Below are 56,963 nucleotides of genomic sequence, written 5' to 3' on the forward strand. Positions count from 1 at the left end.
GGGAATCGCGAGGTCCTTGGAGAAACTGTGCAGGCTCACCAGGGTCCGCGCCCAGTCCGGGTCGGCGAACAAGTCGTGTGCCGGTCGCACGGTGTCGCGGAACGAGCGGTAGGTCTCGTCCACGATCAGCGCGATATCGTGCCGCTTCGCCACCGCGTAGAAGTCCGCGAGCACATCCGGCGGAATGGTGACACCGCTCGGGTTGCCCGGGGTGACCAGCACGATCGCCCTGGTACGCGGGGTGATGAGCGCTTCGGCCGCTTCCGGGTCGGGCACGAGATCGGGCCCGGGCTCCAGGTATCGCGGCACCACGCCGTTCATGCGCAGCCACATGTCGTAGTTGAAGTAGTACGGCAGGACTTCGATGACCTCGTCGCCCGGTTCGGTGAGCGCCTGCGCGACCAGGCAGAACGCCTGGTTGCATCCTGCGGTGACGACCATCTGGTCAGCCCCCACCGGGCTCTGGTAGCCGCGGCTGAGGTCGGCGGCGAAGGCATCCCGCAGCCGTGGCAGTCCGGGGCTCGGCACGTACGCGGCGCCGTTCGGCTCGTGCGCGACCTTGGCGACGTGCTCGACCATCTCGGGCGCGGGCGGGTAGCTCGGCGCGGCCTGGGCCAGATCGAGCAGCGCCCGCTCGCCGCTGCGGCCCGCCAGCAGGGCATACGTCGCGCCCATCGGCGAATCGATCTCCTGCACGGTGCGCGGGCTGAGTCGCACGTCGGCGCTCCTTCACGGGTGGCTGGCCGCTGTCGGTTCACCGCGATGCTACCGACCTCCCCCGCGCGTCGGCCGAGCCACGGCAGCGGGGAGGGACGCGCGCGAGGGAGTCGGAGGAAAGCACTCACCACCTGCACAAGCAGGCTTCCGGGGCCGGGCGGGTCAGCAGTTGTCGCCCACCGCGTCGATCTTCGAGCCGAACCGGCCGCTGTAGTTGCTGGCGTAGTCGCCCTTGCGGACCGAGTGGCACTCCTTGCCCGATGCCCAGTCGATGAAGGCACCGGTCCTGTTGGCCCGGAAGGAACCCACGTGGTCCGTGAACCGGCTGGGCAGGTCCACGTAGCCGCCCCGCCAGGTGTAGAGCTCGCCCGTACCGTCCTGGAACCGCCACAGGCAGATCGCGTTGCTCGCGCAGGCGGGCAGCGCCTGAGCCTGTACGGAGGGGCCCAGTGTGGTCACCACAACGGTCCCGGCAACGAGCGCGAAGCGTGTGAAACGTGGGTTCATCCCGTCCTCCTTGACGCGGAAGCCAACGCCACGATTGTTCAACTCGGAACGGAGGGCGGATAGACAGCTCCTGTGTTCGACGGTGAGCTGCATCGATGATCCAGAGAATAATCGATTATCTCCTAAATCATCTATGATGCCGGTATGACCCAGACGACCCACGCGTCGACCTCGTCGGGGAAGCAGATGCTCTCCGAGCAGGTCTACGCACACCTGCGGGACGCGATCATGCGCGGGGACTACGCCCCCGGTGACGCCCTCAAACCGCAGGACCTCGCCAAGGAACAGGGCGTGAGCCTGGCCGTGGTCCGCGAGGCGCTCGTACGGCTGGTCGGCGAGGGCCTCGCGGACCGGCTGCACAACCGCGGCTTCGCCGTCCCGGCCTACTCCGACCGCCGCTGGCAGGAGACCGCGGAGGCCCGCCGGACCATCGAACCGGTGGTGCTGCGCATGTCCATCGAGCGCGGCGACGTCGACTGGGAGTCCCGCGTACGCGCCGCCCACCACCGGCTGACCCGGACCCAGGCGTACGTACCGGGGGAGGGCGAGTACTACAGCGCCGCATGGGCCGAAGCCCACCGGGTCTTCCACCGCACCCTGTTGGAGGGCTGCGGCAACCCCGTCCTGCTGGAGACCTTCGACCGGATGTGGACCGCGAGCGAGCTGGCTCGCCGCTGGTCGGCACACCGCAACCCCGACCGGGACGGCGCCCGCGAGCACCGCCTGCTGGAGGAGGCGGCGCTGGCCCGCGACGCCGACACCGCGGCCGAGGTACTGGTCCAGCACCTCACCATGACCGCGGCCGTACTGACCGACCGCACCCACCACGATCCCGCGAAGGAAGCCTGATGCGCCTCGCCAACCTGACGACATTCGAGCCGAGTGCGGGCCGCCGCTGCCACAGCGTCGTCAATCCCGTGCACTCGTGCGTGTACTTCGCGCCCGAGCGGCAGGACGAACTCGCGGCGCTCGGGCTGGAGCGCGGGGCCATGGCCTACTTCGCGGACCGCGCGGCCCCGCTCGGGGCGGTCGGCGCGGGCACCGTCTCAGCGACGTTCTACAACTTCAACCACGAGCATGTGGAGCGGTTCATCCCCGCCGCGTGGTCCATCGCCACGCCGGAGGCGGTGCTCGCGGCGCGGCTGCGCGGCGCGGACAAGGTGCTGCGGCGACTGCTCGGGGAGGAGGCCCTGACGTCGAAGGAGATGGCCGAGGCCGCCGAGCTGGCGCTGCGCGCCACCGAGGGGTGCCACCGGGAGGCGCGGCCGCTGTACGCCGCGAACGCGGGCCTCCCGGTGCCCGAGGAACCACACCTGGCCCTGTGGCACGCCGCGACGCTGCTGCGCGAGCACCGGGGCGACGGTCACCTCTTCGCCCTGGCGATCGCGGGCCTGTCCGGGATCGAGGCGCTGGTCCTGCACAACGCCACCGGCACCGCGCCGACGTCGGCGACGTTCATGCGGACCCGCGGGTGGTCCGCCGAGCAGTGGGCCGCCGCCCGGGACCGGTTGCGCGAGCGCGGCCTGCTGGACGAGGCGGGGGATCTCACGGAGTCGGGCGCGGCCCTGCGCGGTGAGGCCGAGGCGCTCACCGACCGCCTCGACACCGCCCCTTACGACCACCTCGGCCCGGCCGCCACCGCGCGCCTCACCGAGCTGGCCGGTGGCTTCACCGAAACGCTCAGGGCGGCGGGCGCCTTCCCGGCGGTGCACTTCGGCAAGGGCTAGGGCGCGCGGTGCGGCGAGAGGGCGTGCCTGGCGTCGCGACGCCGCGGAGATCCGGCAGAAGGACCCCAGTCGCCACCTAGTCGCGCATGACGTCGGGTTCGTGCCGGCGCAGCAGGCGGGCCACGGCGAAGCCGCAGACCAGCCCGATCGCCACGAGCACGCCGAGGTCGATGCCCCACTGGGAGACGGTGTGCGCCCACAGCGGGTCGACTTCGTTCGGCTTGTCGAGATTCCAGGGCGGCATGGTGTGTGCGAGGTCGAGTGTGGTCCCGGCGCCCGCGACCGCCCAGCGGGCGGGCATCAGCCAGCCGACCTGTTCGATGCCCGGAGAGCTGAACAGCTTGAAGAGGACGCCGGTGAAGACCACCTGGACGATGGCGAACATCACCAGCAGCGGCATGGTCTTCTCGGCCGTCCTCACCAGCGCGGAGATGACCAGGCCGAACATCATGGAGGTGAAGCCCAGCGCACTGATCACCACGCAGACCTCGACGGCCGTGGGCATGAGCAGCCCCTGGGCGGGCAGTTGGCGGACCGAGAAGCCGATCGCGCAGAGGACGGCACCCTGCATCGCGGTGATCAGACCGAGGACGATCACCTTCGACATCAGATACGCGGACCGGGACAGACCCGTGGCTCTCTCCCGTTCGTAGATCACCCGTTCCTTGATCAATTCGCGTACGGAGTTGGCCGCGCCGGAGAAACTCATGCCGATGACGAGGACCAGCAGAATGGTTCCGGACTCCTGGTTGTAGCGGAAACCGCTGTCCGGCGGTGGCGGGACGAGTCCGTACTTCGCCGGAACCAGACAGCTCACCCCGCCCAGTACCGCCGGGAGGAGCAGCATCAGCGCCATGAAGCCCTTGTCGGAGGCGATGACCGACAGATAGCGGCGGATCAGGGTCCACAACTGGGCGACCCAGTGCCGCCGTTTGGGCTGCAGGGCTCGCGCGGGCGGCTGCGCCGGAAGGGTGCCCGGCTGCTGCGGCGGTGCGGCCGAGCCGACCTCCGCGACCCGCCGGGCGTACTGCGGGGAAGTCCGCCAGCGCCCGCCCCAGTCGTCGTCGCGATGGTTCTCGAAGGCGGAGAAGACATCGGCCCAGCTCTCGTGGCCGAAAAACTCCAGGGCCTCGCCCGGGACGCCGAAGTAGGCCACAGAGCCGCCGGGCGCCATGACCAACACCCGGTCGCACAGGGCCAGTTCGGCGACGGAGTGGGTGACCACCAGCACGGTGCGGCCGTCGTCGGCGAGCCCCCGCAGCAACTTCATGACATCGCGGTCCAGGCCCGGATCCAGACCGGACGTGGGCTCGTCGAGGAAGAGCAGGGAGGGCTTGGTCAGCAGCTCCAGGGCGACGGACACCCGCTTGCGCTGACCGCCGGAGAGCGAGGAGACCTTCTTGTCCCGGTGCACGTCGAGCTTCAGCTCCTGGAGCACCTCGTCGATACGGGCCTTGCGCTCGGCGGCCTTGGTGTCACCGGGGAAGCGCAGCCTTGCGGCGTACTTCAGCGCGGTGTCGACGGTCAGCTCCTTGTGCAGGATGTCGTCCTGCGGAACGAGGCCGATACGGTGGCGCAACTCGGCGAACTGGGTGTAGAGATCGCGGTGGTCGTAGAGGACATGGCCGCGGTCGGCGGGCCGGTATCCGGTGAGTGCGCGCAGGAGGGTGGACTTCCCGGAACCCGACGGCCCGACCACCGCCACCAGCGACTTCTCCGGGACGCCGAAGGAGACGTCGTCCAGGATGGTCTTGCCGCGCCCGACGGTCACCGTCAGGTTCCGGGCGGCGAAGAAGACTTCACCGGTGTCGGCGAACTCCTCCAGCCGGTCCCCGGCGAGGCGGAAGGTGGAGTGGCCGACACCGACAATGTCGTGTGGACCGATGAGCCGGCGGTCCACCGGCTGCCCGTTGACAAAGGTGCCGTTGTGGCTGCCGAGGTCGACGATCTCGAAGCGGCCACCGGGCAGGGGCCGGAACTCCGCGTGGTGGCGGGAGACATGCGGGCCCTCCACCACGAGTTCGTTGTCCTGCGCCCGGCCGATGCGCATCGGCCGCCCCTGGACGAGCCGGTGGACACCCGACGGGCTCCGGTCGATGAAGTGGGTCGCGGCGGCTTCATGGGGCCCGTCCGCGTCTGTGGCGGCGGGCCGGTGCGGGTCTGTGGCGGCGGGCCGGTGCGGGTCCCGGGCGATGCTCGGGCCTGCCGTACGGGTCGGGGCCGCCGCTTGCCCCACTGAGGCTGCCGCGCCCACTGAGGCTGCCGCGCCCGCCGGGGCTCCCGGAACCTCCGCCGCCCGGGGATGGGGCGCCACCGGGGGTGCACCGGCGGCTGCCGCCGTGCCCCAACCCGTATCGCCTCGCGCCCCGCGAGGCGTCTGGGGATGGGCCTCGGGACGGGGCTGGGGATGAGCTTCAGGACGGGGCTCGGGATGAGCCTGGGGACGGGGCTCGGGACGGGGCTCGGGATGAGCCTGAGGGCGGGCCTCGCCCTGGGGTGCCGCCGCGCGGTCCTGCGCGGCGGCGGGCGCCTGGTCGCCACTCACCGCCGCCGGCGCCGGCGCCGGCGCGGCCTCGGTGAAGTCCAGCCGCATGCCGCTGGAGAAGTTCCCCAGCCGGACGATCGAACCGTGGCCGATCTCGATCCGCTGGACACGGTGTCCGTCCGCGAACGTGCCATTCGCGCTGCCGAGGTCCTCGATGACCCACGTCCCGCCCACACAGCGGATCGTGATGTGCCGCCGGGAGACTCGGCGGTCGATGGTCGGGATGTCGGCCTGCTGATCGCGCCCCACGGTGTAGCTCCGGGACGCGTCCAGGGTCCAGGTGCGTCCATTGGCATGCAGTACAAGTTCCGGCACGTCTGCCCCAAGTCGGTCGTGTGCACCGAGGCCGTCTGCGTGAGGATAGTCGACGGCTCGGACGGGTCCTGCGGGTCCTGCGGTTCCGCCGTGTGCCCGGATGGCCCGGGAACCGGCGGGCGTCATACGGTCTGCGGCGCGAGGCGGCCGAAGTGTTCGTCGGGTGTCACGGCGGTGTGTCCTCGTGGGGTCGGTCAGTCGGTGTGCGGCCCGGACCGGGCACGCCGACGCGTACGGCCATAGCCGGTTTGGAAGAGGGCGCGGGGCATGCGGAGGTTGCGTGTCATGGCGCAGGGTCCAAACTTACCTTCCCGGCAGCGGTGGTTTCGATGGGCGCAAGGTCGCGTCCGCGCCGGTCCAGGCCGGTGCTGACGCGGACGGAGCCGGTGTCTCAGCTTGCGCCCCCGCGAAGGCCCCCGGCGCACAGTGCGTGGTCGATGAGGGCGCTGGCCGCGTTCTCCTGGTCCAGGATGTGCTCCGGGGTGTCGCCGCGTGCCTCGGACATGGAGACCGCGGCGCTTCGCCTGCCGTCGTCGGTGACGCCGTTGAGGGTGATGTAGCCGCCGTCCCCGCCCTCGTGGGCCCAGCCACCGGGTCTGGTCGAGGCCGAGCGGGCGCAGGACGCGGTCTTCGATCTCCTGGTGGGCAGGGTGACCGGTGGCCTTCTCGATGACCATGTCGAGCAGGACGTAGCCGGTGTTGGAGTACGCCCAGCCCTCGCCGGGCGGGAAGTCCGGTGCGTGGGCCATGGCGCGGCCGACCAACTGCTCGGGGCGGTGGACGTCGTGGCGCTGCTGGTAGTACTCCTCCGGCGTGGTGTACCCGGGCAGATCGTCGTGGATGCCGCTGGTGTGCTGGAGCAGTTGGCGGATGGTGATCCGGCTGCCGTCGTTGCCGCTGCCCCGCACCACTCCCGGCAGCCAGTGGTCGACCGTGTCGTCCAGGGAGAGTCTGCCCTCGACCTCCAGTTGGAGGACCACGGTGGCGACCAGCGTCTTGGACGTGCTGGCCATGCGGAAGTAGCCGTCGGAAGAGACCGGGCGGCCGGTGTTGAGGTCGGCGGTGCCGCTGGTGGCGACCGACTGCCGACCGTCCGGTGCGACCACGCGGGCCTGCACACCGCTGATACCGAGGGCGTGGATCGCCTCGGTGTCCTGGCGCAACCGCTCCGCAGGGGAGGGACCGGCGGGCTGGGCGACGGCGGTGGCCACCTCGGTGGCGAGCAGCGTAGCGACACCGAGTGCCAGGGCGAGGTGCTTTCGCAGAGTCGGAGGCATGGCTGAACGCTAGATTCGCCCCCAACGGCCCGCGATCCGGCGCACCCCAGGATCGGCATGGGGGATATCCCCCGCGGGCCGTCACCAGTCATACGGCCGTCCTCCACGGCGGTTTCTGTCCATAAATATGGTCCATACCAAGCCCTTGACAGGATTTTCCTTCACTTCTTAAATCACGTAGTGAACTAAGTACCTCTCGGATCGCTCATCGCACCCCGGTCGGCGCCGTAACCACTTGGTTCCACCTGTTGGTTTCACATGCGCCTCATGTCTCTCCGTACCTGTCATGCACATGTTTCTGGAAGGGAGAGTCATGGACTCCCCGCGCTTACCCCGGCGACTGCTGCTCTCCGTCGTCTCGTTCCTCGCCCTCGCGTCCCTGTCCACTGGACTGGCGCAGGGCGCGCCCGCCTCCGCGGCGCATTCCGCCGTGCCACCGGCCGTGGCCGCCGAGGCCGCCGCCGTCACCTTCTCCGACGAGTTCGACGGGCCCGCGGGCTCCGCCGTCGACGGTGGCAAGTGGCAGATCGAGACGGGCGACAACGTCAACAACCATGAGCGGCAGTACTACACAGCGGGCAACCGCAACGCCGCCCTCGACGGGCAGGGCCATCTGGCCATCACCGCCCGACGCGAGAATCCGGGCAACTACCAGTGCTGGTACGGAAGTTGCGAGTACACCTCCGCCCGGCTGAACACGTCGGGCAAGTTCACCACCACCTACGGCCGGGTGGAAGCCCGGATGAAGATTCCGCGCGGGCAGGGCATGTGGCCGGCGTTCTGGATGCTGGGCAATGACATCGGACAGGTCGGCTGGCCCAACTCGGGTGAGATCGACATCATGGAGAACGTGGGCTTCGAGCCGTCCACGGTCCACGGCACCCTCCACGGCCCCGGCTACTCGGGGTCCGGCGGCATCGGCGCCGGGTACTCCCTGCCCGGTGGCCAGGCGTTCGCCGACGCGTTCCACACCTTCGCCGTGGACTGGAGCCCCAACGCGATCACCTGGTCCGTCGACGGCACCGTGTATCAGCGGCGCACCCCCGCCGACCTCGGTGGCCGGCAGTGGGCGTTCAACAAGCCCTTCTTCGTGATCCTCAACCTCGCGGTCGGCGGCTACTGGCCCGGAGACCCCAACGGCAGCACGGTCTTCCCCCAGCAGCTCCTCGTCGACTACGTCCGGGTCAGCACCGACAGCGGACAGCCGGGCGGCGGTGCCATCACCGGCGTCGGCGGCAAGTGTGTGGACGTGGCGGGCGCCAGCAACGCCAACGGCACACCCATCCAGCTCTACGACTGCAATGGATCCGCCGCGCAGCAGTGGACCGTTGGTGGCGATGGCACCATCCGTGCGCTGGGGAAGTGCCTGGACGTGGCCTCGGGTGGCACGGCCGACGGCAGCCTGGTCCAGCTCTACGACTGCAATGGCAGCGCGGCTCAGCAATGGGCCGTTCCCGCGGCGCGCGACATCGTCAATCCGCAGGCCAATAAGTGCCTGGATGCCGCCGGTGGCAGTTCGGCCAACGGCACCCGGCTGCAGCTATGGACCTGCACCGGCGCCGCCAACCAGAAGTGGACGGTGACCAGATGAACATGAGACTCCTGCACAGACCCGCGGTGCGCGGCATCCTGGGCGCCGCTGCCGCCGCCGCCCTCCTCACCGGCCTGACCAGCGTTCCCGCGAGTGGTGCCGCGGCGGCCACCGGACAGATCACCGGTGTCGGCGGCAAGTGTGTGGACGTGGCGGGCGCCAGCAACGCCAACGGCACACCCATCCAGCTCTACGACTGCAACGGGTCCGCCGCGCAGCAGTGGACCGTTGGTGGCGATGGCACGATCCGTGCGCTGGGGAAGTGCCTGGACGTGGCCTCGGGTGGCACGGCCGACGGCAGTCTGGTCCAGCTCTACGAGTGCAATGGCAGCGCGGCCCAGCAGTGGTCCCTCCCAGCGGCGCGCGACATCGTCAATCCGCAGGCCAATAAGTGCCTGGATGCCGCCGGTGGCAGTTCGGCCAACGGCACCCGGCTGCAGATATGGACCTGCACCGGTGCCACCAACCAGAAGTGGACGGCGCCGGACGGTGGCAGCACTCCGCCGACCGGGCCGGGAGCCATGGCAGTGGCCCCGTACCTCTACAACGGCTGGGGCAGCCCGCCGAGCCCCACCACCGTGATGAACGCGACCGGCGTCAAGTGGTTCACGCTCGCCTTCGTGCTCAGCAACGGCTACTGCAACCCGCAGTGGGACGGTGGCCGTCCGCTCACCGGAGGCGTCGACCAGCAGACCATCAACACCGTGCGGTCCGCAGGTGGCGATGTCATCCCGTCCTTCGGCGGCTGGAGCGGCAACAAGCTGGAGAGCTCCTGCGGCAGCGCGGGCGAACTGGCCGCCGCGTATCAGAAGGTCATCAACGCCTACGGTCTCAAGGCGATCGACATCGACATCGAGGCCGCCGCGTACGACAGCCCGACCGTCCAGCAGCGCACGGTCGACGCGCTGAAGACGGTCAAGGCCAACAACCCCGGTATCAAGGTGTACGTCACCTTCGGCACCGGCCAGAACGGCCCGGACAACAGCCTGATCAGCAAGGCCGCCGCCTCCGGTCTGACCGTGGACAGCTGGACCATCATGCCGTTCAACTTCGGGGGCGCCGGCCAGAACATGGGCCAGCTCACCCTCCGCGCAGCCGAGGGGCTCAAGAACACGGTCAAGAGCGCCTACGGGTACACGGACGACCAGGCGTACCGGCACACCGGTATCTCCTCGATGAACGGCATCACCGACAACGGCGAGACCGTGACCGTGGGCGACTTCCGCACCATCTTGGGCTACGCCCAGCAGCGGCATCTCGCGCGGCTGACCTTCTGGTCGGTCAACCGTGACCGGCCCTGCACCGGTGGCGGAGCGGACACCTGCTCGGGCGTCTCCCAGCAGCCGTGGGACTTCACCCGCGTCTTCGCCCAGTACGCCGGCTGATCCAATTCAGGACACCCATTTCCTATAGGAATCAGCGGGACGAGATCCGGCACCCGATCCACAGGGGTGCCGGATCTCGTGTTTGTCGGGGGTCTTGACGGGACGGCTCGACTGGCACACCATCGCGGCATCAATTTCCTATTTGATTCGTGGGGGTGCGGAGGTGGGTCTCCGGACTGGATCTGTACTGCCGGGAGTGGTGGCCGTCGCGGTGCTGGCCGCGGGTTCGGCGGCTTGCACGCTCAAGAACTCGGGTGAGCCGACGGGCGGGCAGGGCCCCGCGTCCGCGCGGGCGGGCGGCGGCTCGGCCGTGCTCGCGGACGGGTCGGCCACCAAGGTCGCGCTCGTGCCCGGCGGCGCTCACCCCTACTTCCAGCCCTGGAAGTCCGCGGGCGCCGAGGCGAAGAAGACGTACCGGCTCGGGGACGTGACGTTCGACGAGACGGCGGAGTGGGACCAGCAGAAGCAGAACAATCTGCTGTCCACGCTCGCCGCGCGCGGCTACAACGCGTTCGGTGTCTTCGGGGTCTCGCCCACCGACATCAACACCACGTTCGCGGACCTGAAGTCGCAGGGCCTCGCCGTGGCCTCACTCGGTTCCTGCCCGGCGGGCAGGAACGAGGCCGACTTCTGCCTCTCCACGGACGTCGAACTCGCCGCGTACAAGGCGGCCAAGGCCGCCATCGACGCGATGGGCGGCAAGGGCACCATCGTCCATCTGACGGGCAACAACGTGGATGCCAACACCCAGCTGCGGATCAAGGGCGTCGCCAGGGCCGTGAAGGAGTCGGGCGGCAAGGCGAAACTGCTGCAGACCGTCACCGACATCGACAAGGACCTGCAGACCGCGCAGAAGGCGGTGTCCGACCTGCTCACGGCCAAGGGCAAGCAGATCCAGGGCATCGTCTCCACCGCCTACAACCCGGCCGTCGCCGCCGCCGACGCGGTCAGGAGCGCCGGTTCGCGGGCGAAGGTCGTCGCCATCGACGACGACGCCAAGATCCTCAGCTCGATCAAGCAGGGCACGGTCACCGCCACCGTCGTACAGAACCCGGTGGGACAGGCGAAGGTCGGGGCGTGGGCGCTCGCGCTGCTGCAGACGAAGCAGTGCACCATGCGCACGCCCGGTCAGTCCGTCGACTCCGGCTCGTTCGTCGTCACCAAGGAGAACGTCACGACGTACGACCGTGCGCGGAAGGCGAAGACCGATCGGCTGAAGAAGCGGTTCGCCGACGACGTCCTCGCGTGCGGCTGATCCCCGCCGCGCCCGCGCCACCGAAGCCATCCCCGCTCTACAGAAGCCATCCCGCTCTACAGAAAACGGGCATCACGAGATGAGCATCATCACGACCGCCACGGCCAAGCTGGCCGACATCGCCGTGGAGACGGACCGCACCGACGCGGTGCAGTCCTTCGTCAAGCAGGAGACGGTCCTGGTCGACATCACCACGGTGGACGGCAGCACGGGGACCGGCTACGCCTACACCATCGGCACCGGCGGAACCTCCGTACTGGCCCTGCTGCGGGACCATCTGCTGCCCGCCCTCATCGGGCAGGACGCGCGCAACGTCGAGGCGCTGTGGCAGCGGCTGTTCGCCCTGACCCGCGCCACCACCACCGGAGCCATCACCTCGCTCGCGCTCGCCGCCGTCGACACCGCGCTGTGGGACGTGCGCTGCAAGCGCGCGGGCGAGCCGCTGTGGCGGCTGGCCGGCGGCCACCGCCAGGACGTTCCGGTCTACGACACCGAGGGCGGCTGGCTCCATCTGACCGCCGACGACCTGGTGAAGGGCGCGCTCCAGGCCCAGAAGGCCGGGTGGGCCGGAGTCAAGATCAAGGTGGGCAAGCCGCATGCCGCCGAGGACGCGGAGCGCCTGCGCGCCGTACGAGAGGCCGTCGGCCCCTCGCTGCACATCATGACGGACGCCAACCAGTCGCAGACGATGTCCTCGGCCCTCCAACTGGCGGCCGCGCTTGAGCCCTACGACCCGTACTGGATCGAGGAGCCCCTGCCGGCGGACGACATCAGCGGCCATGCCCGGCTGGCGCGTGCGACACGGATTCCCGTCGCTGTCGGCGAGTCCCTGTACTCGCCCGCGCAGTTCCGCACCTACCTCGAGACGGGCGCCGCTTCCATCGTGCAGGTCGACGCCGCCCGCATCGGCGGGATCACCCCCTGGCTCAAGGTCGCCCACACGGCGGAGAGCCACAACGTCATGGTGTGCCCGCACTTCCTGATGGAGCTGCATGTCAGCCTCGTGGCCGCGGTGCCCAACGGCAGGTTTGTCGAGTACATCCCGCAGTTGCGGGCGGTCACCCGCAGCGAGTTGACGATCCGCGACGGGCGGGCCGTGGCGCCCGACGTTCCGGGGATCGGCATCGACTGGGACATGGACGCCATCGACGACCGGAGGGTGTCATGACAACACCCGTCCTCCCGCCGGGCACCGACACCGGCTCCGCCGGGGCCACGCCGCCGCGTCCGGTGCACCGGCTGCCGTTCTGGGTCAACCAGCGGCTCGGACTGCTGGTGCTCGTCGTCGGCCTCAGCGCCCTGTTCGGCGTGGCGCAGCCGGCGTTCCTCGATGAACGGCTCGTGCTGTTCCCGCTGGTGCGGGACGTCTCGACGCTGACGGTGGTGGCGCTCGCCCAGATGGTCGTCCTCTCGGTGGGGCATATGAACCTGGCCGTCGGGCGGATGGCCGCCTTCGGAGCCCTGTTCGCGGGATTCGGATACGACCGGCTGGACCTGCCACTGCCACTGGGCCTGCTGCTGTGCCTGCTGGCCGGGGCCGCCATCGGCGCGCTGACCGGCTGGATCATCACCCGTACCGGGGTGAGTTCGTTCGTGGTGACCCTGGCGATGGACTTCGCACTGCTGGGACTCGTCTCCCTGCTCTACTCGGCCCTGACCGAGAACGCCGCCTTCACCAGCAAGCCGTCCGGGCTCGCGGAACTGCGCTCGTACTCGCTGGCCGACATCTGCGTCGGGCCCGTGTGCGGATCCCCGGTCATCCCGCAGTTGGCGCAGTTCACCGTCCTGGCACTGGTCGGCCTCGGTTTCCTGTACGCCCGCACCCGCATCGGCCGGGAGCTGCTGCTCACCGGGGCGAACCCCGCGGCGGCTGAGCTGTCCGGCATTCCCACCGGCCGCCGCCTCATCCTGGCGCATACGCTCTCGGGGCTGCTCGCCGCGCTCGCCGGATTCATGGCCGCCGTCGGCACCGGAACGTTCCGCGCCTCCATCGGGGACGACTTCATGCTGCCGTCCTTCCTCGGCTCGGTGCTCGGCGGCACCCTGCTCACCGGCGGCGTCGTGTCCGTACTGGGCGCTCTGCTGGGCACGTCCCTGGTCGGCGTCATCCGCAAGGGGCTCGATCTGCTCGGTGTCGGTCTCGAAAGCCTGAACATCTACCTCGGCTGCGTACTCCTGCTGGCTCTCTCGGCCGACCGGGTGCGCACCGTGGTGGCCCATCGCAAGGTGGTGCGCTCCACATGAACACGATCCGCGATCGGGGAGAGCGGGGCGCGGCAATCCTGCGCCGCTTCTCCCGCTCCACCACGATGACTCTGCTGTGCGTGGTGCTGGCCGGCTACCTCGCCCTGGGCGTGGCCTCCTCCGGCGCGTTCCTCGAGGGCCCCTCGGTACGGACCTTCCTGCGGTACCTGGCCACCCCTGTCCTCATCGGGCTGGCCCAGATGGTCGCGCTGTGCGTCGGACAGCTCAACCTCGCGGTCGGCGCGCTCGGTGGCTTCACCGCCTGCCTGATGGGCGTCCTCATGGCGGACCAGGGTGTGCCCGCCGGGGTCGCGGTGGCGGCCGGTGTGCTGACGGCCACCGCCATCGGCCTGGTGACCGGCCTGTGCATCGTGGCGACGAAGATCAACGGCTTCATCGTCACACTCGGGACGATGACCATCCTCCAGGGGGCGCAGTACTGGCTGGTGGGCACGCGCACCGTCGACGGATACTCCGCGGGCCTGAAGGACCTCGGCAGGGCGGCCCCGCTGAACGTCCCGCTGGTGTTCGTCACGGCTCTGGCCGCCGCGGCCCTGCTCGCCGCCTTCCTGTACCGCAGCACCGCCGGCCGGCGGCTCCTGGCGGCGGGTGGCAACCCGCTGGCGGCCAGGCTGTCGGGCATCTCCACCGACCGGCAGATCGTGCTCGCCCACACCCTGTCCGGGCTCTTGATCGGCGTGGCCGCCCTGACCGCGACGGCGTCGCTGCCCGGAGTCAACCGCAGTGTCGGCGGCGACTGGCTGCTGCCCAGCTTCGCGGCTCCCATCATCGGCGGCGTGGCGCTCACCGGAGGGTCGGTCGCCGTGCTCGGCACGGTGCTGGCGGCCTTCGTGATGCGGCTCATCGACGCCGCACGCGCACAGTTCTCGCTCGACCCGAGCTGGGTGAACTTCCTCATCGGCGTGGTCGTGCTCGGCACGGTGGTCGGCGGCCGTATCCACCAGACCCACCTGGAAAAGCGTGGCGGTTCGCGCGGCAGCGTACCGCCCGCACCACCGCCGAGTGACGCGCGACCGACTGCCGTCCTGCCGCACACGGGAGGTTCCGGATGAGCAACGTCCTTCTCGAATGCCACGCCATCGTCAAGGTCTTTCCCGGAGTACGGGCCCTGGACGGCGTCGGACTGCGCCTGACCGAGGGGTCCATCCACGCGCTGCTCGGCGAGAACGGCGCCGGAAAGTCCACCCTCATCAAGGTCCTCACCGGGGTGCACACGCCCAACGGCGGCCGCCTGACCTGGTGCGGCGGCGAGGTCCACCTGCGTTCACCGCAGGAGGCCACCCGCACCGGCATCGGCGTGGTGCACCAGGAGCGCAATCTGATTCCGGGCTTCTCGGTGGCCGAGAACATCACCTTGCAGAGCCCTCCCTCGCACCGCGGTCTGATCGACCGCGCGGCCATGACCGCCCCCGCTCTGAGGTGCCTCGGTGAGCTGGGTCTGGACCTCGACCCGGACCAGCCGGTCCGTGAACTGTCCGTGGCACAACAGCAGTTGGTGGAGATCGCGAAGGCCCTGTACACCGAGAGCCGGGTGCTGCTCCTGGACGAGCCGACCGCTTCCCTCTCCCCGCAGGAGGCGGAGCGCCTGTTCGAAGTCGTCCGGCGGCTGAAGGCCCGGGGGACATGTGTCGTCTTCGTCAGTCACAAACTGGAGGAGGTGTTCGCCATCTGCGACACCGTCACCGTGCTGCGCGACGGCAGGTCCGTGCTCGAGTCCTCGCCGCTCACCGACCACACCCACGACGACGTGGTCGGTCTGATGGTGGGCCGCGCACACTCGGCCACCGAGATGCGCCCGCGGGAGGTGGACACGTCCGCGGCGCCGGTGCTCTCGTTCGACGGCGTCTCCACCGCCGCCGGGCACCGGGACATCAGTCTGGACGTCCGGCCCGGCGAGATCGTCGGTCTGTACGGACTGGTCGGCGCGGGGCGCAGCGAACTGGTCAAGGCCATGCTCGGCCTCGACCGCGTCACCGGCGGCGAGATCCGGGTGCATGGCGAGCCGGTGCGCATCACCTCACCCCGGCAGGCCCTGCACCGCTTCGGCATCGGCTATCTCACCGAGAACCGTAAGGAGGAAGGGGTCTTCCTGGAGCAGCCCATCGCCCGGAACATCACGGTGACGGTGTGGAAGAGGCTGGCGAAGGCGTTCGGCTTCGTCTCCGCGCGCGAGGAGCGGGAGGTGGCGCACGACCTCGTCGAACGTCTCGGCATCCGCATCTCCGGGCTGGGGCAGAACGCCGGTGAGCTGTCGGGTGGCAACCAGCAGAAGGTGAGCCTGGCGAAGTGGCTGGCGGCCGACACACGGCTGCTCATCGTCGACGAGCCGACCGTCGGTGTCGATGTGCGCACCAAGCACGCCTTCCACGAACTCATCTGGGAACTGGCCCGCGATGGCCTGCCCATCCTGCTGATCAGCAGCGACCTCGCGGAGATGATCACGCTCGCGGACCGGGTGGCCGTGATGGCCGACCACCGGATCCGCGGTGAGGTGGACAACGACCGCGACTACGAGCGGATGAGCGGCCGGATCATCCGCATCATCCACGACCGCGCGACCTCGGCCGTGCGCCCGCGGGCGGTGGAGGCATGACCGGGCCGGGCTGACCCCGCCCCGGCCAGGCGGGATGCCCCCGCCCCGGCCGCGCTGATGCCGGACGCCGCGCGGTCAGGACGCCGCGCGGTCAGGACTTATCGTCCTTGGCTGAGCTGGCGCCGGAGGCTGCGGGCGAGGTGCTCCGCCATCGCCTCGGCCGCGCGGTCGGGGTTGCGGCGCAATATCGCGTGCAGCACGCGCTGGTGCTCGGCGAGGGTCGGGTCCTCGGCGTCGAGAACGCTGCTGAGCCTGAAGATGTGCAGATGGGAGTGGAGCCGCTCCACCGCGTCCGCGAGCAGCGGCCGCCCGGACGCCTGCGCGATCGCGTCGTGGAAGCGCTGGTCGAGGGCGGCGAAGTCGCGGTAGGCCGCATAGCGCCCGGCGGTCCCCGAATGGGACTGCATCTCCTCCGCGATCCGCTCGATGCCGTCGAGCTGAGCCTCACTGGCGTTGCCCGCCGCGAGCGCGGCCGCCCTCGGCTCCAGCAACTGCCGCATCTCGAAGAGCTCCTCGAGCCCCTGGCGGGTCAGCAGCTCGGTGGTGCGGTACCCCGAGAGCGGCCTCTTCACCACCAGGCCGTCGGACTCCAGCCTGGCCAGCGCCTCCCGGATGGGGGTCGGTGAGACGCTCAGGGCGCGGGCCAGAGCCTCGATGCTGACGCGCGCGCCGGGGGTGATCTCATGGTCCATGACCATGGCCTTGATGTTCTCGTAGACGCTGTCCGACAGGGCTTGACGGGCAGGGGACAGGTCCCGGCCGTGCCCTTCGCGCGGTGCCCCGAGCGCGGAGGTGTCGTGCGGTGGCATCCGGCCTCCTGGTGCTGTTCGGGGCTTGTCGGGACAGCACCAGTTTACCCAGGTGAGGGACGCGGTTCAGGGGCGAGCCGGAGGGGCCGGGCGCAGCACGGCCGCCCCGTTGCCGCCGACGCGCCGCGGGCCGACGTCCGGAGCGCGGACGCGAAGGTGGCCGTCGCGCGGACGCCAAGGTGGCCGTCGCGCGGACGTGAAGGTGGCCGTCGCGCTCCACACGACGCGTCCGGTGAGGCCGCCGCTTGATCTCGGCGTAGGCAGCGGGGTGGCTGTCGGCTACGTGCGCGTCGATGTCAGGCCCCTCTGTAAGGATCAGACGCGTTCCGCACACCACGCGACGGGGCCGGGAGGCCCCCGCGTCCGGTGGCGTGCCTGTCATCACTTCCAGAGGAGACGACGATGTCGACCGACATGTACGGCGTACGGGTTCTTGCCGTGGATCCCGATGAACTCCGCGTCAGATTCCTGGTGTTCGCCGTCTACTACGACGTCGGCTCGCGCACGCACATCCCGCTGCCGAACGAGGAGCCCAACACCTTCCTGCACTTCCTCTGGGAGGCTGCTTCCGGCTATCTGGGCGCCGCTGACGAACGCATGGGGCCGCTCGGGCACGCCTTGCGCACCGACCAGCTCCTCGACTACGAATGGGCCGACACCAACGCCCGCCGGTTCGTCTCCCGGGTCGAGCGGGTGGAACTCCGCAACTACCCGCTGACCGAGGCCGCGTGGGAGGAGATGCACGACTTCTACTACGAGCGCGATGGCTCCTGGAAGGACGAGGACCTGCTGGTCCAGGCCGAGTACGAGATCCGGGTCACCGATCGCAAGTGGCTGGAGCCGCTGAGCGTGGGCGACGGCTGGGCCTCGGCGGCCTTCCCGCTCAACGGCGACAGCTGGACGGCCGAGGACTCCCCGCACATACCCGACCTGGCCCGACCGGCCGTCACCCTGCGGCCGTTCGCGACCACGACCGGCAGCGTCACCTACGACCACGTCGCCGGGATGGACTTCTCCGACGACGGCAAGTACCTGGCCGTGTGCAGCGATCAGGGGCGGGTGTGGGTCTACGACACCGCCGACTGGAGCGAGGTGGTGCACACCCGCGCCGGTGACTGGATCGTGCCGCTGATGATGTGGGTGCCGGGCGGGCACATTCTCGTGGTCAAGGGCTACAGCAGCGGCGGCGAGCCCGAGGAGGAGAAGCAGTGGACCTACGACGTCGACCGGCGGACGGAGGTCGACGCACCCTTCCAGCGCGGGCATCTGCGCTCCCGCGACGGCGCGTACCGCATCAGCCCGAACGGTGCGGGCGAGGGCGGCGTCGACGTGCACGGCGACGAGCCCGAGCCCGCCCGCCGGATCTCCCACGCCGGCGAGTGGGACCCGATCCAGTGCACGGCCTTCTCCGGCGACGCCTCACGGCTCTTCCTCGGCGCGCAGCAGAACCTCTACGTCGTCGACCCGGCCACGGGCGAGGTGATCGACAAGGTCGACGATGCCTCGGAACGGCTGTTCACCCTCGCCTCGAACGAGGACGGCAGCTATCTGGCCGTCGGCAGCTTCAGCCGCAAGCTGGGCTATCTGGAGTTCCGCGAGGAGCGCCCGCATGAACTGTGCGTATGGCGGATGGCCGACAAGAAGATCATCCTCGGCCGCCAGCTGCGCACCTACGTCGACGCGCTGAGCTGGTCCCCGGACAGCCGCTGGCTCGCCGCCGCCCTGGAACCCCTCTCCAAGAAGGGCTTCCACGAGGGCAGGACCGAGCTGGCCATCTTCCCGATGGGCCCGGTCGACGACTGAGGACGGTATGCCGTGGGCGAGGCGGGGCGCCACCGTGACGCCTCGCCCCGGGCGGCTGTCTCGCCGCCGCGGACGCCGGAGGTGCTGTGCTGCAATCGTCGTATGCGCCTAGACGAATTCCGCGACCTGCTGGACCGGCATGCGCGGCCGGACTGGAGCACCGATATCGAGGGTGTCCGCGTATCGAAGTTCGAGAGCCCCTACCCGCCCACGCCGACGACGTCCGGCACGGTGCTGGCCGTGATCGCCCAGGGGACCAAGCGGCTGGCGCTGGGCGAGCGGGTGTACGAGTACCGGGCCGGCCAGTACCTCGTCGCGTCGGTGGACCTGCCGATCACCGGGAATTTCACCGAGGCCAGTCCGGAGGAGCCCGCCCTCGGGTTCGGGCTGACTCTGGAGCCCTCCGCCGTCGCCGATCTGCTGCTGGCCGGACCCGATGACGCTCGGCGCATCCCGGGCGGGCCGCGCTCGGCCATCGCCGTCAGCGACGCCCCGGCGGAGCTGCTCGACGCGGTGATCCGGCTGCTGCGTCTGCTGGACCGGCCCCGCGACCAGGCGGTGCTCGCCCCGCTGGTCAAGCGCGAGATCCTGTGGCGGCTGATCACCGGTGACCAGGGTGAGATCGTGCGCCAGCTCGGCCTCGCCGACAGCAGCCTCAACCACATCGCGCGAGCGGTGCGCTGGATCCGGGAGCACTACGCCGAGCCGTTCCGGGTCGAGGATCTGGCCCGGCTCACCGGGATGAGCGTCTCCGCCTTCCACCGCAACTTCCGGACGGTGACGGCGATGAGCCCCATCCAGTTCCAGAAGCGCATCCGCCTGCAGGAAGCGCGGCTGATGCTGACGACACGATCCGCCGACGTCACCGGTGTCGGCCTCCTCGTCGGCTATGAGAGCCCGTCGCAGTTCAGCCGCGAGTACCGCCGGCAGTTCGGCACCCCGCCCAGCCAGGACGCCGGCCACCTGAGCCCTTCCGGACGCGCCCGGGCCGCCGCTCTGCCGTAGCGCGTAGGGCGTAGGCCCCCGCACCAGCGCGGCAGGATTGGGCAAGGACGCGGGAGGATCTTTCTTTCGCCGGTGTGACGCCGACCGCTTACCTGGGAGTGTCACATTCCGCGTGGAGGTCGCATGCTCCACCGCGTGCGCAGGAGGCACATCATGAAGGTAGCCGTGGTCACGGGCGCCAGCTCCGGTATCGGCCGCAGTGCGGCGATCCGGATCGCCGAACGGGGCGCCGGGGTCATCCTCACCTACAGCTCCAACCAGCAGGGCGCCCAGGACGCCGTCACCGAGATCGAGAAGCGGGGCGGCACCGCGGTGGCACTGCCTCTGGACATCGGCGACACGGCTGGCTTTCCCGCGTTCCGCGACGCCGTGGCCGAGGCGCTGCGCACCACCTGGCAGCGCGACACCTTCGACCACCTCGTCAACAACGCGGGCTTCGCGGGGCATTCGATGATCGAGGACACCACCGAGGAGTCCTTCGACACGCTCACCCGTGGCCTGTTCAAGGGGCCGTTCTTCCTCACCCAGGCGCTGCTGCCGCTGATGGCCGACGGCGGGGCGATCGTCAACACCACCAGCAACTCCACACGGCCGGCCGTGACGGCACCCGGGTACTCCGTCTACGCGTCGTTGAAGGGTGCCATGACCGTACTGACCCGGTACATGGCCAAGGAGTTCAGCACCCGGGGCATCCGCGTCAACTCCGTCGCTCCCGGCGCCACCCGCACCCGCTTCGCCGACGATGCCTTCGAACGGCACCCGGAGATCATCCCGGACCTGGCGCGCACCTTCGCGCTCGGGCGGATCGGTGAACCCGACGACATCGGCATGGTGGTCGCCACCCTGGTCGCCGAGGAAGGCCGCTGGATCACCGCCCAGGACATCGAAGTCTCCGGCGGACAGAACCTCTGAGGCCCGTCCGGCCGACCATACGCGGGGCAGGGCGGCGCCGACCGTGCCCTGGCGGACGGCCCCGGCACGGCGGCGGGCGTGTCGCCGGACGCAGCCGACGATGGCCTCCATCGATGCCGTGCCGGAGCGACCGTGCGCCCCGGCGGCGGTCCACCACCGCTGCCGAGGAGGGACGCTCACTCAGGGCGCAGTACGGGCCGCAGCGCGTCCAGCACCGACGGGTCCTCGATCGTCGACGGCACCGGTTCGTCGCGCCCGTCGGCGATTCCGCGCATCGTCTTGCGCAGGATCTTTCCCGACCGGGTCTTGGGCAGCGCCTCCACGACCGAGACGGCCCGGAACGCGGCGACCGGGCCGATCTCCCGGCGTACCGCCGCGACCAGCTCCTCGCGGAGGTCTTCGTCGCTGATCTCGGCGCCCGCCTTGAGCACCACGAAGCCCCGGGGCAACTGGCCCTTGAGCTCTTCGTGCACCCCGATCACCGCACACTCGGCGACGGCCGGGTGCGCCGCGAGCACCGCTTCCATCGCGCCGGTGGACAATCGGTGCCCCGCGACGTTGATCACGTCGTCGGTGCGGCCCATGACGAACAGATAGCCGTCCGCGTCGCGGTACCCGGAGTCACCGGTCAGGTAGTAGCCCTCGTACTGGGACAGATACGCCTCGATGAACCGCTGGTCGTCACCCCACAGCGTGGGAAGCGCGCCGGGCGGCAGCGGAAGCCGGATCGCGATCACGCCCTCCTGGCCAGCGGGAAGTTCGGTACCGCCCTGGTCCAGGACGCGCACATCCCAGCCGGGCACCGGAACCGTGGCCGACCCGGGCTTGACCGGCATCGGCTCCAGTCCGTGGAGGTTCGCCGCGATCGCCCAGCCGGTCTCGGTCTGCCACCAATGGTCGATGACCGGTGTGCCGAGGTGGCGGTGCGCCCAGCGGTAGGTCTCGGGGTCGAGCCGCTCCCCGGCCATGAAGAGGGTGCGGAACGACGACAGGTCGTACTTCTTCAGCTCGGCGGCCTCCGAGTCGAGCCTTTTGATCGCCCGCAACGCCGTGGGAGCGGTGAACAGCGCCTTCACCCCGTGGTCGCTGATCACCCGCCAGAACGCGCCCGCATCCGGGGTGCCCACCGGCTTGCCCTCGTACAGCACGGTGGTCGCACCGATCAGCAGCGGCGCGTAGACGATGTAGGAGTGACCGACCACCCAGCCGACGTCGGACGCGGTCCACCAGACGTCGCCCGGCCCGATGTCATAGATCGAAGCCATCGACCACGCCAGCGCCACCGCATGGCCGCCGTTGTCACGGACGACGCCCTTCGGCCTGCCGGTGGTACCGGAGGTGTACAGCACATACAGCGGGTCGGTCGCCGCCACCGGGACCGGGCCGACCGGCTCGGCGCGGGCGACGAGCTCCGCCCAGTCCACGTAACGCCCGCCGAGCTCCGCTCGCGCCCGGTCGCGCTGCAGGATGACGACCTTGTCCGGCTGATGGGTGGTCAGGCCGAGCGCCGCCTCGACGATGGGCTGGTACTCCACGACCCGCGTCGGCTCGATCCCGCAGGACGCCGCGACGATCACGGCCGGTTCGGCGTCCTCGATACGGGCGGCCAACTCCTTGGGCGCGAAGCCGCCGAAGACCACCGAGTGCACCGCGCCGATCCTGGCGCAGGCCAGCATGGCGATGACCGCCTCGGGCACCATCGGCATGTAGACGATGACCCGGTCGCCCTTGGCGACACCCAGCGAGCGCAGCGCCCCGGCGAAGAGCGCGACCTCGTCACGGAGCTCGGCGTAGCTGAAGCGCCGTACCGCACCGGTCACCGGGGAGTCGTAGATCAGCGCGGTCCGGTCGCCGTGGCCGTTCTCGACGTGGCGGTCCAACGCGTTGTACGAGGTGTTGAGTTCACCGTCGGGGAACCACCGCAGGAGCGGCGCACGGGAGTCGTCCAGGGCCTGGGTCGGTGGCCGGGTCCAGTCGATCGCCGCCGCCGCGTCCAGCCAGAACCCTTCGACATCCTCGAGGCTGCGGTGGTAAGTCTCGTCGTACGCGCCCATCAGCGCCCCTTGCATCGCTCGGCCTTGGAAAACTGTGAGCAGTGTGGCCCATCGACCGGACGGCGGCCAGCCCCGTCAGTGTGATGCCTTCACGTGGCGCCGTCTGATGCGGGGCTCCGGAATTCCTCGCCGGGGGCGTCCGAGCCGTTTGTCAGGCGGTGGCGGCGGGGGTGTGGAAGTAGTGGCCCTTGTCGAGGTCCTCGAGGAGGCCGGGGCGGGTCGGCTGCCAGTCGAGCAGTTCGCGGGTCAGGGTGTTCGTCGCCGGGGCGTCGGTGCCGAGGAAGGCGCCCAGCCAGGTGAAGTGCTCGGCCGCGGCCTCGGGGGCCACGGAGGCGACCGGGACGTCGAGATGGCGGCCGATCACCTCGGCGATGTCGCGGATGGTGACGCCCTCCTCCGCGGTGCCGTGCAGCACCGATCCCGCCGGGGCCTTCTCGACCGCCAGGCGGAACAGCCGTGCGGCGTCGAGCCGGTGGACGGCCGGCCAGCGGTTGGCGCCGTCGCCGATATAGCCGGAGACGCCCTTGGCCCGGGCAGTGGCGACCAGAACCGCCATGAAGCCCGGGTCTCCTTCGCCGTGGCAGGTCGGGGCGAGCCGCACCACGGAGGAACGCACGCCGCGTGCGGCGAGGGCGAGCACCGCCTGGGCGGTGGCCGATCGGATCGAGGTCGGCGAACCGTCGATCGTGGGGGTGGTCCGCTCGGTCGCCACCCGTCCGGGCGCGAGGCCGGCCAGGCCGCCGGCGAGGACGAAGGGGCGGTCGGTGTCGGCCAGCGCGTCGCCGAAGGTGTCGACGGCGCGGCGGTCGGCCTCGGCGGCGCCCTGGAAGTCGCCGGTGAAGGCGATGTCGTGCTTGAAGGCGAGGTGGATCACCCCGTCCGAGGCGATGGCCGCGTCCCGCAGGACGTCGAGGTCGTCGACGGTGCCGCGGACGACCTCGGCCCCGGCCGTGGTGAGCGCGGCGGCGGAGGCGTCGGAGCGGGCGAGCCCGAGGACCTGGTGTCCCGCGTCGAGGAGGTCGGGAACGAGGGCGGAGCCGAGCCAGCCGGACGCGCCGGTCACAAAGATGCGCATGGGGAACCCCAGACCGTGTTGATGTCAGTTACTGTCATCAACGCTACACCTGATGTCATGGACTGTCATCGCGTAAGATCCGCGCATGAGTAGGTGGCAGCCGGACGCGCGGGGACGCATGGCGCAAGCGGCGCTCGAGCTGTACAGCGAGCGCGGGTACGAGCAGACCACTGTGGCGGAGATCGCCGGACGGGCGGGGCTCACGGAGCGGACCTTCTTCCGGCACTACGCGGACAAGCGCGAGGTGCTGTTCGCCGGCTCCGGCGAGCTGGAGGAACTGTTCGTGCGGGCGGTCGCCGAAGCCCCGGAGTCCGCGGCGCCGATCGACGCGCTGGGGGTGGGCCTGGACGCGGTCTCCGAGGTGTTCGAGGACCGCCGCGAGTTCGCGCGCAAGCGCCAGGCCGTGATCATGGCGAACTCGGAACTCCTGGAGCGCGAGCTGATCAAACTCGCCTCGCTGTCGGCCGCGCTCGCCGACACCCTGCGCCGACGCGGGGTCGCGGAGCCGGCCGCGAGCCTGGCCGCGGAGGCGGGCCTCGCCGTCTTCAAGGTCGGCTTCGAGCGCTGGGTCCTGGTGTCCGAGGAACGCGGGATGGCACAGGTGATGCGCGAATCGCTGGACGAGCTCAAGGCCGTGACCGCGGGCGCCTGAGCGGCGCACCGGCGGCCCCGGCGGCTTGGAGAGCGAGCGATGAGGTGGTCGGCGACCGGGGCCGGGTCAGACCGTGGACAGGTCGATGGCCCGGTCGATGTCGTCGGGCCGCAGCACCCGCAGGATGCCTTCGAGCAGGTAGTAGTCGGCGTACGGAAGCGAGATCTCGATGCCGTCCTCGCTCGGCCGATTGCGGGTGCAGCGCGCCACGACCGCATCCGCGCGGGTCGACTTCCTGGTCAGACAGGTCTCCGACAGCGCGGTGAGCACCTTCAGCGCCTCCTCGCGGTAGCGCGGTTCGCCGGTCGCCCGCGACAGGTCGAGCAGGCCGCAGGCCATGACCGCCCCCGCGGAGGCGTCCTTGATGTCGTGGGGCGCTTGCGGCGCGAGATAGTCCCACACCGGCACGTGGTCCGGGGTCAGCGCGCCCAGGGCGAAGTCGGCGAGTTTCCGTGCGGTGGTGAGGAATTCCCGCTCGCCGGTCCGGCGGTAGATCGTGGTGAATCCGTAGATCCCCCATGCCTGCCCGCGTGACCAGCAGGAGGCCGGGCTGTAGCCCTGTACGGTGCCCGGGCCGAGGGGAGCGCCGGAGGCCGGGTCGAAGTCGTAGACATGCGGGGTCGACCCGTTCGGGCGGAGGAAGTTCCGCTGGGTGGTTCTCGCGTGCTCCACGGCGATGTCGAGGTACTTGCCGTCCCCGGTCTGGCCGCTCGCGAACGCCAGCAGATCGAGGTTCATCATCGTGTCCATGATGACCCGGCCCGCGTTCGCCGGATCGTTCAGCGCTCCCCAGGCCCGGATGAAACGGCCCTGCGGGTTGTACCGCCGGATCAGCGAGGAGGCCGCCCGTATCGCGCCCGTCCGCCACGTGTCGTCGCCGGTGAGCCGCCACGCGGTGACCCACGAGGGGTAGAAGAGGAATCCGAGGTCGTGGGTGCCGGTGTCGTTCTGGCGCGGGGCGAGCTTTTCCGCGGAGGCGAGGGCCAGGGTACGGAACCGCTCCTCGCCGCTGTGGAGCCAGGCCATCCACAGGGTGCCGGGCCAGAACCCGCCGACCCAGTCGCCGTTTTGGGAGTACGTCCACTTCTCGAACTTCGTACCGACCGGAAAGCCACTCACCCCCGGTGCCACCGCGCGCAGCTTCGCCACCGCGTAGTCCGCCGTCTCACCGAGCGTGGCGGCATGGCCGGGAACCTTCTGTGCGGCCTGCGCCGGGGGAGCGATCGAGGTGGCCGCCACCGCCGTACCGGCCGCGGTGGTCAGCAGGGCTCGCCGGGAAACGCTCATCAGTGCCCGTCCTTCACGAAGGGGAATCCGACAACGACATGCGGTCCGTGCGTGTGCTCAGCCGCCTGTGGGGCGCGGGCGAGGTACCCGCGCCCCACAGGCGAACTGGTGGAGCTGGTGGAGCTGGTGGAGTGCGTCAGGGAAGCCGGGGGATCAGGGGTACTCGGTCACGTTCGCGACGTTGCTGCCCGCATCCGAGGGGCCTCCCGTGCCATTGATGACATGGTTGATCGTGCCGGTGCCGCCGAGTGAGACGGTGACCATGTCGTGGAATTTCACATCCGGGGTCTGGGGGACCTCGAAGGCGTGCTCGGCGGTGACGGACTTGTTGGTGTTGAAGAAGCAGTAACTGCCCAGGCCCCATGCCTCATGGCGCTTGACCGAGTCGGCCACCTTGTAGGCGGCGTATCCCTTGGTGGAGCCGTTCATCCAGGCGTCCTGGTTGGGCGGGTCGTAGGGCATCTCGTTCTGGTAGAAGTACGTGCGGCCACCCTCGCCGTTCCAGGTGGTCTGGTGCTTCTGGTAGTGCTCCACGAACAGGCCGTACATGGTCACGTCGTCGCCGTTGACGACGAGCCCCTGGTCGGCCGTGTTGGAGTCCCAGCCGACGCCGTCACCGTGGTCGGCGCGCCAGATCCATGTGTGGTCGCCGATCACGTTCGAGCTGTTGACCACCAGGCTCGTGGACGCCTTGCCCACGCCCGCGCCGCCGACCCGGAAGAACACATCGTGCAGCGAGGTGGGGTTGTCGGCGTGGCTCGCGGACGAGCCCTTGGGGCCGACCTCCATCAGCGTCTCGGAGTTCTCGGTGCCCGCGTCGATGAGCAGGCCCGCGAGCTTGACGCCGTCGACGTCGGCCACCGTCATCGCCGAGACCCCGTTGTCGGGAATCAGCGTGGCCAGCCCCAGGCCCAGCACGACGGTGTCGGGGCGGGTCACCTTCAGCGGCGCGTCCAGGTGGTAGACCCCCGGGGTGACGAGCAGGTGCTTGCCCGCGTCCAGCGCCGCGTTCATCTCCTCGGCCGTGTCACCCGGCTTCACGATGAAGAAGTCGTCCAGCGGGATCGATGTGCCCTTCGGCGCACCGGAGGACCAGGACGTGCCCGTCGAGTCCTTGCGCACGTCCGGCGCGAACACCTTGTACGCGCCGTCGTCGTCGACGTACAGGAACGGCTTCTCACGGGACACGGGTGTCTTGTCGACCCGCGTGTACGGCGGGTTGGGGAAGTTCCCGGCCGGGGCGTTCTGCGCGCCGACGAACACCATGTTCCAGTTGGAGCCGGTCCAGCTGCCCCATTCGGTGTTGCGGGAGAGCCACTGCTGCTGCGACCCGGACTTCACCTGCCCGTCGACCTTGGTGTCGGCCAGCAGACCGCCGCTGGACCAGCCGCCGTCGTCGAGCTGCAGATCGCCCTTCAGATGCATGCGGCGGTACGGGGCGGCCTGCGATACGGCCCAGCGGTCCGCGCCGCCATCCGGGTTGACGGCGAGGTTCTCGGCGTCGCGCCAGAAGTTCTGCGTGGCGTTGCCGTCGAACCAGTCGGCCTCGGCGTGCACCTGGCCGTTGATGGTGGTGTCGTCGGGCGACAGGCCCAGGCCCGCCACCTGGGTGTAGAAGCCGACGTTGGCCTTGACGTCGTAGGAGCCGGGCTTGAACAGCAGGGCGTGCCGGGCCTGGCCGAACTGGTTCTTCTCCTGCTCGCCGAAGACCGAGTCGAGCTTGCCCTGGATGTCCTGGGCGGACATGGACGGGTCGAAGATCTGCACATTGGGACCGAGGTCCGGTTCGGCGTCCGCGCCGTGCGCCGCCGGTACGGTCAGCGCCGCCGCGGCGGCCCCGGCCAGCGCGGCGAACGCGGCGGTCCAGCCGGCGATACGGCGGCGTCCGCGACGCCCGCGCCCGGTGGTGTCGTTCGTCATGGTGGTGTGTCTCCCTCAGCCCTGGTACCGGGCGAATATTCCGGTGAACTGCCAGGGCTCCTGGGCGACTCCGGAGCAGGTGTCGTCGTTCGGGTAGGCGCCGGGGCAGGGGCGGTCCCGGTTGACGGACCAGAAGGAGAGCCGCGACAGGTGGTGCTGGGAGGCGTAGTCCAGGATCGTCTCGAAGTCGTCGGTGGAGACGGTCTCGTTGACGTCGGTGATGCCGTTCATCGAGGACAGGCCGCTGTGCCGGTACGCGTCGTCGTCGCTGTAGCCGTAGGCGCCCTTGACGGCGTTCTTCAGACCGTCGGTGGCCTGTTTGGTCAGCTCGCCCATGTTCTGGCCCTCGCCGCCGAAGTCGAACGGCATGATGGTCCAGCTATCGGCCTCGAAGTCGGATTCGGCGGCCCGGCGGATCATGCTGTCGTCGGGGCCGTTCTGATCGCTGGGGAAGGTGACGTAGGTGAGCAGCCCCGGGTTGTCGGCCTTCACCTGCTTCAGGGCGTCGATCGTCTTCTGCTGGACGGCCGGGTCGTTGTAGGCGTCGCCTTCGATGTCGATGTCGATGGCCTTGAGACCGTAGGCGTCGATGACCTTCTGGTAGGCCCCGGCGAGGGCCTTCGCGTCGGCACAGGACTGCTCCAGCTTGGCGCCGCTCGCGCCGCCGAAGGACGGCACGACATCGCCGCCCTTGGCCCGTATGGCCTTCACGGTCTGCTCGTCGGCCCCGCCGGTCAGCGGGCGGCTGCCGTCCCACTGCGGGGAGCAGTTGCCCGAGTCGAGGACGAAGGCGAGGGTGAACCAGCTGACGCCGGTGGCGTCCATCACCTCGCCCGGGTCCGGCGGGTTGCCCCATCCGTTGTACAGGTAGGGGGCCACGGCGGCGGGTGCGGCGGACGCCGAGGTGGGGGCCTCGCCGGGGCTTTCGGCCCAGGCGACCGCGGTCGTGCTCGCGACGGCGGCCACGGCGGCCACGGCCAGGGCGGTCCGCCGCCGGCGGCGGCGCTGCGCGCGGTCCTGGGCGGTGGATTCTTCGCGGTGGTTCATGTGGGGGGATGCCTTCCTCAGACGCGGACGGGCCCCGGCAGTGGGCATGTCCGTCGGACAGGCGCCGCCGCAGCCCGCGACATGCGGTTTTCGGCCGGAAGGTCACGGCCGGACTCTCGGCCCATATATTTCGGGAGTTGAACGCGTCCCGTCAATAGGTCCGCACCAATGAAGTGACGTGCCTTCAAGGGGCGAACTCGCGCGCCGCGTCGCGTCGGCGAACACCTCAGGTGTCGGCCGAACGTGGCGTGTCCACGGATGCGGGGATCCGGCTGTGGATGTCCTCGAGCAACCTCAGCATGGCCATGCGGAAGATCTCGGCCTGGTGGTCTCCGATGAAGGAGGTGTGCCCGAACACCTCCAGCACGACGAGGCCGTGCATATGTCCCCACGCGCTCAGCAGGAGAGCGTCCGCGGGCGGCGGCAGCGCATCCGGGTCCTCCCCTCGCACCTGTTCCAGGAGTGCCCGGAGCGAGGACGAGAGCGCGGGGGTGTCGGCCGCGGCGAGTTGCGCCGTGGTGAACCCACCGAACAACTCGCGCTCGAAGATCGCGCTCATCCGGCGCGTCGCCTGGGTGGTCGGGCCCTCGACGGGTGCCGCGTAGTCCCGCAGGGGCGTTCCGTAGAGGAGCTGGAACCGCTCGGGGTGAGCGATGGCCCAACGGCGGTAGCCCTCGGTCGCGACCACCAGGCGTGGCAGGCCCGGGTAGTCCGCAGCGGTGTCGATCGCTGCCTGCACGGCATCGGCCAGGTCGTCGTAGGTCTTGGTGATGAGCTCGGTGACGAGGGCCTCCCGACTCGGAAAGTAGTGGTAGAGCGCCTGCACGGTCATTCCGAGGCTGCGGGCGATCGCGCGCAGGGACAGGGCCGCGGGGCCGTGTTCGGTGATATGGCGCTCGGCGGCGTCCAGGATCTCCCGGGTGGCGGCGGCCCGGCGTCGCTGACGCAGGGAGGGCGGGGCCGTTGTGCGTTCGTCTGCGGGCATGCGGCGACCGTATGACGGCAACTCCGGCGGGTCATCGGAAAATTGAGCACCGTTAGGGAAATCTCACACTGCCAAAGACCGGACCTCCTCACTTAACGTCGTTGCGGCGACGAAGAGTGCGAAACCGACCCCGCACGTGGTTCTGACGGGCGAGGAGCCTCCGCGCGGCACCGCGCCGGCCCCCTCATGCCACCGGGCTGCTTCACGTCGCTTTTCACCGCAAGGACATAAAGGAGATCGTGCGTGTTTGAACGCATAGCCGAACTGGCGATTCGCCGGTCCCGGCTGGTACTCGTCGTCGCCGTCGTGGCGGTGGCCCTCATGGGCGCCGCGGGATCCGGCGCGTTCACCAAGTTGCTGGGGGGCGGCTTCGACGACCCGGCCTCCCAGTCCACCCGCGCCGGGAAGGTCATCGACGAGAAGTTCGGCGGCGAGACCAACCTGGTCCTGCTGGTCCGTGCCACCGACGGCCGCATCGACACCCCGGCCGCCAGGCAGAGCGGCCGGAGTCTGGTGGCCGACCTCAAGGACGAGAAAAACCTGGCGAACATCGTCTCGTACTGGGATACGGGCAGCACCGACCTCCGCTCCCGGGACGGCCGCGAGGCCATGGTCCTCGCCCATGTGAAGGGCGACGAGACACAGCAGCAGGAAAACGCCCGGGACATCCTCGACGCCTACAGCGGGCCATACAAGAACGCGCTCACCGTGCAGGCCGGAGGCGGCGCCGCCGTGGGCGGCGACATGTCGCAACAGGTGGTCGACGATCTCGTCCTGGCCGAGACCATCGCCGTACCACTGACCCTCGTGCTGCTCCTGTTCGTCTTCGGCAGCGTGGTCGCGGCCCTGCTGCCGCTGGCCATCGCCCTCATCGCCATCATGGGCTCGTTCGCCCAGCTCTCCTTCCTCGGCAGCGTCACCGACGTCTCCGTCTCCGCCACCAACCTCACCACGGCCCTGGGCCTCGGACTGGGCATCGACTACGCCCTGCTGATGATCAGCCGCTTCCGGGAGCAGCTCGCGGCGGGGGCGGGCGTGGACGACGCCGTCCGGCAGACGGTCGACACCGCGGGCCGCACCGTCGCGTTCTCGGCCGCGACCGTGGCCGCCGCGCTCGCGGCGCTCCTGGTGTTCCCGCAGTACTTCCTGCGCTCGTTCGGCTATGCGGGGGTCGGTGTGGTCGCTCTCGCGGCCATCGGCACCCTGTTCGTGATGCCGGCCCTGTTCGTCGTCCTGGGGCACCGGGTCAACAGCGGGCGGCTGCCGTGGGCGAAGCCGGGGCACACCGGCGCTCGGGCATCCCTGTGGGGGCGGCTGGCCCGCACCGTCATGCGGCGGCCCGCGCTCACCGCGCTGCCCGTGCTCGCGGTCCTGCTGCTGGCGGCGAGCCCACTGCTGGGGATCACCTTCGGCACACCGGACGAACGTGTCCTGCCCGAGGGCGCCGAGAGCCGCCAGGTCGCCGCGGCACTGCGGGAGAACTTCAACGGCAGCGACGACGCGGCCCTCCACGTCGTCATCGACCAGCCCCTGAACAAGGCCCCGTTGGCCGCGTACGCGGCCCAACTGTCCCGCCTTGAGGGCGTCGTCCGCGTCGAGACCAGTGCGGGAACCTACGCCGAGGGAGGCTCCACGGCGGCCGGCCCCGGCAACGCCGTCCTCGGCCGCCCCGACGCGCAGCGGATCAGTGTGGTGAGCTCCTTGCCACCCCGGTCGGACGAGGCCCAGAGCCTGGTCGACGAGGTGCGGGCGGTCACCCCGCCCGGCGGATCGCAGCCCCTGGTGGGCGGGGTCGACGCCGAACTGGTCGATTCCAAGGACTCCATCAGCGGCCGGCTCCCGATCGCCGTGGCCCTGGTCGCCCTCACCACCTTCGTCCTGCTCTTCCTGTTCACCGGCAGTGTCGTGCAGCCGCTGCGTGCCCTGGCCCTCAACGTGATCAGCCTGGGAGCGACCCTCGGCGTCATGACATGGATCTTCCAGGACGGGCACTTCTCCTCCCTGCTCGGCTTCTCGGCGCAGCCCATGGAGGTGTCGATGACCGTGCTGATGTTCTGCATCGCCTTCGGCCTCTCGATGGACTACGAGGTGTTCGTCACCAGCCGGATCAAGGAACTCCACGACCTGGGCGAGGACAACGAGTCCGCCGTGGCCAACGGTCTTGGGCACACGGGACGCATCGTCACCGCGGCGGCCTGCCTGCTCGCGGTGAGCTTCTTCGCCTTCGGCACCTCCAAGATCAGCTTCATGCAGATGTTCGGCCTGGGCAGCGGGCTGGCCATCCTCATCGACGCCGTCGCCGTACGCGGTGTCCTCGTCCCCGCCGCGATGCGCCTGCTGGGCCGCTCGGCCTGGTACGCGCCCGGCTTCCTCCGCAAGATCCACGGACGGTTCGGCCTCAGCGAAGGCGGCCCCGCGCCCGTGGCGGCGCCGGGGTCCGCGGCGGAGCCGCCGTACGCGGAGCACTCGACGCGCGTCTGACGTCGCGCGACCGCGCCCCGCTGTGCCCGCCTCCACCCCACGGGAGGCGGGCACGGGCGTTGACGAGCAGCGCGGCGCCGCGCACTGACCGGGGAGAACTGATCGGGGGCAACTCCCGCCCCAGGTCGGGAGGTTGGCGTCTCAGATGGCCGCGCGGATGGCCCGTTCGAAGCCCTCGACGTGGTTGCCGGCGAGCTGTGCCGCCTTGTCGGGGTCACCGGCGACGATCGCGTCGATCAGCGGTCCGTGCTCTTCGACATGGCCGGCCACGTCGGACAGGCGGTCGATGAACAGGCACCAGATGCGCGTGGCCAGATTGTCGTGGCGGACGAGGGTGTCCTCCAAGTACGGGTTGTGCGTGGCCGCGTAGATGGCGCGGTGGACCTGAAGGTCCAGGTGCATGAGGTCGGCGGCGGCGTGCCCGCGCGGATCCACGCTCTCCAGCTCCCGCCGTAGGGCCGTCAGCGTCGCACGGTCGGTGGCGGTGGCGCGCCGCGCGGCCCGGGCGGCGGCCAGGGGCTCCAGCTCCTGGCGTACCTCCGAGATATAGGCCAGGTCGGTGATGTTGACCTCGGTGGCGAAGGTGCCGCGCCGGGGGTAGGTGGTGATGAGGCGCTCGTACTGGAGCCGCTTGAGCGCTTCGCGCACCGGCGTCCGCCCGACGCCGAGGGACTGTGCCAACTGGTCCTCGTTGATCGGCGCGCCCGGGCGGATCTCGAGCATGACCAGACGGTCCCGGATGGCGCGGTAGGCGCGCTCGGCGAGGGAGAGCTCCTCGCCGTCCCCGGGCTCGGTCGCCACGTTCCGCATGAGGCCCCCTTGACCTGTCCGGCGAGCTCCCATACCTTACCGCACAGGCTGATATATCAGTTGCCGATCAGTGGTCCAGTAGTTCGCCTCCCAGGATGGTGCGCACATGGCAGCGAACCCGCCCACCGAGGTCACCACCCCTCTCTCCGTCCCGCTCAGCGAGCTCGACCCGGAGGTCGCCGCCGCGGTCGACGCCGAGCTGCACCGGCAGCGGTCGACCCTCGAGATGATCGCTTCGGAGAACTTCGCCCCGGCCGCCGTCATGGAGGCCCAGGGTTCGGTCCTGACCAACAAGTACGCCGAGGGCTACCCGGGCCGCCGCTACTACGGCGGCTGTGAACACGTCGACGTCATCGAGCGGTTGGCCATCGCCCGGGTGACGGAACTCTTCGGCGCCGAGGCCGCGAACGTGCAGCCGCACTCGGGCGCCCAGGCCAACGCGGCCGCGATGTTCGCGTTGCTGCGGCCCGGCGACACGATCCTCGGCCTCGACCTCGCGCACGGCGGGCATCTGACCCACGGCATGCGCGTCAACTACTCCGGCAAACTGTACAAGGTCGTGCCGTACCACGTGCGCGAATCCGATCTGCGCATCGACATGGACGAGGTCGAGCGGCTCGCGCTCGCCCACCGGCCCAAGATGATCGTCGCCGGCTGGTCGGCCTACCCCCGCCGGCTGGACTTCGCCGCGTTCCGGCGGATCGCCGACGAGGTGGGCGCGTATCTGATGGTGGACATGGCGCACTTCGCCGGGCTGGTGGCCGCGGGCCTCCACCCGAGCCCGGTGCCGTACGCCGATGTCGTGACGACCACCACGCACAAGACCCTCGGCGGCCCGCGCGGCGGGGTGATCCTCAGCCGTGCCGACCTGGCCAAGAAGATCAATTCCGCGGTCTTCCCGGGGCAGCAGGGCGGCCCGCTGGAGCATGTCATCGCGGCCAAAGCGGTGGCCTTCAAGGTGGCGGCGGGCGAGGAGTTCGCGGAGCGCCAGCGGCGCACCCTGGACGGCGCCCGCATCCTCGCCGGACGGCTGCTGGCCGACGATGTGGCCGAGGCCGGGATCACGGTGCTGACCGGCGGCACCGAGGTCCATCTGGTCCTGGTCGATCTGCGCGCCTCCGCGCTCGACGGGCAGCAGGCCGAGGACCGGCTGCACCGCGTCGGCATCACCGTCAACCGCAACGCGGTGCCGTTCGACCCCCGTCCGCCGATGGTCTCCTCCGGGCTGCGGATCGGCACCCCGGCCCTGGCCACCCGGGGCTTCGGCACGGTGGAGTTCCGGGAGGTCGCCGACATCATCGCGCAGGCACTGATGGACGAGCGGCTCGGCGACGAGCGCACCGGCCTGCTGCGTGACCGGGTCGAAAAGCTCGCCACCGCGTTCCCCCTCTATCCCCGGCTGCCCCACCCGCCCCACCCGCCCCACCCGCCCCGCCCGAACGGAGACGCGGCATGACCGCCACGCCGCTGCCGGAGCATCCGGACTTCCTCTGGCGCACCCCCGAGCCGCGCTCCTCGTACGACGTCGTCATCGTCGGCGCGGGAGGCCACGGCCTGGCCACCGCCTACTACCTCGCCCGGAACCACGGCATCACCAATGTCGCCGTCCTGGAGAAGGGCTGGCTGGCCGGTGGCAACATGGCACGCAACACCACGATCATCCGCTCGAACTACCTGTGGGACGAGAGCGCGGCGATGTACGAGCACGCGCTGGGGCTGTGGGAGCGGCTCCCGGAGGAGCTGGACTACGACTTCCTGTTCAGCCAGCGCGGCGTCCTCAACCTCGCACACACCCTCCAGGACGTCCGCGAGGGCGTGCGCCGGGTGGGCGCCAACCGCCTCAACGGAGTCGACGCCCAGTGGCTGGAGCCGGACGAGGTCGCCAAGGTCTGCCCCATCCTCAACGTCTCGCCCCGCACCCGGTATCCGGTCCTCGGCGCCACCTTCCAGCCGCGGGCCGGTATCGCCAAGCACGACCACGTCGCCTGGGCGCTGGCCCGCCGGGCGGACGAGATGGGCGTGGATCTGATCCAGGGGTGCGAGGTCACCGGCTTCCTCAAGGACGGCGACCGGGTGATGGGCGTCGAGACCAGCCGCGGCCGCATCCTCGCCGGCCGGGTCGGTCTCGCGGCCGCCGGGCACAGCAGCGTGTTGGCCGAGCGGGCCGGTGTCCGGCTGCCGGTGCAGTCCCATCCGCTCCAGGCGCTCGTCTCCGAACTGCACGAACCGGTCCACCCCACCGTGGTGATGTCCAACCACGTGCATGTCTACGTCTCGCAGGCACACAAGGGCGAGCTGGTGATGGGCGCGGGCGTCGACGCCTACAACGGCTATGGGCAGCGCGGTTCGTTCCACGTGATCGAGCGGCAGATGGCCGCCGCCGTCGAGCTGTTCCCCGTCTTCGCCCGCGCGCATGTGCTGCGGACCTGGGGCGGCATCGTCGATGTCACACCGGACGCCTCCCCGATCATCGGTACCACCCCCGTCGAGAACCTCTACGTCAACTGCGGCTGGGGCACCGGCGGGTTCAAGGCCACCCCGGCCGCCGGCTGGACCTTCGCCCACACCATCGCCACCGGCGAGCCGCATCCGCTGAACGCCCCCTTCGCCCTCGAACGCTTTACGACGGGCGCGTTGATCGACGAACACGGCGCCGCGGCCGTGGCCCACTGAGGAGGACATCGTGCTGCTGATCAGTTGCCCATGGTGCGGTCCTCGCGACGAGACCGAGTACCACTACGGGGGACAGGCCCACGTCCCCTACCCCGGGAACCCCGCGGACCTCACCGACGAGGAGTGGGCCGCGTACGTCTTCTACCGCGACAACCCCAAGGGACCCTTCGCCGAGCGGTGGATGCACGGCACCGGCTGCCGCCGCTGGTTCAACGTCCTGCGCGACACCGTGAGTTACGACGTGCTGGCCGCCTACCGACTCGACGAGCCCCGTCCCGAACTGCCCGGCCGGGCGGATATCCACCAGCCCGCCGAACCGGCCGGAGGCAACCGATGACCGACCAGCGATTCCGCCTCCCGCACGGAGGCCGCGTCGACCGCGGCACCGTGCTGCGCTTCACCGTCGACGGCCGGGAGATGACCGGGCACCCCGGAGACACCGTCGCCTCGGCGATGCTGGCGAACGGGCGCGTCGAGGCCGCTCCGTCGATCTACCGCGGCCGACTGCGCGGCATCGTCGCCGCGGGTCCTGAGGAGCCCAACGCCCTGTTGCAGATCGACGGCCCCTGCTCCGAGGGCATGCTGCCCGCCACGACGGCAGAGCTGTACGACGGGCTGTCCGCCACGACGCTGTCCGGGATGGGGCGGCTCGACCCGAGTCCCGACCCCGCCGGTTACGACAAGAAATACGTCCACACCGATGTTCTGGTCGTCGGAGCCGGACCGGCCGGGCTCGCGGCCGCCGCCGCTGCCGCGGGCTCCGGCGCCCGGGTGATCCTCCTCGACGACCAGCCCGAGCCCGGCGGTTCGCTGCTCTCCGGGCACACCGAGAGGGTCGGCGGGCAGACCGCGCTGGAGTGGGTCGCCGAAGTGCGCGCGGCCCTCGACGCCGCCCCCGAGGCCGTCGTCCTGCGGCGCACCACGGCGTTCGGCAGTTACGACGACAACTACGTACTGGCCCTGGAGCGGCGCACCGACCACCTCGGCGCCGACGCCCCCGAGCCGTCCGCAGGCGTCTCGCGGCAGCGGCTGTGGCATATCCGGGCCCGCCAGGTGGTCCTGGCCACCGGCGCCCACGAGCGTCCGCTGGTCTTCGCGGGCAACGACCGGCCCGGGGTGATGCTCGCCGGGGCCGTGCGCTCGTACCTCAACCGGTATGCGGTGGCGCCGGGTTCGCGGGCGGTGGTGGGCACGACGAATGACAGCGCCTATGACACGGTGGCCGATCTCCACGCCGCCGGGATCGACATCGCCGCCGTCGTGGACGCGCGGCCCGAGCTGTCCCGCCGGGCCGCCGTGGCGAGCGGGGTGCGGGTGCTGACGGGCAGTGTGGTGGTCGACACCGCGGGCGGGAACCGGCTCACCGGTGTCACCGTCCAGGCCCTGGACGCCGAGGGCCAACTCACCGGTGAGGCCGAGTCGTTCGACTGCGACCTGCTGGCCGTCTCGGGCGGCTGGAGCCCGGTGGTGCACCTGCACAGCCAGCGCCAGGGCACGCTGCGCTGGGACGAGGACCTGGTCGCCTTCGTCCCCGACGGCACCGTACGGGACCAGCACATCGTCGGCGCGGCCCGGGGGACGTACGACCTCGACGGCTGTCTCGCCGAAGGGGCGCGGGCCGGTGCGCGGGCCGCGACGGACGCCGGGTTCCCGGTGGCCGCGCCCGAACCGCCGTCCGGCGATGCGCGGCCCCGGGCCGCGGCGGGCCCGGTGCGCGCACTGTGGCTGGTGCCCGCACCCGGCCCCGGCCCCGGCCCCGGTCCCGAGGGCGAACCCGCCACCTGGGACACCCACTTCGTCGACCTGCAGCGCGATGTCACCGTCGCCGACGTCTGGCGGTCCACCGGCGCCGGTATGCGCAATGTCGAACACATCAAGCGCTACACCTCGCTCGGCACGGCGGGTGACCAGGGCAAGACCTCCAACGTCAACGCGATCGGCGTGATCGCCGAGGCCCTCGGCGCGGGCGCGTCACCCGGGCAGATCGGCACCACGGGCTACCGGGCGCCGTACACGCCGGTGGCCTTCGCCGCCCTGGCCGGGCGTGAGCGTGGCGAGCTGTTCGATCCGGAGCGCACGACCTCCATCCACCCCTGGCACCTCGCCCACGGGGCGGTGTTCGAGGACGTCGGGCAGTGGAAGCGTCCCCGGTACTACCCCCGGCCCGGTGAGGACATGGACACGGCCGTGGCCCGCGAGTGCCGCGTGGCCCGTGAGGGGGTGGCGTTCATGGACGCCTCCACCCTCGGCAAGATCGAGATCTGGGGCGCGGACGCGGGTGAGTTCCTCAACCGCATCTACACCAACGCCTTCAAGAAGCTGAAGCCCGGCATGGCCCGCTACGGCGTGATGTGCAAGCCCGACGGGATGATCTTCGACGACGGTGTGACGCTGCGCCTCGAGGAGAACCGCTACTTCACGACCACCACGACCGGCGGCGCCGCCGCCGTCCTGGACTGGCTGGAGGAGTGGCTGCAGACCGAATGGCCCGAGCTCGATGTCCACTGCACCTCGGTGACCGAGCAGTGGGCGACGATCGCGGTCGTCGGCCCCCAGTCGCGCGAGGTCGTGGCCCATCTCGCCCCCGAGATCGACCTGTCGAACGAGACCTTCCCGTTCATGGCCTTCCGCGAGACCACCCTGGCCTCCGGCATCCCCGCCCGTATCTGCCGCATCTCCTTCTCCGGCGAACTCGCCTACGAGATCAACGTATCCGCGTGGTACGGCCCGGCGGTCTGGGAGGAGGTGTACGCGATCGGCCGGCCGTACGACATCACCCCGTACGGCACCGAGACCATGCACGTCCTACGGGCCGAGAAGGGGTACATCATCGTCGGCCAGGACACCGACGGCACCGTCACCCCACAGGACGCGGGCATGTCCTGGGTGGTCTCCAAGCGCAAGGACTTCATCGGCAACCGCTCGTACTCCCGCGCCGACACCTCCCGCACCGACCGCAAGCAGTTGGTCGGGCTGCTGCCGAGCGATCGCAGGACCCGGCTGCCCGAGGGCACGCAGCTCATCGCGCCGAACGTGCCCATCAGCCCTGAGGCCGAGCCGGTGCCGATGCTCGGCCATGTCACCTCCAGCTACCACAGCCCGGCCCTCGGCCGCCCCTTCGCCCTCGCGCTCGTCGCCGACGGGCGGGCACGGATCGGCGAGACCCTCCTCGCCCCGGTGGGCGAGGACCTGGTGCCCGTCCTGGTGGCCGACACCGTCCTCTACGACCCCGAAGGGACCAGGCGAGATGGCTGAGCCGACGAACGCCGCAGGCGCAGGGGCAGACGCAGGCGCAAGCGCGGGCCCGGTGGCGCTGCGCACCAGCCCCCTGGCACATGTGGCGGAGCGGATGCACACCGCCACCGTCACCGGCCCGCGTGGAGTCACGCTGACCGAGTGGCCGTTCAGCACCATGGTGAACCTGCGCGTCGACCCCGCCTCCGAAGCGGCCGACCGCATCGAGAAGTCCCTGGGGGCGCCACTTCCGCGGCAGTGCGGCCACACCACCGCCTCGGGTTGCCACACGGTTCTCTGGCTCGGACCCGACGAATGGCTCGTGCTGTCCCGGGCCGACGGGTCCGATGGGTCCGATGGGACCGATGGGACCGCCGTGGCCGCCGAGTTGCGGGCGGCACTCGGAGCGGATCCGGGCTCGGTCGTCGACGTTTCGGCGAACCGCACCACGCTGGAGCTGAGCGGCCCGGCCGCTCGGCAGGTGCTGGAGAAGGGCTGCCCGCTGGACCTGCACCCCCGGGCCTTCGGCCCCGGCCACGCGGTGTCGACCACGGTGGGGCCCGTCCCGGCGCTGCTCTGGCAGGTCGACGGCGCCCCGACGTACCGGCTGTTCCCTCGGTCCTCGTTCGCCGACTATCTGGCGCGCTGGCTCATTGACGCGATGAGCGAGTACCGCGGCCCGGAGCTGCCCTGATGGGGTGGGCCGCGTTCGATGTACTCGGTCACCACCGTTGTGGTGTCACCGCGCATCCGGGTGTACGGGCGAGAGCCGGTAGGTGTTCTCGTGGGTGATCACACGGCCGGCGGTGGGCGGCGGGAAGTGGGTGCCGAGCAGGAGCGTGTCCGTACCGGCGAGGGAGCCGAGGAGTTCGCGGCGGGTGGCCTCGGACTGCTCGGGGGCGATGTCGACGCATGAGCCGATGGTGGGGTGGGCGAGCTGGACGGGGTGGTGGATGCAGTCGCCGGTGATCAGCGCCGTCCGGTCACGGCTGGTGAGCTGGAGGGCGATATGGCCCGGGGTGTGGCCGGGCGTGGGGATCAGCCGCAGCCCGGGGGCGACCTCGGTGCCCTCGGCCAGGACGTCGACCAGGTCGAGCAGTCCCGCTTCCTCGATCGGGGTCACGGAGTCACGGAACATCTGCGCGCGCGGTTCGTCCATGTCGTAGCCCGCCCAGAAGTCCCGTTCGGCGCGGGAGGTGAGGTAGCGGGCATGGGGGAAGGTGGGCAGCCATGCGCCGTCCACCTCGTGGGTGTTCCAGCCGACGTGGTCGGTGTGCAGATGCGTGAGGATCACCAAGTCGATGGATTCCGGGGGGAATCCGGCGGCGCCCAGACGCTCCAGGTAGTCGGTGTGCAGATCGTGCCAGGCGGGGTTGGCCCGTGTCTTGCCGTTGCCGATGCCGGTGTCGACGAGCACCTTCAGCCCGCCCACCTCGAAGGCGAAGCTGTGGCTGTCGATGCGCAGGATGCCCTCCTGGTCGGCGAAGTCCGGGCGCAGCCAGTCCTCTCGCCTGACCACGTCCGTGGTGGCGTCGGGCAGCAGCCACGGCCCGGTCTGCGGCGGCAGGAGCACCTCGTCGATGCGGTGGACGGTGATGTCGCCCACGGTCCAGAAGGGGATGTCGATGCTGTGCGCTGTGTGCATGGTCCGTCGTTTCCTTGATCTCTAGCGGGCGGGCTTGATCTGGCGCCGTGACGCGGTGAGTGCCGCCACCGCCGCGGCGGCGAGGACAGCGGCGCCGGTGGCGTAGGCGTAGGAGGCGGTGCGGAGCCCGTAGTGCTGGGTGGCGGCGCCCGCGGCGATGGCGGGCAGGCTCATCGCCAGATAGCTCAGGACGTAGTAGGCGGCCACTGTGGTGGCCCGGTCCTGCTCGTCGAGCGAACCGAGCATCATCCGCAGCGCCCCCTGGGAGACGGCGCCGAAGGCGATGCCCGCCAGGGCCGCGCCGCCGAACAGGGCGAGCGGTCCGGCGCCGTGCAGAGCGCCCAGGCTCAGAGCGGCGGAGGGGATGACGGCCAGGCAGCCGCCGGTGGCGGCGGCGGTCGGCGCCGTGCGCCGCAGTGTCCATACGGTGAGCGCGGCGGCGGCGCTGACGGTGAAGAACACCATTCCGCCCGCCGTACGGGGAGTGCCGGGGGCCACGAGGCGTACGAGCGCGGGCCCCAGTGAGGAGTAGAGACCGCCGAGCGCCCAGACCGCGACGACACCCGTGCCCACGGTCAGCAGCGCGCGGCGGGCCGACGGCGGGACACCGAGCCGCGGGAGCAGTGACCGCAGCGCGCCGGGGCGCTGGTGCCCCGTCTCCGCGGTGAAGGTGACCGCGGCCGCCTGCGCCACGAACAGCACGGCCAGCAGCAGGTAGACGGTGACCGTGGGGGCGGGGGAGAGGGGGATGAGGAGGGTCGAGACGAGCACGCCGCCGGCCATGCCGGCCACCGGGGTGATGCTGTTGGTCAGGGCCGATCGGCCGGGGCGCAGCGGGTCATCGAGGTCGAGGAGCGCCGCGCCCGAGGCGCTGGTGGCCGCGCCGGTGGCCGCTCCTTGCAGGACCCGGGCGGCGATCAGCGGTCCGGCGCCGTCCGCCGTGGCCAGCAGCACCATGGACACGGCCTCCAGGACCAGCGCGCCCACCAGGACGGGCCGCCGTCCCAGGTGGTCGGAGAGGGCTCCGACGGCGAGCAGGGCCAGCAGCAGAGTCAGGGAGTAGGCGCTGAAGATCACCGTGATGGTGAGCGCCGACAGGCCCCACTGGTCCTGGTAGAGCGGGTACAGCGGGGTGGGGGCGCTGGACGCGGCCAGGAGGGTCGTGAGGACCGACGCGTAGAGGACGAGGGGCGCGATGCGGTTGGCCGTGGTCTCGCGGAGGGGCGCGGTGCGGTTCGCCGTGGCCTCGCGGACGGGGACGGCGGCGTAGGGGCACTGCGTGGGGGCGCCGGAGGTGGCGCTGGGCATGGGACTCCTTCCCACTAAAAGCGATGCATTTGCTTTAAGGGACTGTAGGTCCTACAGTCAGCTAAAGCAAACCGTTAGCTTTTGTTTCGGGGTTGCCGGGGATCGCCGGGGTCACTTCTCCCGGGGGTCGCTCCGCCTCTCCGGCCCACGAGGGAGACACCATGTCCGCTGCTGAACTCACCCCTCCGGAAGCGGCCCGCTGGGCCGCCCGGGCCGGGCTCCCACTGCCGCCCGAACGCCACGCCGCGGCGGCGGCCACCGCCAATCACATCCACTCGGTCGTCGCCGTCCTGCGCGAACTCGACTTCGGCGACACCCCGCCCGCCCCCGCCTACCATGCGCGAGAGGAGCAGCACGATGCAGCCGTATGAACTGTCCCTCACCGCGGCCGCCGACGCGATCCGGGCCGGGCGGCTGTCCCCGGTCGAGCTGGTGGACTCCGTCCTGGAACGCGTCGAGCGGCTGGAACCCCACCTGAACGCCTACGCCACGGTGACCGCCGAGCAGGCGCGCCACGCGGCACGCAAGGCCGCGGACGACATCGCGGCCGGCCGCTCGCGCGGCCCGCTGCACGGCATCCCCATGGGGCTGAAGGACCTGATCGACGTCGCCGGCGTGGCCACCACCGCCAGCTCCCGGGTCCGCGCCGACCACCGCGCGCAGGCGGACAGCACGGTCGCCGCCCGCCTCGGCGCGGCCGGCGCGGTCCTGGTCGGCAAGACCCACACCCATGAGTTCGCCTACGGGCTCACCACCCCGCAGACCCGCAACGCCTGGGACACCGGCCGGGTCGCCGGCGGCTCCAGCGGCGGATCCGCCGTCGCCGTCGCCGCGGGCGCCGCGGCCTTCGCGCTGGGCACCGACACCGGCGGATCCATCCGCGTCCCCGCCGCGCTCAACGGGGTCGTCGGCCTGAAGCCGACCTACGGCCTCGTCCCCCGCCACGGCGTCACCTCCCTGTCCTGGTCGCTGGACCACGTCGGGCCCCTGACCCGCACCGTCCAGGATCAGGCCCTGGTCCTGGCGGCCCTGGCCGGACACGACCCCCGCGACCCCGCCTCCCTGGCCGCCCCCGCGCAGGACTACCGGCCCGGCGCGGGCGAGGACCTGACCGGACTGCGCGTGGGCGTGCCGCGCAACTACTACTTCGAGCACGTCGATACGGAGGTGGAAGCCGCGGTCCGGCAGGCCGTCGACCGGCTTCAGGCCCTCGGCGCACGCCTGGTCGAGGTCGAGATCCCCATGACCCGCTATATCCAGGCCACTCAGTGGGGCCTGATGGTGCCGGAGGCGACCGCCTACCACGAGCGCACCCTGCGCGCGGTGCCCGAGCTGTACCAGGTGGACGTGCGCACCCTGCTCGAAGCCGGCGAACTGATGCCCGCCGGGGACTATCTGCGCGCCCAGCGCTCCCGGACGCTGATGCGCCAGGAGTGGGCGCGCGTGCTGGCGGACGTCGACGTCATCGCCGCCCCGACGGTCCCGGCGACCGCGGCGAAGGCCGACCAGGAGACGATCACCTGGCCGGACGGCACCGTCGAAGCCGTCTCCGACGCCTACGTACGCCTCTCGGCCCCCGCCAACCTCACGGGAGTGCCGTCGCTGTCCGTCCCGGTCGGCCACGACGCGGCGGGCCTGCCGATCGGCATGCAACTGCTGGGACGGCCCCTCGGGGAGAACGTGCTCCTGCGGGTCGGCCACGCCTACGAACAGTCCCAGCCGAGCCGCGCTCTGGCGCCGGCGGCCTGACGACGGCCTGGGGTGCACGGCCGGGGCGCACCACTGTCTAGAAGCAAGAAATTGGCTTTAAGGTGGAGGGATGAGCAGGCAGATGGTGCGCCCCGGCGGGCGCAGCGCCCGGGTCCAGGCATCGGTGCACACCGCCGTACGCGAACTCGAAGCCGAGGTGGGCCGCGACGCCCTGACCGTGCCGCTGGTCGCCCAGCGCGCCGGGGTCACCCCGTCCACGATCTACCGCCGCTGGGGAGACCTCACGGAGCTGCTGTCGGATGTGGCGGTCGAGCGGCTGCGGCCCGACACCGCACCCAAGGATCACGGCGCCCTGGCGTCCGACCTGGCGGCCTGGGCCGAGCAGTTCCTCGACGAGATGGCTTCCCCCGCCGGCCGTGCCTACATCCGCGACGCCCTGCTCGGCGACCCCGACGGCACCAACGCCGGCCAGTGCTCGGCCTACGCCGCCGACCAGGTCGACCTCATCCTGGCCCGCGCGACCGAACGCGGGGACGACATCCCCGAGGTCGAGACGGTCATCGACCGTGTCGTCGCCCCGCTGATGTACCGCATCCTTTTCCGCCCCGCCGGACTCGACGCCGCCTACGCCCGCGGACTCGTGGCGGGGCTCCTCGGCCAGGGCGGCCGTTGACCGGCTGGCCGCGCAGGCGGGCGCCCATCGTGCTGGTCGCGGCCCTCAACGGTGTGACCCCCAACAATCCTTACTCGGCCGTGCCTTCGGGCGGGAGCTGTGCGGGGTAGGGCTCGCCGAAGTCGGCCGAGCGGCTGACCTTCTCCCAGGCGGTCGCCTCGGCAAGTTGGTGCTGGGAGTAGTCCCGCGCCATGGTCGTCGCGTTCACGCCGAGCGGGAGATGGCTCGGCACCTGGTCGCGGTGGACGGTCCGCACGATGATCTCGGCGGCGCGCTGGGGATCCCCGGCCGCTCCGCCCGTCCTCTGCCGCACCAGCCGGTTCATCGCCCCGACGGTCTCGTCGTAGGCGTCGGGGATGGGGTGGACCGTCATGGAGGAACCGGCCCAGTCGGTGGCGAAGCCGCTCGGCTCGACGACCATGACGCGCACCCCGAACGGTGCCGTCTCCACGGCGAGGACCCGGCTGAAGCCGTCGACCGCGAACTTGGCCGCCTGGTAGGAGGCGATGCCCGGCGATCCGCCGACCCGCCCGCCGATCGAGGAGATCTGCACGACGGTGCCGGCTCCCTGCTGGCGCAGGGTGGGGAGCGCGGCCTTGGTGACGTTGTAGACGCCCCAGAAGTTCGTCTCGAACTGGGCGCGGAAGTCGTCGTCGTCCGATGTCTCGATGGGTGACACATTCGCGTAGCCCGCGTTGTTCACGAGCACGTCGATGCGCCCGAAGCGGGCGAGCGCCGCCTCGACGGCCTCCTGCGCCGCCTCTGGACGCGTGACGTCCAGCGCGACGGGGTGGACGCGGTCGCCGTACTCGCTGAATGCCTCGGCGAGGGCCTTGGGGTCGCGGGCGGTGGCCACGACGTGATCGCCGGCCTCGAGGGCGGCGGTGACCAGGGCGCGGCCGAGGCCGCGGGATGAACCGGTGATGAACCAGACCTGTTGCTTCATGCCGTTAGTACAACACCGTTCTCTTAATAATGCAACGCCGTTGCCTTACGAGTTCCTATGATGTGGGGCATGACGACGCCTGCCTTCCAACGTGCCCGCAGTACCCAGGCCAAGCAGGCGCGGGAAGAGGCGATCCTGGACGCGGCCCGTAGGCTCGGCCACCAGCGCGGGGTCCGGGACGTCACCCTCACCGACATCGCCGCGGCCGTGGGGATGCACAAGTCGGCCCTGCTTCGCTACTTCGAGACGAGGGAGCAGATCTTCCTGCTGCTCACCGCGGAAGGCTGGCGGCAGTGGTCCGCCGACCTGCGCGGCGATCTCGGACGGAGGGCACACGCCACGCCCACGGAGGTTGCCGAGGTCGTCGCCGCCACGCTGGCGGCTCGGCCGATGTTCTGCGATCTGCTGGCACAGGCGCCGTTGAACCTTGAGCGCAATGTCTCGATCGACTCGGTGCGCGCCTTCAAACTGGTGACGCTCAAGGAGATCGAGCTGATCGACGGCGAACTGCGACGACTGCTCGGACTGACCGAGTCGCAGACCGTCGACCTGGTCGCCGCGGCGACCAGCATGGCCGGGGCCCTGTGGCAGATGGCCACCCCCGGTCCCCGCCTGCGGGAGCTCTACGAGACCGACCCCCGGCTAGGCCACGCCGTCGTCGAGGTGGAACCCCGCCTGCGCCGCGTCCTCACCGCCTTCCTCACCGGACTCGACACGGGCCCCTCCACGACGGCCTCGGGCGCCACCCCGTAGTCATCCGGCGGCTCTTCGCGAGGCGCTCAGGCTCCGGGCCCGAGGGGCCCGTCGCCCCCGCCCCGGCCTCATGCCACCGTCGTGGTGATCCGGGTGACGCTGGGCCTCCGGGGCACCGAACCGAACCCGAAGCGCACAGGGGGTTCGACGGGCGCCAGCACGCCGAGGTCGGCCCCCTCGAAGACCGCCGACACCGCGTCGATCGGCCTCAGATCCCGCGCGCCGTACCACTCACGGCGACCGCCCCCGGCGCTGCCGCGAGTCCGCACGCCGGACAGCAGCAGGCGGGCGGGGAAGTCCAGCAGCGCGCTCCAGGCCGGACGGCGGGCGAGTGCGCCGGGCACGGCACGCAGCAGAAGTCCCAGGGGCCCTCGTCGGCCCATGGTGAAGCGCATGTCCAGTGCCCCGGCCGTGACGGTCCAGGTGTCCGCCTCGACGCTCACGCGGACCGGCGCGATGCGCACCGCGTCGAAGGTGTAGGTGAGGGCGATGAAGTCCGCCGTCTGCGGCGTGGGAGCGAGCAGCAGCCGTTCACCGTCGGCTCGATCGAGCATCACATCGCTGAACGGCCCGAACGGCGACCGCTCCCAGTGTCCCAGCACGATGCGCGTCCCGGAGGAGGTGCCTGTGCCCGCGATCCATCCGTCGAAGCGCAGCCGCGCGGGGCCGGTGGCCTTGCCGCGTTCTCGGCTCACACAGGGTGGGTCCCCGTCCATCGCCTGCGGAAACGCGCCTCCCACGGACAAGCCCTGAAACCGCTGTGGGGCGCGGGGCCGATCCCGGCGGCCCCGCGCCCCACACCGTGAGGTGTCCGATACGGCTTTAGCCGCCGTAGTAGGCGTCGAAGTTCTTCGCGAACTCGCCGCCGTTGAAGCTGTCCCAGTTGATCGACCAGGCCATCAGCCCGCGCAGGGCGGGCCAGCTCCCGTGGGGCTGATAGCCGCCGCAGTCGGTCTTCTTCGTCAGGCAGTTCAGGGTCTTGGTCACTTCACTGGGCTGGGTGTGGCCGTTGCCCGCGTTGGGGCTCGCGGGCAGACCGATCGCCACTTGGGACGGGTCCAGCGGCGGGAACACGTTGTTGGTGTCGCCCGCGACGGGGAAGCCGGTGAGCAGCATGTCGGTCATCGCGATGTGGAAGTCGGCGCTGCCCATGGTGTGGAACTGGTTGTCGAGCCCCATGATCGGTCCGGAGTTGTAGTCCTGGACGTGCAGCAGGGTGAGGTCGTCCCGCAGTGCGTGAATGACCGGGAGATACGCCCCGGCGCGCGGGTCCTGGCCGCCGAAGGGGCCCGAGCCGTAGAACTGGTAGCCCAGCTGCACGAAGAACGTTTCCGGGGCCATCGTGAGGGTGAAGTCGGATCCGTACTTCGCCTTGAGCGACTTCACGGCCGAGATGAGATTGACGATCGCGGGGGTCTTCGGGTTTTTGAAGTCGGTGTCGCCGTCGTCCAGCGACAGCGAGTGGCCCTCGAAGTCGATGTCCAGGCCGTCCAGTCCGTACCGGTCGATGATCTCCCCGACCGACTGGACGAACTTGTCACGGGCGGCGGTGGTGGTGAGCTGCACCTGGCCGTTCTGCCCGCCGATGGATATCAGCACCTTCTTGCCCGCGGCCTGCTTGGCCTTGATGGCGGCCTTGAACTCGTCCTCCGACTCGACGTTCGAGCACTCGGTCTGCGGGCAGAGGCTGAAGCGGATGTCGCCGGAGGTGGTGGAGGTGGGTTCGCCGAAGGCCAGGTCGATGATGTCCCAGCTATCGGGGACATCGGCCATTCGGGTGTATCCGGAGCCGTTGGCGAAGCTCGAGTGCAGATAACCCACGAGCGCGTGCTCGGGGAGTGCCGCCTTCGCGGTGGCGGAGGTGGTACCCGCGTCGGCGGTCGTCGCCGAGACCGTGGCGAGCAGTCCGGCCGTGGCGACAGAGACGCACATGCCGGTCAGAACCCTCTTGCTCAAGGGGAAACGGAGGCTCATGGGGACCGCTCCTTGGTGTGGGGGGAAGGCGGAGCCGAACCGAGGTGGGACGGGATGATCGGACGGCGTGGGGGGAGGCTGCGCGCCCACGAGAAAACAGGACTAGACCAGTGAGTGTCAATGGTACGGTCCAATTTCGAGGTCCCGCACTAGGTCGCCGTGGTCGGCTCCCGCCCCCGCGAGGCACGAGTTGGCGGCGGTCGGCAGGGGAACGCCCGACGGCCGCATGTGGCCGACCGCAGAGGGCGGCGGCTCGCGGCACACGGGACTACTCCAGACGCCACAGGTGGATCGTCTTGTCCTGGAAGCCGAGGGTGGCCAGGGTGCGGCCGTCGGGGCTGAAGGCGAGTTGGGCGATGGACGGGCCTCCGGGAACGGAGATGGTGGCTCGGTGCTTGTGGGTGGCGGCGTCCCACAGGTGCAGGCCCCTGTAGTCGGCGGTGAGGACGCTCTTGCCGTCCGTGGAGTAGGCCAGACCGGTGACGGAGCCGACGTGGCTGTCGAGGGGCCTGCCGCGCTCCTTGCCGGTGAGCGGGTCGAAGAAGCGGACGTCGGTGGAGCTGCCGGCGACGGCCAGGGTCGTGCTGTCCGGGCTGAAGGCCATGTGGTTGGAGCCGCCGAAGAAGTCGTTCGGGGGTTGAGGACGTTGCTTCCGAGTGGCCACATTCCACAGCCGCACGCCGTCCATGCCGGACTCGTCCACGCTGGCGAGGGTCTTCCCGTCCGGGCTGAACACCAGCTTGTCGGCGCCTTTCGACTCCAGGGGAGTGGCCTTCTGCCGATGGGTGGCCACGTCGTAGAACCGGATCTCCTGGTCGATGAAGCCGCTGGTGGCAAAGATCGTGCCGTCCGGGCTGAAGGCGATCGTCTCGAAGGACAGGAAAGGGTCCTCGTGCTTCGCGATCTCCTTTCCGTGCGGGCGCAGTGTGGTCGCGTCCCAGAACTGGGCCCTGCTCTCGTGGCCGGTGGCAACTGTCCGGCCGTCCGGGCTGAAGGCCACGCCCTCGAAGACGACGAGCGAGGAGAGCAGGGTTTTCGCCCGCTGCTTGTGGGTGGCCATGTCCCACAGCCGCAACACGCCGTCGTGGGCTTCGCTGGAGGCGAGGGTCTTCCCGTCCGGGCTGAAGCGCAGCGTGCCGATATCGCCCCGGTGTCCCTTGAGGCTCGCCAGCGGGCGCAGTTGGGGATCGGCGGAGATGGCGACGGGCGGGGGTGTCCGCGCGGGTGCGGGGGACGGGTTGCCGGAGGTGTGCGTGCCGCGCTTGGCGCGGGCGGTGTCCTTCGCGTCGTCCGTGTCGCTGTCGAGGAGCGCGATGCCGGTGGGTACGGCCACGGCGGCGATCACGACGGCCGCGCCCGCGCCGATGAGCAGACGGCGCCGGGAGGGTGGCGGGGCGCCTGCCTCCTGGAGCGGCGCGTCGGGATCCGCGGGGGAGTGGGGCGGCGGTGGCGACGGGAGGGGCGGGGGCTCCGGGGGGATCCGCGGCGGGTGCGAGGGCGGTCCGTTCAGCTCGTGGCGGAGGCGCTCGCGTTCGGCCAGCAAGCGGTCGCGTTCGGCGCGGAGTTGGCTGAGCTCCTCGGCGTCGGCGTTCGCTTCCGTCGCCGTCCCGTCCGGCCCGGTTCGCCCTGTACCGGATGTGGCGCCGCGTCCGCCCTCCGGCGAGGCTTCTCGCTCGTCCATGCCCGCTCCCGCCATTCCCTGTTCCACTCCGTCTGATGTGCTTGCCGCGAGACCGGGCGATCGGTCGACCGGCCGACCGGCCCACCGGGCGTCTACTCGATCCGCCAGAGCCGGATGCCATGGTCCTCGTAGCTGCCGGTCGCCAGCGTCAGACCATCCGCCGTGAAGGCCGTGGGCTGGGACAGGCGGGCGAGTTCCAAGGGCTTCGCGCGTTCCTTGTGCGTGGCCGCGTCCCAGAAGCGCAAGGTGAGCCCGCTGTAGAAGCCGAGCGTGACGATGGTCTTCCCGTCCCCGCTGTAGGCCAGCGCGCTGACACCGACCGTGCGGGCGCGCAGCGGCTCACCGCGCTGGGTGCCGGTGGCCGTGTCCCACAGCCGTACGAGGCCATCGGCGCCCACGCTCGCGCTCACCGCCAGGGTCGTGCTGTCCGGGCTGAACACCATGGCGCCGACACCACCCTGGTGTCCGGTCAGCGTCTCGCCCCGCTGTCTGCGGGACGCCACGTCCCACAACCGCACGACCCCGTCGCCGACATGGCTGCTCACGGCCAGGGTCGTGCCGTCCGGACTGAACAACAGGCCATCGACACCACCCTCGTGTCCGGTCAGCACCTTGCCCCGCTGTCTGCGCGACGCCACGTCCCACAGCCACAGGTCCTCGCCGTCCGTGCCACCCGTGGCCAGCGTCCTGCCGTCCGGGCTGAGGGCGACCACCTCGAACGGCCGTAGCGTGTGGTCCGACAGCCCCAGTGACCTGCCGCTTTGGCGCAGGGACGGGAGCTGCCAGAACTGCGCCCTGTCCGCCCCGCCGGTGACGAGCGTCTCGCCGTCCGGGCTGATCGCCGCGGACTGGAAGGCGGCGAGGGCCGAGGTCAGCGGCGCGCGGATCCGCTGGTGAGTACGGACGTCCCATAGCTGGAGGTTCCCCACATCGGCCTCGCTGGAGGCCAGGGTCTGCCCGTCCGGGCTGAACCACAAGCCGCCGACGGTGCCGGTGTGGCCCCTGAGGGTGGCGAGGCGGCGGATCGTGGGGTGGGCGGGAATGCTCGTCACGGGCCGGGGGCGGGCGCGGGGGGAGGAGGACGAGTCGTCGTCAAGGGCGAGGAGAGCGGCGGTGGTTGCGCCCGCGGCGACCACGGCGGCCCCGCCGGCGATGAGCAGGCCGCGGCGGGAGATCCCCGTATCGCGAGGATGCGCGGGGGAAGGGGCCGAACTCGGAGGGGGGTACGGGGCGTATGGCGCGGCCGAGGGTGGCGGCTCCTGGGGTACGCGGGCGGCGAGTACACCATCCGCTGCTTTCCCCGTGCCCCCGGCCGCCGCCCCCTCTGGCACGGGGCCGGGCAAGACGGCTGCGGCGGCGGCCCGTTGCTCCTCCACTTGGAGCCTGAGCTGGGCGACCTCCTCCCGGAGTCGGTCGCGCTCGGCCCGTAGCCGCTTGCCCTCATGCTCTGCGGAGCCGGAGCCGGAGCCGGAGCCGGAGCCGTCGCCGTCGCCGGAGGGGACGTTCTCGCCCGGAGGGTGGGCCGTCCGCTCGTCCATGTCGCCACTCTTCCCGTCAAGGCCGTCGGTCCTGTCGACGACCGGTACCGCCGCGGCCGCGGCATGCGCCACCGCTGATCAGCCGAGCCGTTCCTCAATCTTCGAGAGCTGCAGCGTGGGCCACTTCTTCACCATCGCGTCCTCGTCCTCCCTGCTCACCTGGTCGCTCCCGTCCCAGACGATGGCCTCCATGACGACCGTCTCGATCCGGATCGCCAGGACCGTGACGCCCGGGGCCTCGAAGGTCCGGCCCGTATCCCCCAGGTCGGACGAGTGCTCCTTGGCGGCTGGGATCTTGTCGATCGCGTCGCGGTTGGCGGCCACCAGTCCGTTCCAGGCCGCCTTCGCCGCGTCCTCGTCGTCGTAGGCGAGGACGTCGGACTTGACACGGAAGAACACGTTCTCCGACCGCTCGAGCACGACCATGCCCACCCCGCGCAGATGTCGGCACGCCCAATTGTCGCCTTCCTTGCGCCACTTCCGGCACTGCTTGTCCAGGTCGGCGCCGGCCAGCACGGATCTGCCGTCCTTGTTGCCGGTCGGCACCGAGAGGGATCCAGTGAGCCCGTCGTGCGGGATGAATCCGGGCAGGTCACGCTTGGTCGGCAGCACCGCGTCAACGTCGGCGGCGTCAAGGGTGGGGGCGGGCCACCACAGATACGCGCCGAAACCGGCCAGCGCCAGGACCAAGGCCGCCACACCGACCAGCACGCCGCGACGCGTCATTCGAACCATGCCCGCCACCGTATGGACCCCCGTCGGGACCGGTCCCGGGCCCGGTGCTGAGTTCACGCTCACGCTTGACCTTCACACTGATGTGAGGGCTTGGGACTCGCAGGGCGCGGCTGGAACGCAGTCGCTGTTCACGTGTTCTGAGGAGGATCAGTCGTGGTCTCGATCGATGTCCCTGCCTTCTACCAGGAGTGGGCGATCCGCAGCGGCGGCGTCTTCGACGCGGCCGCCGGGAAGGGGCCCGACACCCTGGAGGACATCCGGCTCGCCTACCGGACGTTCTTCCAGGACAGCTTTCCGGTGCCGGACGGGGTGACCTTCGGCCAGGTGAACGCGGGCGGGGTGGCCGCCGAGTATGCGACCCCCGCGGACCCCGTCCCCGGTCGGCACCTGGTCTATCTGCACGGTGGCGCGTACATCGTGGGGGATCCGCAGGGCTACCGTGGCCTGGTCGGCACCCTCGTCCGGCGCCTGCGCGCACGCGCTCTGGTGCCGGACTACCGACTGGCCCCGGAGGCGGTCTTCCCGGCCGCCGTCGATGACGCCGTGGCGGCCTACCGCTGGCTGCTGGAGCAGGAAGTGGCGCCGGAGAACGTGGTGTTCGCCGGTGACTCGGCCGGTGGCGCGATGGCGGTCAGCACTCTGGTCGCGGCCCGTGACCAGGGCCTTCCGATGCCGGCCGCCTCGATCGCCATCTCTCCCTGGGCCAACCTGGAGCACACGGGGGCCACGATGTTCACCCTGGACGCCGTCGACCCGTCCGTCAGCCGCGAAGGGCTGCGCCGTGCCGCTGAGGTGGTCCTGGGCAGTGCCCCGCACAACAGCCCGCTGGCCTCCCCGGTCTTTGCCGACACGCGCGGACTGCCACCCGTGCTGATCCAGATCGGCGGTCATGAGGTCATGCTCAGCGACGCCATCAGGCTGGCCGCCAAACTGGCCGAGGACGCCGTGCCCACCCGACTGGACGTCGCACCGGGGATGGGACACGTATGGCATCTGCTCGCCGGTCACCTCCCGGCCGCGGACAAGGCCGTCGCCGATGCCGTTACCTTCGCGGAGGAGCACCTTCCCGTGGCGTGAGCGCCACTTCGCGGTAGGCGGTCGATTCGGTGGCGAGCATAGTGGTCCCAAGGTCTGACTCCCGCCTTCGCCCATGCGCCCCGAGACGTACGCCGTCGCGTTCTCCGGATGGATGTGACCGTGGGACGGTGCGTGGCAATCTCCGGGGTGTCGGACCAAGCGCGCACACGGGAGCCGCCGTCATGTCCATCAGCGCGTCGCCACCCCTCCCCTCGCACCTCATGACCGCTGCGCCCGTCCCCTCGTGGGCCAGGCGCGTGGCGGCCGCGGCCTTATGGGCCTCCGCGCCGTCCGCGCTCTGGCGGCTCGCCGTGGTGCTCGGCGTCCCGCTGGGGCTCGCCGAATCCGAGTACGAGGCGATGCTCATCCCCGGCTGGGGGTATCTCGTCGTGCCGTTGCTGTCCGCGTTCCAGGAGGCCCTGGCCTTCCTGACGCTGGGGCTGGTGCGGCCATGGGGCGAGGTGTGGCCGCGCTGGATCCCGGGTCTGCGCGGCCGCCGCATCCCCGTATACGCCGCGGTGGTGCCCGCGGCGCTGGGCGCACTCGCCTGCACGATCTACGGTGTGCTGTTCACGTGGACCACGCTGCACGCCGATATGGAGATCACGCGGTGGGGGGAGTGGCTGATGAACGTCTGCTACGTGCCGTTGGTGGCGTGGGGGCCGCTGCTGGCCGTCGTCACCGTGCACTACTACCGGCGGCGCACACCCGGCTGAGCCGCGTGTGCTCGACCACTTCAGCTCACCCGAACCACCACCTTCACGATTGCTCCGCAGAGAGTGTCGCCACGCCATAGCGGTCAGCCGTTGGGCGCGGGAGGGATGTTCAGGCGGTTGAGGACTCTGCGGGTGGTGGATGTTCATAGTGACGCGCGCGCCCGACTTACTGGCAGCCGAGACCGCCGATTGGGAGTGACCATGAAAGACGCCACACCACCGCCGCATCAGCCCAGCACGGAAGATATGCCCGCCGGAGCCTGAGTGCCCCGTGAGGAGTCGGTCGCCGCTCGGCACCCGCAGGGTTAGTCCCCCGCGATTCCGGTGGAGACCGCCTCCCAGCGCTCCCACTCCGCGAGCCGCGCCGGGTAGACCTGGCGCATCAGCTCGAGCGGTCCCGTTCCGAGGAAGAACCGCAGCGGCGGCTCGTCGGCGTCGGCGAGCGTGAGGATCGCCTTCCGGGTGGCCGCGGGGTCCTGGCGCACCGCCGCGGCGCGGTGCATCGTGGCGCGGAAGTCGTCGTAGGCGGGCAGCCGTTCCGCGTGCACGGAGGAGGATCCGGCCCAGTCCGTGGCGTATCCGGCGGGTTCCACGAGGGTCACCTTGATGCCGAAGCCGGCGACCTCGGCGGCGAGCGATTCGGTGAGGCCCTCCAGGGCGAACTTGGAGGCGTGGTAGAGGCCGAGGCCGGGCAGCGCGAACACCCCGCCGATGGATGACACCTGGAGGATGCGGCCATGCCCCTGCGCGCGGAGCGTGGGCAGCACCGCCCGGGTGACCCACAGGGCACCGAAGAGGTTGGTCTCCAACTGGGCGCGCGCATCCGCCTCGGTGACCTCCTCGACCATGCCGAAGAGGCCGTAACCGGCGTTGTTGACGACGACGTCCAGGCTGCCGAAGTGCTCCACCGCGCGGGCGACGGCATCCTCGACGGCGGTGCGGTCGGTGACGTCGAGGCGGATCGGCAGCACCGCGTCGCCGTAGCGCGAGGTCAGTGGCGCCAGGGTGGCGGTGTCGCGGGCCGTGGCCACGACCCGGTCGCGGCGGTCTCACGATGCGCAGGCTGGCCTCCGCGCTCGACGTCCGCCCCAGCGCGCTGTACTGGCACTTCGCGGACAAGCGCGCGCTGCTCGACGCCATGGCGGAGGAACTCGTCTCCGGTGTCCCGGACCCGGACGAGGCCCTGCCGTGGGACGAGCGCGTGGCCGTGCTGGCGCGGGGCCTGCGCGACGCACTGCTCTCGCACCGCGATGGCGCGCGACTGCACGCGGGCACCTTCGTCAGCGGCCCCCACACACTCCGACTCGGCAACGCGCTCCTCGCCGCCCTCACCGACGCGGGGCTGCCGCGCGCCCAGGCGACCGGCACGGTCTTCGGCCTGCTGCACTTCGTCCTCGGTCACACCATCGAGGAGCAGGCGCGCGACGAACTGCGCGCCGCGAAGCAGTGGGACCCGGAGCGGGTGGTGGCGGCCGCCGGCGACTTCCCCGAACTCGCCGCGGGCCTGGCCGCCTTCGAGACGGCGAGCCCCGACGAACGCTTCGCCGACGGCGTGGGAGGAATCCTTGACGGGGTTCGGTGGCGGGTGGGCGTCCGGAAGGGGGGCCGTGATGCCCCTTCCGGGGCGGTTTCGTAAGTCATGCGCAAAGGCATCGTCTTGCGGTCCTCGCCGAGGCCCGGAGAGAGGCGTCCGGCGACACCGTCCGTCGATACCGGGCAGCAGCCGTTCGCGGCTACCTACGGGCGGCAGTGGCAGAGGGCAGTTCGCCGAAGCGGTCGCGGTACTCGCCGGCGAAGCGCCCCAGATGGGTGATGCCCCAGCGGTAGGCGATCACCCCGACGGGGTCGGTGGAGGTGAGGATGTCCGCACGGATCCGGGCCAGCCGCAGGTTGCGTACGTACGCCAGGGGAGGCAACCCGAACCCTTCACGGAACGCGGAGCTGATGGTCCGCGGGCTGCACTGCGCGGCGTCGGCGATGCCACCGAGACTGATGCGCTCGGTGAGACCGACCAGGCTCCGGACCGACGAGCGGATCCCGTCCGCTCCCACGACGAGCGTGGTCGTCCGGACGGTCCCGTCCGAGAACCGCACGCGTACCAGGTCCCCCTCCTCGTCCACCGCCGTGACGGTCAGACCGTTGCGCACCACCGCGCCACTCCGCTCGGCTTCCTCGGACAGGATGCGATGCAACCCAGGGCGCGCGATGCCGACCATCGCCGGTCGATGCGCCCCGAGCAGGCGGGGCAGTCGCACCTCGTCCGTGATCTGGCCGTTGACGTCGACGTGCGTGATGACGTTCATGCCAGAGCCCTCGGCCAGGCACGCGCCCGCCATCCCCAACGCGTCCAGCGCCCGCAGCGACGGCCCGGTCAGACACAGGCCCCACCCGGCCGTAGCTCCCCGCGGGTCGATCTCGGCGACGTCGACCCGCCACCCCTTACGTGCCAGGGCGGTGGCCACGGTCAGGCCGGCCACACCCGCGCCCACGATCACGGCCGTCCGCGCACCGCGCGAGCTGTCCATATACGCCTCCTGCGCGCTGATTTCACCGGCACGGTAGAAGCGGCCGGGCGCTTGCTCAATCCGGATCAGGCGATGACCATCCGCTCCTGGCAATCGGTCTTCGCCACGTGTCCGGCAGATGCGTGGCACGCGCTCGGTACCGGCCCCTCGGCACTGCTGTCCATCCTGAGGGCCGCGGTGTGACCGCATACCGTGCGCCGGGGGCCGGACATCGGGGACGATTGCATGGTGCACCCGAAGTGAGGAGAACACCCTATGTTGCGTGTCAAAGCCCTTCTGCACTACGGACTCCAGGTGCCTTCCCTGGACACGGGGCAGAGCTTCTACGACGCGTTCGGCCTGCGCACGGCCGAGCGGGGCAACGCAGTGGCCATCCGCTGTGACGGCCGTGAGCAGGACCAGACGGTGCTGGTGGAAGGGCCGGTCAAGCGGTTGCACCATGTGGCGTTCGCCGTGGAGCCGGGGTCCCTGCCCGAATGGCAGCGCCACCTGGAGGGCCTCGGTGTCCGCCTGCTCGACGCCCCCGCCGAGCTGCCGGGTGGCCTGTGGTTCCGTGACCATGAGGGCAACCTGCTGAATCTGCGGGACGAGGAGATCAGCTCTTGGCGGGACTTCGGCACCACGGACGCGCACGAGCCCAACTTCGGCGATCGCGTCCGACGCGTCGACCAGGCCCGCTGGCTCACCGCCGACGAGAAGCCGCGCCCCCGACGACTTGGCCACATGCTGATCTTCAGTACGGATCTGGACGCGTCCGA

The 56,963-nt window shown here is 70.7% G+C and carries 47 protein-coding genes and 2 pseudogenes (2 of these 49 running past the window's edge); 27 read left to right on the forward strand and 22 right to left on the reverse strand.

Annotated elements, in window-relative coordinates:
• Positions 1-717 carry the 5' portion of an aminotransferase gene (locus tag J5X86_RS14635; protein WP_208517199.1) on the reverse strand. 453 nt of this gene lie to the left of the window's left edge, so only the first 717 of its 1,170 coding nucleotides appear in the window; it begins with the start codon at positions 715-717; the stop codon falls past the left edge of the window.
• A 162-nt stretch (positions 718-879) separates the two neighbouring features.
• Positions 880-1,224: a peptidase inhibitor family I36 protein gene (locus J5X86_RS14640; RefSeq protein WP_078645227.1), complete on the reverse strand. Its 345-nt coding sequence runs from the start codon at positions 1,222-1,224 to the stop codon at positions 880-882.
• A 144-nt stretch (positions 1,225-1,368) separates the two neighbouring features.
• Between J5X86_RS14640 and J5X86_RS14645 the strand changes: the two genes are divergently transcribed.
• Both J5X86_RS14645 and J5X86_RS14650 read left to right on the forward strand, forming a co-directional pair.
• Positions 1,369-2,073 carry a GntR family transcriptional regulator gene (locus J5X86_RS14645; protein ID WP_208517201.1) on the forward strand — a complete coding sequence of 235 codons (705 nt, stop codon included), beginning with the start codon at positions 1,369-1,371 and terminating at the stop codon, positions 2,071-2,073.
• A gap of 14 nt (positions 2,074-2,087) precedes the next feature.
• The gene (locus J5X86_RS14650; protein WP_208517513.1) at positions 2,088-2,951 is read left to right on the forward strand and encodes a hypothetical protein; all 864 of its coding nucleotides are present in this window, start codon (positions 2,088-2,090) and stop codon (positions 2,949-2,951) included.
• Between the two features lie 76 nt (positions 2,952-3,027).
• Here the strand turns inward: J5X86_RS14650 and J5X86_RS14655 are convergent, their stop codons facing one another.
• Both J5X86_RS14655 and J5X86_RS14660 read right to left on the reverse strand, forming a co-directional pair.
• Positions 3,028-5,811, reverse strand: coding sequence for an FHA domain-containing protein (locus J5X86_RS14655; protein ID WP_208517202.1), 2,784 nt, complete (start codon positions 5,809-5,811; stop codon positions 3,028-3,030).
• Between the two features lie 194 nt (positions 5,812-6,005).
• Complete coding sequence (locus tag J5X86_RS14660; RefSeq protein ID WP_208517203.1) at positions 6,006-7,088, reverse strand: serine hydrolase; 1,083 nt, start codon at positions 7,086-7,088, stop codon at positions 6,006-6,008.
• A gap of 313 nt (positions 7,089-7,401) precedes the next feature.
• Here J5X86_RS14660 and J5X86_RS14665 point away from each other — a divergent pair, with 313 nt between their 5' ends.
• From J5X86_RS14665 to J5X86_RS14695, 7 genes are all read left to right on the forward strand, one after another.
• Positions 7,402-8,679, forward strand: coding sequence for a glycoside hydrolase family 16 protein (locus J5X86_RS14665; protein ID WP_208517204.1), 1,278 nt, complete (start codon positions 7,402-7,404; stop codon positions 8,677-8,679).
• Complete coding sequence (locus tag J5X86_RS14670) at positions 8,676-10,064, forward strand: chitinase (protein WP_208517206.1); 1,389 nt, start codon at positions 8,676-8,678, stop codon at positions 10,062-10,064. The genes J5X86_RS14665 and J5X86_RS14670 overlap by 4 nt, the downstream gene beginning before the upstream one ends.
• Positions 10,065-10,227: 163 nt before the next feature.
• Positions 10,228-11,319 (forward strand): substrate-binding domain-containing protein, encoded by a 1,092-nt coding sequence (locus J5X86_RS14675; RefSeq protein ID WP_208517207.1) that lies wholly within the window; start codon positions 10,228-10,230, stop codon positions 11,317-11,319.
• 79 nt (positions 11,320-11,398) lie between these two features.
• Complete coding sequence (locus J5X86_RS14680; protein WP_208517209.1) at positions 11,399-12,487, forward strand: mandelate racemase/muconate lactonizing enzyme family protein; 1,089 nt, start codon at positions 11,399-11,401, stop codon at positions 12,485-12,487.
• Entirely contained in the window at positions 12,484-13,563 is a 1,080-nt protein-coding gene (locus tag J5X86_RS14685; RefSeq protein ID WP_208517210.1) for an ABC transporter permease, read from the forward strand. The genes J5X86_RS14680 and J5X86_RS14685 overlap by 4 nt, the downstream gene beginning before the upstream one ends.
• Positions 13,560-14,636 (forward strand): ABC transporter permease, encoded by a 1,077-nt coding sequence (locus tag J5X86_RS14690; RefSeq protein ID WP_208517212.1) that lies wholly within the window; start codon positions 13,560-13,562, stop codon positions 14,634-14,636. The genes J5X86_RS14685 and J5X86_RS14690 overlap by 4 nt, the downstream gene beginning before the upstream one ends.
• Positions 14,633-16,177 carry a sugar ABC transporter ATP-binding protein gene (locus J5X86_RS14695; RefSeq protein ID WP_208517213.1) on the forward strand — a complete coding sequence of 515 codons (1,545 nt, stop codon included), beginning with the start codon at positions 14,633-14,635 and terminating at the stop codon, positions 16,175-16,177. The genes J5X86_RS14690 and J5X86_RS14695 overlap by 4 nt, the downstream gene beginning before the upstream one ends.
• Positions 16,178-16,275: 98 nt before the next feature.
• On the opposite strand, the gene J5X86_RS14700 is transcribed toward J5X86_RS14695, so the two are convergent.
• Positions 16,276-16,986: a GntR family transcriptional regulator gene (locus J5X86_RS14700; protein ID WP_208517214.1), complete on the reverse strand. Its 711-nt coding sequence runs from the start codon at positions 16,984-16,986 to the stop codon at positions 16,276-16,278.
• 402 nt (positions 16,987-17,388) lie between these two features.
• Between J5X86_RS14700 and J5X86_RS14705 the strand changes: the two genes are divergently transcribed.
• From J5X86_RS14705 to J5X86_RS14715, 3 genes are all read left to right on the forward strand, one after another.
• Complete coding sequence (locus tag J5X86_RS14705) at positions 17,389-18,789, forward strand: WD40 repeat domain-containing protein (RefSeq protein ID WP_208517216.1); 1,401 nt, start codon at positions 17,389-17,391, stop codon at positions 18,787-18,789.
• A gap of 102 nt (positions 18,790-18,891) precedes the next feature.
• Positions 18,892-19,794 carry an AraC family transcriptional regulator gene (locus J5X86_RS14710; RefSeq protein WP_208517217.1) on the forward strand — a complete coding sequence of 301 codons (903 nt, stop codon included), beginning with the start codon at positions 18,892-18,894 and terminating at the stop codon, positions 19,792-19,794.
• 153 nt (positions 19,795-19,947) lie between these two features.
• The gene (locus tag J5X86_RS14715; protein ID WP_208517218.1) at positions 19,948-20,706 is read left to right on the forward strand and encodes an SDR family NAD(P)-dependent oxidoreductase; all 759 of its coding nucleotides are present in this window, start codon (positions 19,948-19,950) and stop codon (positions 20,704-20,706) included.
• 176 nt (positions 20,707-20,882) lie between these two features.
• On the opposite strand, the gene J5X86_RS14720 is transcribed toward J5X86_RS14715, so the two are convergent.
• Positions 20,883-22,760, reverse strand: coding sequence for a propionyl-CoA synthetase (locus J5X86_RS14720; RefSeq protein WP_208517220.1), 1,878 nt, complete (start codon positions 22,758-22,760; stop codon positions 20,883-20,885).
• 151 nt (positions 22,761-22,911) lie between these two features.
• Positions 22,912-23,835 carry an SDR family oxidoreductase gene (locus J5X86_RS14725; RefSeq protein ID WP_208517222.1) on the reverse strand — a complete coding sequence of 308 codons (924 nt, stop codon included), beginning with the start codon at positions 23,833-23,835 and terminating at the stop codon, positions 22,912-22,914.
• A gap of 85 nt (positions 23,836-23,920) precedes the next feature.
• Between J5X86_RS14725 and J5X86_RS14730 the strand changes: the two genes are divergently transcribed.
• Positions 23,921-24,487, forward strand: a complete 567-nt coding sequence (locus J5X86_RS14730; protein ID WP_208517223.1) for a TetR/AcrR family transcriptional regulator — start codon at positions 23,921-23,923, stop codon at positions 24,485-24,487.
• Between the two features lie 66 nt (positions 24,488-24,553).
• Here the strand turns inward: J5X86_RS14730 and J5X86_RS14735 are convergent, their stop codons facing one another.
• The 4 genes from J5X86_RS14735 to J5X86_RS14750 all read right to left on the reverse strand — a co-directional run bounded on the left by J5X86_RS14735 (position 24,554) and on the right by J5X86_RS14750 (position 29,726).
• The gene (locus J5X86_RS14735) at positions 24,554-25,774 is read right to left on the reverse strand and encodes a glycoside hydrolase family 88 protein (protein WP_208517224.1); all 1,221 of its coding nucleotides are present in this window, start codon (positions 25,772-25,774) and stop codon (positions 24,554-24,556) included.
• A 153-nt stretch (positions 25,775-25,927) separates the two neighbouring features.
• Positions 25,928-27,694 carry a coagulation factor 5/8 type domain-containing protein gene (locus J5X86_RS14740; RefSeq protein WP_208517225.1) on the reverse strand — a complete coding sequence of 589 codons (1,767 nt, stop codon included), beginning with the start codon at positions 27,692-27,694 and terminating at the stop codon, positions 25,928-25,930.
• A gap of 15 nt (positions 27,695-27,709) precedes the next feature.
• The gene (locus J5X86_RS14745; protein WP_208517226.1) at positions 27,710-28,741 is read right to left on the reverse strand and encodes a chitinase; all 1,032 of its coding nucleotides are present in this window, start codon (positions 28,739-28,741) and stop codon (positions 27,710-27,712) included.
• Between the two features lie 226 nt (positions 28,742-28,967).
• Positions 28,968-29,726: a TetR/AcrR family transcriptional regulator gene (locus tag J5X86_RS14750; RefSeq protein WP_208517227.1), complete on the reverse strand. Its 759-nt coding sequence runs from the start codon at positions 29,724-29,726 to the stop codon at positions 28,968-28,970.
• 243 nt (positions 29,727-29,969) lie between these two features.
• Between J5X86_RS14750 and J5X86_RS14755 the strand changes: the two genes are divergently transcribed.
• Positions 29,970-32,207, forward strand: coding sequence for an MMPL family transporter (locus J5X86_RS14755; protein WP_208517228.1), 2,238 nt, complete (start codon positions 29,970-29,972; stop codon positions 32,205-32,207).
• Positions 32,208-32,348: 141 nt separating this feature from the next.
• Here J5X86_RS14755 and J5X86_RS14760 read toward each other — a convergent pair whose 3' ends face one another.
• Positions 32,349-33,017 carry a GntR family transcriptional regulator gene (locus J5X86_RS14760; RefSeq protein ID WP_014059074.1) on the reverse strand — a complete coding sequence of 223 codons (669 nt, stop codon included), beginning with the start codon at positions 33,015-33,017 and terminating at the stop codon, positions 32,349-32,351.
• A gap of 106 nt (positions 33,018-33,123) precedes the next feature.
• Here J5X86_RS14760 and glyA point away from each other — a divergent pair, with 106 nt between their 5' ends.
• The 5 genes from glyA to J5X86_RS14785 are packed head-to-tail and all read left to right on the forward strand — an operon-like array spanning position 33,124 to position 39,618.
• Positions 33,124-34,473 carry a serine hydroxymethyltransferase gene (gene glyA, locus J5X86_RS14765; protein WP_208517230.1) on the forward strand — a complete coding sequence of 450 codons (1,350 nt, stop codon included), beginning with the start codon at positions 33,124-33,126 and terminating at the stop codon, positions 34,471-34,473.
• Positions 34,470-35,690: a sarcosine oxidase subunit beta family protein gene (locus J5X86_RS14770; protein WP_208517232.1), complete on the forward strand. Its 1,221-nt coding sequence runs from the start codon at positions 34,470-34,472 to the stop codon at positions 35,688-35,690. The genes glyA and J5X86_RS14770 overlap by 4 nt, the downstream gene beginning before the upstream one ends.
• A 10-nt stretch (positions 35,691-35,700) precedes the next feature.
• Positions 35,701-36,027, forward strand: a complete 327-nt coding sequence (locus J5X86_RS14775) for a sarcosine oxidase subunit delta (protein ID WP_208517233.1) — start codon at positions 35,701-35,703, stop codon at positions 36,025-36,027.
• Positions 36,024-38,945 carry a sarcosine oxidase subunit alpha family protein gene (locus J5X86_RS14780; RefSeq protein ID WP_208517234.1) on the forward strand — a complete coding sequence of 974 codons (2,922 nt, stop codon included), beginning with the start codon at positions 36,024-36,026 and terminating at the stop codon, positions 38,943-38,945. Before J5X86_RS14775 ends, J5X86_RS14780 begins: the two co-directional genes overlap by 4 nt.
• Positions 38,938-39,618, forward strand: coding sequence for a sarcosine oxidase subunit gamma (locus J5X86_RS14785; protein ID WP_208517236.1), 681 nt, complete (start codon positions 38,938-38,940; stop codon positions 39,616-39,618). Before J5X86_RS14780 ends, J5X86_RS14785 begins: the two co-directional genes overlap by 8 nt.
• A gap of 45 nt (positions 39,619-39,663) precedes the next feature.
• Here the strand turns inward: J5X86_RS14785 and J5X86_RS14790 are convergent, their stop codons facing one another.
• Positions 39,664-40,569, reverse strand: a complete 906-nt coding sequence (locus tag J5X86_RS14790; RefSeq protein ID WP_208517237.1) for an MBL fold metallo-hydrolase — start codon at positions 40,567-40,569, stop codon at positions 39,664-39,666.
• Positions 40,570-40,590: 21 nt separating this feature from the next.
• Positions 40,591-41,877 carry an MFS transporter gene (locus J5X86_RS14795; protein WP_208517238.1) on the reverse strand — a complete coding sequence of 429 codons (1,287 nt, stop codon included), beginning with the start codon at positions 41,875-41,877 and terminating at the stop codon, positions 40,591-40,593.
• Positions 41,878-42,038: 161 nt separating this feature from the next.
• Here J5X86_RS14795 and J5X86_RS14800 point away from each other — a divergent pair, with 161 nt between their 5' ends.
• From J5X86_RS14800 to J5X86_RS14810, 3 genes are all read left to right on the forward strand, one after another.
• Positions 42,039-42,248, forward strand: coding sequence for a hypothetical protein (locus J5X86_RS14800; protein ID WP_208517239.1), 210 nt, complete (start codon positions 42,039-42,041; stop codon positions 42,246-42,248).
• Complete coding sequence (locus J5X86_RS14805) at positions 42,235-43,626, forward strand: amidase (RefSeq protein ID WP_208517240.1); 1,392 nt, start codon at positions 42,235-42,237, stop codon at positions 43,624-43,626. Before J5X86_RS14800 ends, J5X86_RS14805 begins: the two co-directional genes overlap by 14 nt.
• Positions 43,627-43,696: 70 nt before the next feature.
• Complete coding sequence (locus tag J5X86_RS14810) at positions 43,697-44,260, forward strand: TetR/AcrR family transcriptional regulator (RefSeq protein ID WP_208517241.1); 564 nt, start codon at positions 43,697-43,699, stop codon at positions 44,258-44,260.
• Between the two features lie 70 nt (positions 44,261-44,330).
• Here J5X86_RS14810 and J5X86_RS14815 read toward each other — a convergent pair whose 3' ends face one another.
• Entirely contained in the window at positions 44,331-45,206 is an 876-nt protein-coding gene (locus J5X86_RS14815) for an SDR family NAD(P)-dependent oxidoreductase (protein ID WP_208517242.1), read from the reverse strand.
• Between the two features lie 69 nt (positions 45,207-45,275).
• Here J5X86_RS14815 and J5X86_RS14820 point away from each other — a divergent pair, with 69 nt between their 5' ends.
• Positions 45,276-45,959, forward strand: coding sequence for a TetR/AcrR family transcriptional regulator (locus J5X86_RS14820; RefSeq protein WP_208517244.1), 684 nt, complete (start codon positions 45,276-45,278; stop codon positions 45,957-45,959).
• A 68-nt stretch (positions 45,960-46,027) separates the two neighbouring features.
• Here J5X86_RS14820 and J5X86_RS14825 read toward each other — a convergent pair whose 3' ends face one another.
• The 5 genes and pseudogenes from J5X86_RS14825 to J5X86_RS14845 all read right to left on the reverse strand — a co-directional run bounded on the left by J5X86_RS14825 (position 46,028) and on the right by J5X86_RS14845 (position 51,887).
• Positions 46,028-46,675, reverse strand: coding sequence for a hypothetical protein (locus J5X86_RS14825; RefSeq protein ID WP_208517246.1), 648 nt, complete (start codon positions 46,673-46,675; stop codon positions 46,028-46,030).
• 106 nt (positions 46,676-46,781) lie between these two features.
• A pseudogene (locus J5X86_RS14830) lies at positions 46,782-47,858 on the reverse strand (chitinase); the annotation flags it as partial.
• A gap of 343 nt (positions 47,859-48,201) precedes the next feature.
• Positions 48,202-49,614, reverse strand: a complete 1,413-nt coding sequence (locus J5X86_RS14835; protein ID WP_208517248.1) for a WD40 repeat domain-containing protein — start codon at positions 49,612-49,614, stop codon at positions 48,202-48,204.
• 92 nt (positions 49,615-49,706) lie between these two features.
• Entirely contained in the window at positions 49,707-51,152 is a 1,446-nt protein-coding gene (locus J5X86_RS14840; RefSeq protein WP_208517249.1) for a WD40 repeat domain-containing protein, read from the reverse strand.
• Between the two features lie 78 nt (positions 51,153-51,230).
• Positions 51,231-51,887, reverse strand: coding sequence for a hypothetical protein (locus tag J5X86_RS14845; protein ID WP_208517250.1), 657 nt, complete (start codon positions 51,885-51,887; stop codon positions 51,231-51,233).
• A gap of 153 nt (positions 51,888-52,040) precedes the next feature.
• Here J5X86_RS14845 and J5X86_RS14850 point away from each other — a divergent pair, with 153 nt between their 5' ends.
• Positions 52,041-52,964 carry an alpha/beta hydrolase gene (locus J5X86_RS14850; protein WP_208517251.1) on the forward strand — a complete coding sequence of 308 codons (924 nt, stop codon included), beginning with the start codon at positions 52,041-52,043 and terminating at the stop codon, positions 52,962-52,964.
• A gap of 182 nt (positions 52,965-53,146) precedes the next feature.
• The gene (locus J5X86_RS14855) at positions 53,147-53,680 is read left to right on the forward strand and encodes a hypothetical protein (protein WP_208517252.1); all 534 of its coding nucleotides are present in this window, start codon (positions 53,147-53,149) and stop codon (positions 53,678-53,680) included.
• A 305-nt stretch (positions 53,681-53,985) separates the two neighbouring features.
• On the opposite strand, the pseudogene J5X86_RS14860 reads toward J5X86_RS14855, so the two are convergent.
• Positions 53,986-54,714: pseudogene (locus J5X86_RS14860) on the reverse strand (SDR family NAD(P)-dependent oxidoreductase); the annotation flags it as partial.
• A 20-nt stretch (positions 54,715-54,734) separates the two neighbouring features.
• Between J5X86_RS14860 and J5X86_RS14865 the strand changes: the two are divergent.
• Positions 54,735-55,316 carry a TetR/AcrR family transcriptional regulator C-terminal domain-containing protein gene (locus tag J5X86_RS14865; RefSeq protein WP_374229253.1) on the forward strand — a complete coding sequence of 194 codons (582 nt, stop codon included), beginning with the start codon at positions 54,735-54,737 and terminating at the stop codon, positions 55,314-55,316.
• A 97-nt stretch (positions 55,317-55,413) separates the two neighbouring features.
• Here the strand turns inward: J5X86_RS14865 and J5X86_RS14870 are convergent, their stop codons facing one another.
• Positions 55,414-56,205, reverse strand: a complete 792-nt coding sequence (locus J5X86_RS14870) for an FAD-dependent monooxygenase (protein ID WP_243980366.1) — start codon at positions 56,203-56,205, stop codon at positions 55,414-55,416.
• 255 nt (positions 56,206-56,460) lie between these two features.
• Here J5X86_RS14870 and J5X86_RS14875 point away from each other — a divergent pair, with 255 nt between their 5' ends.
• A protein-coding gene (locus J5X86_RS14875) for a VOC family protein (RefSeq protein WP_208517257.1) crosses the window boundary here: on the forward strand, positions 56,461-56,963 show its 5' portion. It continues 412 nt past the right edge of the window; 503 of the gene's 915 nt are visible here — the first part of the coding sequence; it begins with the start codon at positions 56,461-56,463; its stop codon lies off the right edge, out of view.

It is taken from the genome of Streptomyces sp. NEAU-YJ-81 (assembly GCF_017592595.1).
In the GTDB taxonomy this organism is placed as follows: domain Bacteria; phylum Actinomycetota; class Actinomycetes; order Streptomycetales; family Streptomycetaceae; genus Streptomyces; species Streptomyces hygroscopicus_B.

Bases quoted from the DNA above. Each gene is read 5' to 3' on its own strand.
- J5X86_RS14725 (WP_208517222.1), bottom strand. From the start codon at position 23,835: ATGCGCATCTTTGTGACCGGCGCGTCCGGCTGGCTCGGCTCCGCCCTC.
- J5X86_RS14795 (WP_208517238.1), bottom strand. From the start codon at position 41,877: ATGCCCAGCGCCACCTCCGGCGCCCCCACGCAGTGCCCCTACGCCGCC.
- J5X86_RS14680 (WP_208517209.1), top strand. From the start codon at position 11,399: ATGAGCATCATCACGACCGCCACGGCCAAGCTGGCCGACATCGCCGTG.
- J5X86_RS14800 (WP_208517239.1), top strand. From the start codon at position 42,039: ATGTCCGCTGCTGAACTCACCCCTCCGGAAGCGGCCCGCTGGGCCGCC.
- J5X86_RS14715 (WP_208517218.1), top strand. From the start codon at position 19,948: ATGAAGGTAGCCGTGGTCACGGGCGCCAGCTCCGGTATCGGCCGCAGT.
- J5X86_RS14720 (WP_208517220.1), bottom strand. From the start codon at position 22,760: ATGGGCGCGTACGACGAGACTTACCACCGCAGCCTCGAGGATGTCGAA.
- J5X86_RS14730 (WP_208517223.1), top strand. From the start codon at position 23,921: ATGAGTAGGTGGCAGCCGGACGCGCGGGGACGCATGGCGCAAGCGGCG.
- J5X86_RS14660 (WP_208517203.1), bottom strand. From the start codon at position 7,088: ATGCCTCCGACTCTGCGAAAGCACCTCGCCCTGGCACTCGGTGTCGCT.
- J5X86_RS14760 (WP_014059074.1), bottom strand. From the start codon at position 33,017: ATGCGGAACGTGGCGACCGAGCCCGGGGACGGCGAGGAGCTCTCCCTC.
- J5X86_RS14770 (WP_208517232.1), top strand. From the start codon at position 34,470: ATGACCGCCACGCCGCTGCCGGAGCATCCGGACTTCCTCTGGCGCACC.
- J5X86_RS14825 (WP_208517246.1), bottom strand. From the start codon at position 46,675: ATGGACGGGGACCCACCCTGTGTGAGCCGAGAACGCGGCAAGGCCACC.
- J5X86_RS14735 (WP_208517224.1), bottom strand. From the start codon at position 25,774: ATGAGCGTTTCCCGGCGAGCCCTGCTGACCACCGCGGCCGGTACGGCG.
- J5X86_RS14780 (WP_208517234.1), top strand. From the start codon at position 36,024: ATGACCGACCAGCGATTCCGCCTCCCGCACGGAGGCCGCGTCGACCGC.
- J5X86_RS14840 (WP_208517249.1), bottom strand. From the start codon at position 51,152: ATGGACGAGCGGACGGCCCACCCTCCGGGCGAGAACGTCCCCTCCGGC.
- J5X86_RS14665 (WP_208517204.1), top strand. From the start codon at position 7,402: ATGGACTCCCCGCGCTTACCCCGGCGACTGCTGCTCTCCGTCGTCTCG.
- J5X86_RS14785 (WP_208517236.1), top strand. From the start codon at position 38,938: ATGGCTGAGCCGACGAACGCCGCAGGCGCAGGGGCAGACGCAGGCGCA.
- J5X86_RS14685 (WP_208517210.1), top strand. From the start codon at position 12,484: ATGACAACACCCGTCCTCCCGCCGGGCACCGACACCGGCTCCGCCGGG.
- J5X86_RS14870 (WP_243980366.1), bottom strand. From the start codon at position 56,205: ATGGACAGCTCGCGCGGTGCGCGGACGGCCGTGATCGTGGGCGCGGGT.
- J5X86_RS14835 (WP_208517248.1), bottom strand. From the start codon at position 49,614: ATGGACGAGCGAGAAGCCTCGCCGGAGGGCGGACGCGGCGCCACATCC.
- J5X86_RS14805 (WP_208517240.1), top strand. From the start codon at position 42,235: ATGCAGCCGTATGAACTGTCCCTCACCGCGGCCGCCGACGCGATCCGG.
- J5X86_RS14790 (WP_208517237.1), bottom strand. From the start codon at position 40,569: ATGCACACAGCGCACAGCATCGACATCCCCTTCTGGACCGTGGGCGAC.
- J5X86_RS14845 (WP_208517250.1), bottom strand. From the start codon at position 51,887: ATGGTTCGAATGACGCGTCGCGGCGTGCTGGTCGGTGTGGCGGCCTTG.
- J5X86_RS14695 (WP_208517213.1), top strand. From the start codon at position 14,633: ATGAGCAACGTCCTTCTCGAATGCCACGCCATCGTCAAGGTCTTTCCC.
- J5X86_RS14670 (WP_208517206.1), top strand. From the start codon at position 8,676: ATGAACATGAGACTCCTGCACAGACCCGCGGTGCGCGGCATCCTGGGC.
- J5X86_RS14700 (WP_208517214.1), bottom strand. From the start codon at position 16,986: ATGCCACCGCACGACACCTCCGCGCTCGGGGCACCGCGCGAAGGGCAC.
- J5X86_RS14645 (WP_208517201.1), top strand. From the start codon at position 1,369: ATGACCCAGACGACCCACGCGTCGACCTCGTCGGGGAAGCAGATGCTC.
- J5X86_RS14740 (WP_208517225.1), bottom strand. From the start codon at position 27,694: ATGACGAACGACACCACCGGGCGCGGGCGTCGCGGACGCCGCCGTATC.
- J5X86_RS14745 (WP_208517226.1), bottom strand. From the start codon at position 28,741: ATGAACCACCGCGAAGAATCCACCGCCCAGGACCGCGCGCAGCGCCGC.
- J5X86_RS14810 (WP_208517241.1), top strand. From the start codon at position 43,697: ATGAGCAGGCAGATGGTGCGCCCCGGCGGGCGCAGCGCCCGGGTCCAG.
- glyA (WP_208517230.1), top strand. From the start codon at position 33,124: ATGGCAGCGAACCCGCCCACCGAGGTCACCACCCCTCTCTCCGTCCCG.
- J5X86_RS14865 (WP_374229253.1), top strand. From the start codon at position 54,735: ATGCGCAGGCTGGCCTCCGCGCTCGACGTCCGCCCCAGCGCGCTGTAC.
- J5X86_RS14820 (WP_208517244.1), top strand. From the start codon at position 45,276: ATGACGACGCCTGCCTTCCAACGTGCCCGCAGTACCCAGGCCAAGCAG.
- J5X86_RS14705 (WP_208517216.1), top strand. From the start codon at position 17,389: ATGTCGACCGACATGTACGGCGTACGGGTTCTTGCCGTGGATCCCGAT.
- J5X86_RS14640 (WP_078645227.1), bottom strand. From the start codon at position 1,224: ATGAACCCACGTTTCACACGCTTCGCGCTCGTTGCCGGGACCGTTGTG.
- J5X86_RS14710 (WP_208517217.1), top strand. From the start codon at position 18,892: ATGCGCCTAGACGAATTCCGCGACCTGCTGGACCGGCATGCGCGGCCG.
- J5X86_RS14855 (WP_208517252.1), top strand. From the start codon at position 53,147: ATGTCCATCAGCGCGTCGCCACCCCTCCCCTCGCACCTCATGACCGCT.
- J5X86_RS14690 (WP_208517212.1), top strand. From the start codon at position 13,560: ATGAACACGATCCGCGATCGGGGAGAGCGGGGCGCGGCAATCCTGCGC.
- J5X86_RS14815 (WP_208517242.1), bottom strand. From the start codon at position 45,206: ATGAAGCAACAGGTCTGGTTCATCACCGGTTCATCCCGCGGCCTCGGC.
- J5X86_RS14750 (WP_208517227.1), bottom strand. From the start codon at position 29,726: ATGCCCGCAGACGAACGCACAACGGCCCCGCCCTCCCTGCGTCAGCGA.